Raw genomic sequence first — 56447 nt, 5'->3', positions numbered from 1 at the left:
TCGGCGCCGGCCGGGGCACCCCGCGGACCGCCGACTGGGAGGCGACCAACCTGATCACCGTGGCGTCGGCCCTGGTCGCCGCCGCGTGCGCGCGCCAGGAGACCCGGGGATGCCACTGGCGGGAGGACTTCCCGACGGCCGACGAGCGGTGGCGCGGCCACCTCGTCGAGGCGGTCGGGGTGCGGGGCCGGGTGACGCAGCAGTGGGAGGAGTCGCGATGAGGGAGTCGACGGAGCAGGCGTTGCGGGCCGGTGGCCTGGACCCGGAGCGGGTACGGCGGGTGATCGTCGACGCGCTCACCGAGGACCTGGGGCCGGACTTCCTCGACGTGACCAGCGTGGCCACCATCCCCGACGCGCAGACCGACACCGCCGACCTGGTGGCCCGCGCCGACGGCGTGGTGGCCGGCCTGGCCGTGGCCGCGGCCGTCTTCGAGCTGGTCGGCGAGGTGACCGGGTCGGATCGTACCGTCGAGGTGTCGGTGCTGGCCCACGACGGCGCGCGGGTGGCGCGCGGCGACGTGCTGGCCACGGTGACCGGCCCGACCCGGCTGCTGCTCACCGCCGAGCGGACGGCGCTCAACCTGCTCTGCCGGATGTCCGGGGTGGCCACCCACACCCGGGCCTGGGCGGACACGCTGGCCGGCACCAAGGCGATGGTGCTGGACACCCGCAAGACCACCCCCGGCCTGCGCGCCCTCGAGAAGTACGCGGTCCGCGCCGGCGGCGGCACCAACAAGCGGATGGGCCTGCACGACGTCGCCATGATCAAGGACAACCACAAGTTCGCCGCGGGTGGCATCACGGCCGCCTACCGCCGGGTCCGGGAGGCGTTCCCGGACGTGCCGGTGCAGGTCGAGGTCGACACGGTGGCCGAGGCGGTGGAGGCGGTCGAGGCCGGCGCGGACTTCCTGCTGCTGGACAACATGGCCCCGGAGACGCTGCGCGAGGTGGTCGCGAAGGTCGGCGACCGGGCCGAACTGGAGGCGACCGGCGGGCTCACCCTGCCGGTGGCCGCCGCGCACGGCGCGGCCGGGGTGGACTTCATCTCGGTCGGCGCGCTGACCCACTCCTCGCCGATCCTGGACATCGCGCTGGACCTGCGGACGGAGTGAGCCGGTCGAGCCGCCCTTCGTTCGCGACTGCGGGGCTCGCAAACCCGGCTCACTCCTCGCGCTCACCCGCTGGCCGGCGTCTAGGCTGCGTGCGTGCTGCTCTGCATCGACATCGGAAACACCAACACCGTGCTGGCGACCTTCGACGGCGACAAGCTGATGCACTCCTGGCGGATCAAGACCGATGCCCGTTCCACCGCGGACGAGCTGGGTCTGATGTTCCGCGGGCTGCTGGCCGGTGACGCCGTGGAGATCACCGGGGTGGCCGCCTGCTCGACCGTGCCGGCCGCGCTGCGCTCGCTGCGCACGATGCTGGCCCGCTACTACGCCGACCTGCCGAGCGTGATCGTCGAGCCCGGGGTGCGCACCGGTGTGCAGCTGGCCATCGACAACCCCAAGGAGGTCGGCTCCGACCGGGTGGTGAACACCCTCGCGGCGTACACCGTCTACGGCGGACCGTCGATCGTGGTCGACTTCGGCACCACCACCAACTTCGACGTGATCAGCGGTCGGGGCGAGTTCCTCGGCGGGGCGTTCGCTCCGGGCATCGAGATCTCCTTCGACGCGCTCGCCGCCCGCGCCGCCCAGCTGCGCAAGGTGGAGGCGACCAGGCCCCGCTCGGTGATCGGCAAGAACACCGTCGAGTGCCTGCAGTCCGGCCTCTACTTCGGCTTCGCCGGCCAGGTGGACCGGATCGTCGAGCGGATGGCCGAGGAACTGGGCGAGGTGAAGGCCGTGATCGCCACCGGCGGGCTGGCCTCGGTGGTGATCGGCGAGTGCCGGACCATCACCCACCACGAGCCGATGATCACCCTGATCGGCCTGCGGATGGTCTACGAGCGCAACACCTGACCCCGGCCACCGTCGGGGGTCGGGCGCCGTGCGGGGCTCAGGGGCGCCGGGCCCGGAAGACGAGCGTCCGGTACGGCAGCTCGACGGTCTCCCGCCCGGCCAGGTCCGGGTGGCTGGCGAACAGCTCCCGCAGCTCCCGGTCGACCCGCTCCCGCTCGTGCGGCGGGGCGGTCAGCCAGTACGAGCGGGTGTGCAGCATGCCGACCACCTCCTCCGGCGTGAGCGTGGTCCGGTGCGTGAACTCGGCCAGTTCCACCGGCCCGAACGCCGGGCCGAAGTCGGTGACCTTCTCGATCAGGTCGCCGGCGTGGCCCCTCGGGTCGGCGATCCTGCCCAGCTCCGCCACCCACTCGACGCTGTCGTCCCGGGTGTTCCAGATGGGGGCGAACGTCCCACCCGGCCGGAGCGCCCGGGCGACCTCGGCGTGCGCGCGCTCCTTGTCGAACCAGTGGTACGCCTGGCCCACCAGCACCGCGTCCGCCGCGCCGTCCGGCAGCGGCATCGCCTCGGCGCTGCCGGCCAGGGCGGTGGTGCCCGGGGTGGCGGCGTCCAGTTGGGCCCGCATTCCGCGGTCGGGCTCGACCGGCACCACCTGGTGGCCGAGCGCGAGCACGCCGCGGGTGAGGATGCCGGTGCCGGCCCCGAGGTCGACGACGCGGGCGGGCGCGACCATCCCGTCGAGCGCCCAGCGGAGCGCCGCTTCAGGATAGCGGGGTCGGAACCGGTCGTAATCGCTCGCGGCGGCCCCGAACGAGAGGGCCTGAGTGGCGTCCGTCATGGCGGGCAGGTTATCCCGTAACGGCCACCTGGGCGTTTGAGTACGCTCGGGGACTGACCCCGCCGATATCTCCTTCTTGAGGAAGCGTGCCGTGACCGAGCAGAACGCCGTGCCAGTCGACCCCGCCGACGACCTTCCCGAGCAGATGAAGGTCCGCCGGGAGAAGCGGGACCGGATGCTCGCCGAGGGCGTCGAGCCGTACCCGGTCGGCTTCCCCCGGACCAGCACCCTGGCGGAGATCCGCGAGAAGTACGCCGAGCTGCCCACCGACACCGCCACCGGGGACAGGGTCTCGGTCACCGGTCGGGTGATCTTCGTACGGAACACCGGCAAGCTCTGCTTCGCGACCCTGCGGGACGGCGACGGCACCGAGCTGCAGGCGATGCTCTCCCTGGACCGGGTCGGCGCCGAGCGGCTGGAGGACTGGAAGCGCCTGGTGGACCTCGGCGACCACGTCGGGGTGACCGGTGAGGTGATCACCAGCCGCCGGGGCGAGCTGTCCGTGCTGGCCGACGAGTGGGCGGTCACCGCCAAGTCGCTGCGCCCGCTGCCGGTGGCGCACAAGCCGCTCAGCGAGGAGGCCCGGGTCCGCCAGCGTTACGTGGACCTGATCGTCCGCCCGCAGGCGCGGCAGATGGTCCGCACCCGGGCGACGACCGTGCGCAGCCTCCGTGATTCGCTGCACGGCCAGGGATTCATCGAGGTGGAGACCCCGATGCTCCAGTTGCTGCACGGTGGCGCGGCGGCCCGCCCATTCGTGACCCACAGCAATGCGCTCAACACCGATCTGTATCTGCGAATCGCGCCGGAACTGTTTCTCAAGCGGGCCGTGGTCGGCGGCGTCGACCGGGTCTTCGAGATCAACCGCAACTTCCGTAATGAGGGCATCGACTCCTCGCACTCGCCGGAGTTCGCGATGCTCGAGACGTACCAGGCGTACGGCGACTACGACACCATGGCCGAGTTGACCCGCAATCTCGTGCAGCAGGCGGCGATCGCGGTGAGCGGCTCGACCGTGGTGACCCACGCCGACGGCCAGGAGTTCGACCTGGGCGGCGAGTGGCGTTCGGTGACCCTGTTCGGGGTGCTTTCGGAGGCCCTCGGCGAGGAGGTGACGGTCCGCACCGATCGTGCCCGTCTGGTGGAGTACGCCGACAAGGTCGGACTCTCCGTCGACCCCAAGTGGGGTCCGGGCAAGCTGACCGAGGAACTGTTCGAGGAGCTGGTGGTGCCGGCCCTGCAGGCGCCCACCTTCGTGCGGGACTACCCGGAGGAGACCAGCCCGCTGACCCGGGCGCACCGCAGCGAGCCGGGGCTGGCCGAGAAGTGGGACCTCTACGTGCTCGGCTTCGAGCTGGGCACCGCGTACTCCGAGCTGGTGGACCCGGTGGTGCAGCGGGAGCGGCTGGTCGCCCAGGCGCAGCTCGCCGCCCGTGGCGACGACGAGGCCATGCGGTTGGACGAGGACTTTCTCCGGGCCATGGAGTATGGAATGCCCCCGGCCGGGGGTATGGGAATGGGAATCGACCGGCTCTTGATGGCGCTCACCGGCCTGGGAATTCGGGAAACGATCCTCTTCCCGTTGGTCCGACCCGAGTGACCGGCGGGCGACTTCCCCGGGTCGTTACCGCATCCTATTGACGCGGCAACCATCGCGCAGGTTATCGTGCTCCTATTGCAGGAGCACCCTGCTCGAAAGGAATGTGGGACGTGGCCAAGCAGATCATTCACAAGCTGGTCGATGACCTGGACGGCGGGGACGCGGACGAGACCGTCAAGTTCGCCCTCGACGGTGTTCAGTACGAGATCGACCTGTCGAACTCCAACGCCGAGAAATTGCGCGACGTATTCGCGCCGTACGTGGCGGCGGGCAACCGGGTCGGTCGGGGCGGCGTGGTCGTGGGTGGCCGGGCGGCGCGAGGTCGGGGCGGCGCCACCGCCGACCGCGAGCAGAACAAGGCGATCCGCGCCTGGGCCAAGAAGGCCGGCAAGGACATCTCCGACCGGGGTCGCATCCCGCAGGAGATCGTCGACGAGTACCACTCCAAGGCCGGTCACTGACCGACGGCCGAGGCGACACGACGCCGGACCGGAGCATGGCTCCGGGCCGGCGTCGCCGTATCCGGGGTCCCTTCCCGTGGCTGCCCGGGCGGGAATTTTCCATCCCGGCGGACGTTGTCCACAACCGGTGGAGATTCCGTCCACAGCCTGTGGACGAGGCCGCCGCGCCGCCGGAAGGCCCTGCGCACCCGCGGCGAATTTCGCTCTGCGCGTACAGGTCGGGGTCCCGGAACACCTCCTGAGCGCGGATGGTTGGTCAAAACGACGTCTGAACGGCTCAGCACGGGGACACACGACCTCAGCGGAGTCGGTCGGCGGCGATAGAGTAATGAGGCACGGACGCCCGTCCCGGACGTCCGCGCACCGGCCCCGCCAAGATCATGGTAATCAAGGCGCACGGCACGTGAGGAGCACGAGGGCATGTTCGAGCGGTTCACCGACCGAGCGCGACGGGTTGTCGTCCTGGCCCAAGAAGAGGCCCGGATGCTCAACCACAACTACATCGGTACGGAGCACATCCTGCTGGGCCTGATCCACGAGGGTGAGGGCGTCGCGGCTAAGGCCCTGGAGAGCCTCGGCATCTCCCTCGAGGGCGTCCGCCAGCAGGTCGAGGAGATCATCGGTCAGGGTCAGCAGGCGCCGAGCGGGCACATCCCGTTCACGCCGCGGGCCAAGAAGGTGCTGGAGCTGTCACTGCGCGAGGCGCTGCAGCTCGGCCACAACTACATCGGCACGGAGCACATCCTGCTCGGCCTGATCCGCGAGGGTGAGGGCGTCGCCGCCCAGGTGCTGGTCAAGCTCGGCGCCGACCTCAACCGGGTCCGCCAGCAGGTGATCCAGCTGCTCTCCGGCTACCAGGGCAAGGAGCCGGCCGCGGCGGGCGCCGCGCCGGGCGAGGCCGCGCCGTCGACCAGCCTCGTGCTGGACCAGTTCGGCCGCAACCTGACCCAGGCCGCCCGCGAGGGCAAGCTCGACCCGGTGATCGGGCGCGAGAAGGAAATCGAGCGGGTCATGCAGGTGCTCTCCCGCCGTACCAAGAACAACCCGGTACTGATCGGTGAGCCCGGCGTCGGCAAGACCGCCGTGGTGGAGGGGCTGTCCCAGAAGATCATCAAGGGCGAGGTGCCCGAGACGCTCAAGGACAAGCAGCTCTACACGCTCGACCTGGGTGCCCTGGTCGCCGGTTCCCGCTACCGCGGTGACTTCGAGGAGCGCCTCAAGAAGGTGCTCAAGGAGATCCGCACCCGCGGCGACATCATCCTGTTCATCGACGAGATCCACACCCTGGTGGGTGCGGGTGCCGCCGAGGGCGCGATCGACGCGGCGAGCATCCTCAAGCCGATGCTGGCCCGTGGCGAGCTGCAGACCATCGGCGCCACCACCCTGGACGAATACCGCAAGCACCTGGAGAAGGACGCGGCCCTTGAGCGCCGCTTCCAGCCGATCCAGGTGGGTGAGCCCACGCTGGCCCAGACCATCGAGATCCTCAAGGGCCTGCGCGACCGCTACGAGGCGCACCACCGCGTCTCCATCACGGACGCAGCTCTCGTGGCTGCCGCAACTCTGGCCGACAGGTACATCTCCGACCGCTTCCTGCCGGACAAGGCGATCGACCTGATCGACGAGGCCGGTGCCCGGATGCGGATCCGCCGGATGACCGCGCCGCCAGACCTGCGCGACTTCGACGAGCGCATCGCCCAGGTGCGTCGCGACAAGGAGTCCGCGATCGACGCGCAGGACTTCGAGCGCGCCGCCCAGCTGCGCGACAAGGAGAAGCAGCTCCTCGGCCAGAAGGCGCAGCGGGAGAAGGAGTGGAAGGCCGGTGACCTGGACGTCGTCAGCGAGGTCGACGACGAGCAGATCGCCGAGGTGCTCGGCAACTGGACCGGAATCCCGGTCTACAAGCTGACCGAGGAGGAGACCTCGCGCCTGCTGCGCATGGAGGACGAGCTGCACAAGCGCGTCATCGGCCAGGAGGACGCGGTCAAGGCGGTCTCGAAGGCGATCCGGCGTACCCGGGCCGGCCTGAAGGACCCGAAGCGTCCGTCCGGCTCGTTCATCTTCGCCGGCCCGTCCGGCGTCGGTAAGACCGAGCTCTCCAAGGCGCTTGCCGAGTTCCTGTTCGGCAGCGAGGACGCCCTCATCCAGCTGGACATGTCCGAATTCCACGACCGCTACACGGTCTCCCGGCTGGTGGGTGCCCCTCCCGGCTACGTCGGGTACGACGAGGGTGGTCAGCTGACCGAGAAGGTGCGGCGTCGGCCGTTCTCGGTGGTCCTCTTCGACGAGATCGAGAAGGCCCACCCGGACGTGTTCAACACGCTGCTCCAGATCCTGGAGGACGGTCGGCTCACCGACGGTCAGGGTCGGATCGTGGACTTCAAGAACACGGTCATCATCCTGACCACCAACCTCGGTACCCGTGACGTCGCCAAGGCGGTGTCGCTCGGCTTCCAGGCGTCGGAGGACTCGGAGTCCACCTACGACCGGATGAAGCAGAAGGTCAACGACGAGCTCAAGCAGCACTTCCGGCCTGAGTTCCTCAACCGGATCGACGACACCATCGTCTTCCACCAGCTGCGCCAGAACGAGATCCTCTCGATCGTGGACATCATGATCCAGCGGATCGAGAAGCAGCTGCACAACAAGGACATGGGCCTGGAGCTGACCGACAACGCCAAGAAGTACCTGTCGAAGAAGGGCTTCGACCCGGTGCTCGGTGCGCGTCCGCTGCGTCGCACGATCCAGCGCGACATCGAGGACAACCTCTCCGAGCGGATCCTCTTCAACGAGCTGACCCCGGGTCAGATCGTGGTGGTGGACTGCGAGGGCGACCCGGAGGACATCGACAAGTCGAAGCTGGTCTTCCGTGGCTCGGACCGGCCGGCCGAGGTGCCGGACGCCGTCCCGGCCGACCTCGGTGGCGCCGCCACCGCGGGTGCGGACGAGTAGGCACGACAGCACGAGGGCGACGGCCCGGTGGCGTGAGCCACCGGGCCGTCGCCTTTTCCGCATTGCCCGTCCTCGCCGAGAACCGTATCCCGGACGGCGTTCGACGAGCTGTACCGGCGTACCTCGCCGTGGCTGGCGGTCCGGCTTCGGCGTCGCTGCGCCGACGACGACCCTGGTGGCCGAGCTCATGCAGGACACCTACGTGGCGGTGTGGCGGGCCGCTGGCGCGTTCGGTGGCCGCCGGGCCGCGGGCAGTGCGGTCGGTTGGCTGTGGACCATCGCCGCGCGGCGACTCATCGACGCGTTTCGGCGGGCCCGGGACGCCCGGGTGCCGACCGGCATGCTGGTGACGGAGCACACCCCGGCGGCGGAGGACGAGGCAGTGCACACCACCGTCGGGTTCAGATCCCGGCCGGGGCGGTGGGGCCGTCGCCGATGAGCCGGAACGACTCCTCGCCAACCGGTTCCACCAGGCCGTCCTTCACCAGCCCGGCGAGTGCCCGGGACCGTTGCACGTCGTCGTTCCACACCTGGTCCAGCCGCTGGTGCAGGACCGGGCCGGTGGCCTCGCGGAGCACGCCGAGCAGCAGCCCGCGTACCTGGCGGTCGGTGCCGGCGTACCGCTGGGGGCGCCGGGTCGGGCCGGCGGGCGCCGCCTGGCCGGAGGCCCGCCAGGCGCAGACCGACTCGACCGGGCAGTCCGCGCAGCGCGGCGAGCGGGCCGTGCAGACCACCGCCCCGAGCTCCATGAAGGCCGCGCTGGCCAGCGCCGCGGCGGCGGGCTCGACCGGCAGCAGCTCCTCGCAGGCGACCAGATCGGACGGGCGGGTGGCCGGTCCGGCGTCCGGCTCGCCGGCCACCGCCCGGGAGACCACCCGCCGGACGTTGGTGTCGACCACCGGATGCCGCTGCCCGTACGCGAAGGCCGCGACCGCCCGCGCGGTGTACGTCCCGATGCCGGGCAGCGCCAGCAGCTGGTCCAGCTGGTCGGGCACCGCCCCGCCGTGCCGCTCCACGATCGCCGCCGCGCAGTCGCGCAGCCGTACCGCCCGGCGGGGATAGCCGAGCCGGCCCCACATCCGGATCGCCTCGGCCGGGGTGTCGGCGGCCAGCGCGGCGGGATCGGGCCAGCGGGCCAGCCAGGCGTGCCAGGCGGGGAGCACCCGGACCACCGGGGTCTGCTGGAGCATGACCTCGCTGACGAGGATCGGCCACGCCCCGACCCCGGGCTCGCGCCACGGCAGGTCACGGGCGTTCTGCTGGTACCACCGGCTGACCCGGGTGGCGAAGATGGGTGCAGTCATCGCGTCGCCGATGATGTCACGCGCCGCCTTCCCGCAGGATGGGCGGGCCGGGCGGGGCGGCGCGGGAGTCGGACCCGGATCCGGGAGAATGCCCGGATGAACGAGCTCGCGATCACCGTCATCGGCCGGGACCGGCCCGGCATCGTGGCCGACGTCGCCGAGGTGCTCGCCCGGCTCGGCGCGAACCTCACCGATTCCACCATGACCCGGCTGCGGGGTCACTTCGCGATGACCCTGATCTGCGTCGGCCCGGCCGCCGCCGAGGTCGAGGCCGCGCTGGCCCCGCTCGCCGCCGACGGCCACCTGCTGGCCACCGTACGGGCGGTCACCCCGGACGGTGTGACGGCGCGGCCCGGCGAGCCGTACGTGATGGCGGTGCACGGCGCGGACCGGATGGGCATCGTGGCGGCGATGACCCGGGTGCTCGCCGACGCCGGCGGCAACGTGACCGATCTCAGCACCCGGCTGGCCGGCTCGCTCTACGTGGTGGTCGCCGAGGTGGACCTGCCTCCGGGCACCGCTGACGAGCTGGCCGGACGGCTCTCCCGGGCCGCCGCCGACCTGGGCGTCGAGGTGTCCCTGCGGCCGGCCGATCCGGACCTGCTGTGAGCGAGGAGGAGTACGCCGGCCTCGGCGACTGGACTCCCGGGACGCTGGGCCTGCCGGGGGAGGTGCGCGTGGTGGTCTCCGCCCCCGACCCGGTGCTCAGCCGGCCCGGGCCGGAGGTGGACCCGACCTCCGACGAGGTGGTCCGCCTCGCCGCCGACCTGATCGCCACGATGCGGGTCTCGCCGGGCTGCGTGGGCCTCGCCGCGCCGCAGGTCGGGGTGGGTGCCCAGGTCTTCGCGGTGGACGTCACCGGCCACCCGAAGGCGGCCGCCGTGCACGGCGCCTTCGTGCTCTGCAACGCCCGGGTGGTGGAGGCGAGCCGGTGGAAGGCCGGCAGGGAGGGCTGCATGTCGGTGCCCGACCTGACCGGTGACGTCAAGCGGGCCAGCCGACTGGTCATCGAGGGAGCCGTGCCGGGCACCGGGAAGCCGGTCCGGCTGGTCACCGACGGGTTCGAGGCCCGCGCGCTGCAACACGAGATCGACCACTGCGCCGGGCTGCTCTTTCTCGACCGGGTGGCCGGCGCGCACGCCGTCTACCAGCGCAAGGTCTACCTGTGACCCCACCCGACGTCTGTCGTGGGTGGAGGTCGTTCGGTGAGGCGGGAGGCGTCCGGCGCGTCGCGACGGGTCCTCGTGCGGCGCGCGACTACGGTGAGGCATCATGCGTCTGACGGTCGGTCCCTTGCCATCCGCCGTGTACTGGCGGCGTCGCGCCGTCGTACTCGGAGCAGGGCTTCTCTTCCTGATTGTCCTGCTCTATTCCTGCAACCAGTCGGGCGACACGACGACCACGCCGGGGGCGCGGCCCACGCCGTCGCCCGCGGTGCAGTCGTCACCGACCGGCTCGGCGCCGGCCCCGGGGTCCGCCGACCCGCCGGCCGCGTCCGGGGCGCCGGGCGGGTCGGGTGTCCCGGCAACCGGCCCGGGTACGACCACCGCCCCGCCGGCCGACCCCCCGGTGGCGCCGGCCGGGCCGGCCGTCGTCGACGACGGCACCTGCACGGACGCCGAGATCACGGTGGCCGCGGTGGCGTTGCCGTCCGAGGTGCAGCGGGGTGCTCCCGTCGACCTGAGCCTGAAGATCAGGAACAAGTCGCAGCGGACCTGCAGCCGGGATGTCGGCGCCGACGTGCAGGAGCTGTTCATCAAGGCCGGCGCGGCGAAGGTCTGGTCGTCGGACACCTGCGGCACCGGCAAGGGCTCCGACGTGCAGTCCTTCGTTCCGGGCTTCGAGCGTTCCTACCAGCTGACCTGGAACGGCATGGACGTCAGCCGCTGCGCCAACGGGGTGGCGTCCGGGCCGAACCCGCCGGGCGGGACGTACCAGGTCTTCGCCCGGGTCGGCACCAAGCTCAGCGAGCCGGTGACGCTCGTCATCAACGGCTGACGGCGGGGCCGGTCAGACGTAGCGCTCCAGGATGGACGCCTCGGCGAGGCGGGAGAGTCCCTCCCGTACACCCCGGGCCCGGGCGTCGCCGACCCCCTCGACGGTCTGGAGGTCCTCGACGGTGGCCCCGAGCAGCCGTTGCAGGCTGCCGAAGTGCACGACCAGCCGGTCGACGATGGCCACCGGCAGCCGGGGCACCTTGGCCAGCAGCCGGAACCCGCGCGGGCTGACCGCGGCGTCGAGGGCGTCGGAGGCGGCCGGGTAGCCGATCGCCTTGGCCACCGCGACCAGGTCGATCAGCTCGGTGGCGCCGAGCAGGTCCAGCTCGACCAGCCCCTCGTCGAGGGTGCGCGGCCTGCGGCCGGCGGGCAGGTAGTCCCGGATGACCAGGGTGCGGTCGGCGTCGACGCCGGCCATCAGCTCATCGAGCTGGAGGGCGAGCAGGCGACCGTCCGTGCCCAGCTCGACCACGTAGCCCGCGATCTCGTCGGCGATCCGGCGGACCATCTCCAGCCGCTGCACCACCGCGACGGCGTCCCGGACGGTGACCAGGTCCTCGATCTCCAGGGCGGAGAGCGTGCCGGAGACCTCGTCCAGCCGGAGCTTGTAGCGCTCCAGGGTGGCCAGGGCCTGGTTGGCCCGGGACAGGATCGCCGCCGAGTCGTCCAGCACGTGCCGCTGGCCGTTCACGTAGAGGCTGATGATCCGCATCGACTGGCTGACCGAGATGACCGGGTAGCCGGTCTGCCGGGCCACCCGCTCGGCGGTGCGGTGCCGGGTGCCGGACTCCTCGGTGGGGATGGAGGGGTCGGGCATCAGGTGCACGCCGGCCTGGACGATCCGGGTGCCGTCGCTGGAAAGCACCACAGCGCCGTCCATCTTGCACAGTTCGCGGACCCGGGTCGCGGAGAACTCGACGTCCAGCGGGAAGCCGCCGGTGCAGATCTGGTCGACCACCTTGTCGTAGCCGAGGACGATCAGCGCGCCGGTGCGGCCGCGCAGGATCCGCTCGAGCCCGTCGCGGAGCGCGGTGCCGGGCGCCATCAGGGCGAGGTTGGCCCGCAGCGGATCGCCGGCGCCACCGGCGCTTCCGGTCACGCTCACGCTGATCGGACGGGCGGGAGAACCCACGGCACCGGTGCGGGCGTGGGGCATCGCGCCGGCAGGCTTGGTGGTATCGCGGTCGATCGGCACGCGCACAGTCTACGGACTGCCCTGCGGTGGGTGCTGTCGTGGTTACTGTGATGTGTCACGGCGTCGGATTCCTCCGCCCTGTCGGGGGTGGCGGCCGGTGTCCGGTATGCGGTGGGCGGTCCGGCCCCGCGCGCACCGTCCGTCACTCGGCGGACGCGCGGGCGACGCACTGGAGCGCCGAGCGGACGTCGGTGACCTCCATCACCTGCATGTTCTCCGGGCCGGCCCCGGTGCTGCCCGGGCCGCAGCCGGACGGCACGAGGGCCACCCGGAAGCCCAGCCGGGCCGCCTCGGCCAGTCGCCGGGGCACCGCGCCCACCCGCCGCACCTCGCCGGTCAGCCCGACCTCGCCGATCGCCACCAGGTGCGGGGCGACGGCGAGGTTGAGCCCGCCGGAGGCGACCGCCAGGGCCACCGCGAGGTCGGCCGCCGGCTCCACCACCCGGATGCCGCCCACGGTGGCCGCGAAGACCTCCCGGTCGTGCAGGGTCAGCCGCTCGGTACGGCGCTGGAGCACCGCCAGCACCATGGCCAGCCGGGCCCCGTCGAGCCCGGAGACCGTCCGCCGCGGCGAGCCGGCCACCGTCGCGCCGATCAGCGCCTGCACCTCGGTGACCAGGGCCCGGCGCCCCTCCATCGCGACCGTGACGCAGGTGCCCGGCACCGGCTCGGAGTAGCGGGTCAGGAAGAGCCCGGACGGGTCGGCGAGGCTGCTGATGCCGCCCTCGTGCATCTCGAAGCAGCCCACCTCGTCGGCAGCGCCGAACCGGTTCTTGACGCCCCGGACCATCCGCAGCGACGAGTGCTTGTCGCCCTCGAAGTGCAGCACCACGTCGACCAGGTGCTCCAGCACCCGGGGACCGGCGACCTGGCCGTCCTTGGTGACGTGGCCGACCAGGACGGTGGCGATGCCGCGTTCCTTGGCGACCGCGACCAGGGCGGCGGTGACCGCCCGGATCTGGGTGACCCCGCCGGGCACCCCCTCGGTGCCGGTGGTGGAGATGGTCTGCACCGAGTCGAGCACCAGCAGGCCCGGCTTGACCGCGTCGAGATGCCCGAGGACCGCGCTCAGGTCGCTCTCGGCGGCCAGGTAGAGCTGGTCGTGCAGGGTGCCCATCCGCTCGGCGCGCAGCCGGACCTGGCTGACCGACTCCTCGCCGCTGACCACCAGGGACGGGCTGCCCGCGCCGGCGGCCCACTGCTGGGCCACGTCGAGCAGGAGCGTGGACTTCCCGACCCCGGGCTCGCCGGCGAGCAGCACCACCGCGCCGGGGACTAGGCCGCCGCCGAGCACCCGGTCGAGCTCACTGACCCCGGTGGGCCGGGCCCGGGCCGGGGCGGCGCTGATCGTGGCGATCGGCCGGGCCGGCTCGGACGGCATCCGGGAGCTGACCACCCGGCCGGAGACCATCGGCCCGGTGACCGTGCACTCGACCACCGAACCCCACTCGCCGCACTCCGGGCAGCGCCCCACCCACTTGGGCGGTTGGTGGCCGCAGGCGTCGCACTCGTAGGCCGGGCGCGGCTCGCGGACGGCCCGACCACGGGACGCGCCGGAGGCCGCGCCGCCGCGCGGAGAGGTCGATCGGGAGGTGGTCACCCCAGGACGCTAACCCCCTCCTACGACGAAACACCGCCGGCGTGGCGGTCACCACGCCGGCGGTGTCGTCGACGGTTCGTACGCCCCGAGGTCAGCCGCCGTGGCCGGAGGTGCCCTCCTCGCCACCCTCGCGGTGGATGATCGGCGAGGCCGGCGGGGCCGGGGTCAGCGGGACGCCGACCGGGGTCGGGGTGGTGATGGTCCGGCCGTTGCCGAAGTCGAAGGTCAGGTTGACCGTCTGGCCGGCGCGCAGCGACTCGTTCAGGCCGACCAGCTGCAGGTGGCGGCCGCCCTGCACGTTGAGCTGGACGTAGCCGAAAGCCGGGATCTCGCTCTTCGCCGGCTCGCCGGCCGGCGCCGGGGCGCTCTCCGACGGGGAGGCCGGGGCGGACGGCGAGGCACTCTCCGACGGCGAGGCGCTCTCCGAGGCCGGGGCGGACGCGGTCGGCGAGCCGGCCGTGCCGGTGAGCACGATCTCGCGCGCGCCGTCCGTGGTGACGGTCACCGTCACCGGGTTCGGCGTGTCGTTGTAGATCACGGTGTTGACCGAGGCGTTGGCACCGGCTGCGTAGCCCGTGTCGCCCGGGTACTCGACGTAGAGGCCGCGCACCTTGTAGGCGTTGTCCGGGGTCTGGACGTTGACACCCTGGACCGATGGCGCCTTGAGGGCGGTCTCCGCCACCTGGCCGGCCCCGCAGCCGCTCGCCAGCAGGGCGGTCGCGGCCGCCATGCCGGACAGCAGCAGGGCCGCCCGCCGGGAACCCCTGATCGAGCGCGTCACGTCGGTCCTCCTCGTCACGATCCCCTCCCGGCCGTACCCCGGGCACGGGGTGGTCATACCCGCGCAGACCGCGCTCCAGGGTAGTTGGGGCTGATCGACGGCCGCACGCCGACCCGGGGGTGCCACCCGGCCGGGTGCCGGTCAGACCACCCGACCGCTCGCCACCAGCAGAACCACATCGATCAGGGCCACCAGCATCACCGCCCGGAAGGCGGTCACCGGCCGGCCGCCGGCCCGGGTCGCGGCGCGTCCGCCGTACCAGCCGAGGGCCGGCACCACGGCGGCGGCCGCGACCGCCGACAGTCCGGCCCACGACGGCGGCCCGGGCGGCCCGACGACCAGGGTGACGGTCGCCGCCAGCAGCAGCCCGGCGGCGGCCACCCGGCTGCCGGCCGGACCCAGCCGGTGCGGCAGCCCACGCACCCCGGTGCGCGCGTCGTCGGCCAGGTCCGGCAGCACGTTGGCGAAGTGCGCGCCGGCGCCCAGGCAGGCGGCGGCGGCGACCAGCCAGGCCGGCGGGGCCGGCGCGCCGGGCAGGGCCAGCACCACGAAGGCGGGCAACGACCCGAAGGAGACCGCGTACGGCAGCACCGAGACCGGGGTGGACTTCAGCGGCCAGTCGTAGAGCAGCGCCGAGAGCAGCGCGACGGTGACCCAGAGCGCCGCGACGGGATTGCTGGTCAGCGCGATCGCCGGGGTGGCGAGCGCGGCCAGCAGGGCGGCGGCCGCCACCGTGCGCCGGCCGATCGCGCCGGTGGCGACCGGCTTGTCGGTACGCCCCACGAGCGCGTCCCGGTCGGCGTCGAGCGCGTCGTTGGTCCACCCGACGGCGAGCTGGCTGGCCAGCACGGTGCCGACCACCGAGACCACACCGGACGGCTGGTGGCCGACCCCCCACGCCAGCAGCCCGGCCACCGTGGTGACCGCCGCGCCCGGCTCCGGGTGGCTCGCCCTGACCAGCCCTAACACCGTCGACGACATAAGAGAAGTCTGGTCGTTACCGGGGAGTCGTGTCACGCTCGGTCCCATGCGGAACGGTCCGGTCGCCACCCGTGGCCGCGTGCTGCCCCCCAACGACCCCCGGCAGTACGACGACCTGGCCGGTGAGTGGTGGCGGCCGGACGGCGCCTTCGCCATGCTGCACTGGCTGGCCCGGGCCCGGGCCGAGCTGGTGCCGCCCGCGAGCCGCCCCGGCGCGCTCCTGGTCGATCTCGGTTGCGGCGCCGGGCTGCTCGCGCCGCACCTGGCCGGCAAGGGTTACCGGCACGTCGGCGTCGACCTGACCCGGTCCGCGCTCGCCCAGGCCGCGAGGCACGGGGTGACCGTGGTCAACGGTGACGCCACCGCGGTGCCGCTCGCCGCCGGCTGCGCCGACGTGGTCGCCGCCGGCGAGCTGCTGGAGCACGTGCCCGACTGGCGGCGGGCGGTGGCCGAGGCGTGCCGGCTGCTGCGGCCGGGCGGCCTGCTGGTGCTGGACACTCTCAACAACACCGCGCTGAGCCGGTTGATCGCGGTCCACATCGGCGAGCGGCTGCCGACCGTGCCGCGCGGGATCCACGATCCACGGTTGTTCGTGGACGACCGCGAGCTGGTCGCCGAGTGCGCCCGGCACGGTGTGGAGCTGCGGGTACGCGGCATCCGGCCGGGGTTGCGCGGCACGCTGGGCTGGCTCGTCCGGCGGATCCGGTCCGGTCCGGTCCGGACGCCCGGCCGGGAGCCGCGGATCCGGGCCACCCGGTCCACCGCCGTGCTCTATCAGGGACGTGGGGTCCGACACGGGTAGCCGGGTCGGGCCGGGGTAAAGGGTACGCCGAGAAGGGGGCGACATGACGGTGCACGCGCTGGAGGCGGCCCGCCGGTTGGCGCCGCGGTTCGCCGCGCGGGCGGCGGCGCACGACCGGGACGGCTCGTTCCCGGTCGACGACTTCGCTGACCTGCGGGAGGCCGGCCTGTTCGGGCTGATGGTCCCCCGCGGGCTGGGCGGTGCGGGCGCGACGTTCGCCGAGTACGCGGCGGTCGCCACCGAGCTGGCCCGGGGCAACGGCGCGACCGCGCTGGTGTTCAACATGCACGCCTCGGTCACCGGCGCGCTCGGCGCGGTCACCGAGGAGCTGGCCGAGGCGCTGGGTGTGCCGGACGAGGCGCTGGCCGCCCGGGACCGGCTGCTCCGCGCCGCGGCCGACGGCTCCTGGTACGCCGTGGCGATGAGCGAGCGTGGCGCGGGAGCCCGGCTCTCCCAGCTCAGCACGGTCTACGAACCGGTCGACGGCGGTTGGCACATCAAGGGCAGCAAGACGTTCTGCTCCGGCGCCGGCCATCCCGACGGCTACCTGGTGGCCGCGCGCAGTGCCGCCGACCAGTCGGTGGTCTCCCAGTTCCTGGTCCCGGCCGGCGACGGGCTGGCCGTGGAGCCGACCTGGGACTCGCTCGGCATGCGCGCCACCTCCTCGCACGACCTGCACCTGGACGTCACGGTGCCGGCCGACCGGCTGCTCGGCGGGGTGGAGGGGCTGGCCCTGGTGGTCGCGCAGCTGATGCCGCACTGGCTGGTGGCCAGCTACGCCGCCGTCTACGTCGGGGTGGCCCGGGCGGCGATCGACGCCGCCGCGGAGCACCTGAACGCCCGCAACCTCGCTGGCCTGCCGGCGGTCCGGGCCCGGTTGGGCCGGGCCGACGCGGCGGTGGCGGCGGCCCAGCTGGTGGTGGCGGAGGCGGCCCGGCGGGTGGACGACGCCCCCGGGGACGCCGAGACCAACCGCTGGGTCTGGCGGGCGAAGCTGCTGGCCGGCACCACCGCAGCCGACGTGGCGGCGTCGGTGCTGGAGGCCGCCGGCACCTCGGCCACCCGGCGGGGGCATCCGCTGGAGCGGCTCTACCGGGACGCCCGATGCGGATCGCTGCACCCGGCCACCTCGGACGTCTGCGCCGACTGGCTGGGCATCGCGGCGTTGGGCGGCGACCCGGACCGCGACGGATCGACCCCTCGTTGGTGAGGGCGGTGGTGTCGGCCGTTCCCCGGACGGGGACGGTCGCCGGGCGTGCAGTGCCGAACGAGAGGTGGGGGACATGGCCGTGCCAGTGATCGCGGGGCTCGGTACGGCGCAGCCGCCGGCCGTCGCGCAGGACGAGCTCTGGGAGGGCTTCTTCGCCAGGCATTTCTCCGGCACCACCCGGGCGCTGGCCCAGCGGATCTTCGCCAACTCCGGGGTGTCCCGCCGGCAGGCCGCGGTGAACCCGCTGCTGGAGGACGTCTCGGACTGGCCGACCGAGCGCCGGATGCGGCGCTACCAGGTCGAGGCGCTGCCACTGGGCAAGGAGGCGGTGGGCCGGGCGCTGACCTCGGCCGGGCTGGCCGCCGGGGACGTCGGGCTCTTCGTGGTCTGCTCCTGCACCGGGTACGCCACGCCGGGGCTGGACATCCTGCTCGCTCGGGACCTGGGCATGGCTCCCGACACGCAGCGGATGTTCGTCGGTCACATGGGCTGCTACGCCGCGCTGCCTGGTCTGGGCGCTGCGGGTGACTTCGTCACCGCCCGGGGCCGGCCGGCGCTGCTGCTCTGCGCCGAGCTGACCAGCCTGCACATTCAGCCGGCCTCGGCCAGGATGGACACCCAGCAGATCGTCTCGCACGCACTCTTCTCCGACGCCGCGGTTGCCGCCGTGCTGGTCCCCGGCGGTCCCGGCGGGTACGCGCTGCGCGAGGTCATTTCGGTCACCGACACCTCCACCGCCGACCACATGACCTGGGACGTCACCGACACCGGCTTCCGGATGGGGTTGTCGCCGAAGGTCCCGCAGGTGCTCTCCACCCATGTCCGGGGGCTGGTCGACGACCTGCTGGCCCGGCACGGCACCAGCATCGCGCAGGTGGACGGCTGGGCGGTGCACCCCGGCGGGCCGCGCATCCTCAACGTGGTGGAACGCGAGCTGGCCCTGCCACCGGGGGCCCTCGCGGCCTCCCGGGCCGTCCTCGACGAGCACGGCAACTGCTCGGCCCCGACGGTGCTGCTGATCCTGGACCGGTTGCTGCGGACGGAGCCGCTCCCGGAGCGGATCGTGATGCTCGCCTTCGGCCCGGGCCTCACCCTCTACGCCGCACTGCTGGAACGCCCCGCCGGTTAGGCTGCGCCGGTGAGCGTCGAGGCGGGTGACCGGCTGCGCGGCGGCGTGCTGGCCGGGGCCGCCCTGTTCGCCCTGGTGGCGGGCGGCTGGTGGTGGCGGGCCGCCGCACCGGCCACCGGTCCGGCCCCGGCGGCCGGCAGCACCCCGCCGTCACCGGACCGGGGCGCTCCCGACCCGGCCGGCGTGCTCGACGGCGTGCTGGCGGCGAGTCCCGACTCCGCCGTCCGGATCCGGGTCGACCAGGACGGTCGGATCGTCGAGTCGACGGTGCTGCCGGACGGTCCCGGCGACCCGGATCTCGGGCTGCCCCGGTTCACCGACACGATGTGGCGGGAGCGGTTGGTCCTCGTCCCCGGTCAGCCGCCGGAGCGTCGGGAGTCGCCGCCCGACGGCGTCCGGCACCTCCTCCAGTACCGCTGCACCGGTGACGGCGAGCTGCTGATCGCGGTGGTCCACGCGCCGTACCTCGACACCAGCCAGACCGCCTGTGACGGCGAGCTCGGCTCGCTGGTGCTGCCCGACGCCGAGGTGGCCACCCGGCTCGACCTCTCCGCCGTGGGTCCCGGGCCGATCGAGGCGGAGGTGCAACTGGTCGCCCTGCCCTGACCCGGGCGGCGGGACGTGGTCAGCCGGCCAGCCGGGCCAGGTCGGCTCGGTAGTCGTCGGCCGCGCCCAGCTCGGGCAGCACCCGGACGACCGTGCCGTCGCGGTCCACCAGCAGCGCGGGGGCGGCGCCGGGGCGGGCGTCGAGGTGCACCGCGGCCCGCAACCCGCCGGCCGGGTCGGCGAGGGCGCGTACCGGGCCGCCGGCGGCGGGCGTGGGGCCGACCGTACGGCCGCCGGCGACGGTGACCACCTGGACGCCGGCGGGCGCCGCCGCGGCCGCCGCGGCGACCTGCTCGGCGCAGGCGCAGCCGTCCACCAGGATGATCATGGCGGGGAGCAGCCGGCGCAGCGGCACCGGCGCCTGGCCGGCGTCGACCAGGTCCAGCGCGGGCAGCGCGCGCCCGGTCAGCGGGGCCGGCCCCGACGGGTACGGCAGCACGGTGGGCCGATCGGCGCCCCGGGGTGGGCGCGGCCAGGTGACCACGGCCAGGCCGGCGAGGGTGGTGAGCACGGCGACGAGCAGGATCAGCAGGGGCAGGCCGCGGGGCGGCCGGCCGTCGGGGCGGGGGGTCAGGCCCAGCCCTCCGCGCCAGCGGACGCCCGCACTGTGCCGCCGCAGCTCGCGCCGGAGCTGCTCGGCCTCGTCGGCCAGCGCCGAGGCGTCGTCCGGTACGACCACCCGACCCCACTCCGGCGGCAGGTCGGGCAGCCCGTCTGACGAGCCGTGGCCCTCTGCGTCAGGCATGCCCATCGGACCCCCGGGAAGCGTCGCGGCGAGCGGACAGCGGTACGACCTCCAGCGTCCCGCACCGTCCCCTCCTCCCGCTACACCCGGGCGCACCGGGCGGCGCCGGGATACCATGGGAGGAGCGCATAGCCCGAGACATCCACGCTCCGACCACCCGTACCGGGTTGTCATCCGTTGCTTACGGAGCGTGTTCGAACCATCGGTTTGACCGCCTGTCAAGCTGAAGAAAGACCTCTCACAGGGCCCCTGAGCTGCGCCAACGGTCAGGACAGCGGTGAGACATCGGTGCCTGAGCGTGTTACCCTAGACACAGCGAAAGGGGTTTCGAACCTATGGTTTTCAGTGTCGGCGAGACCGTTGTTTACCCCCACCACGGGGCCGCACTCATCGAGGCAATCGAGACTCGGGTCATCAAGGGCGAGCCCAAGCAGTACCTCGTCCTGAAGGTTGCGCAGGGTGACCTGACCGTCCGGGTGCCCGCTGAGAACGCCGAGATCGTGGGTGTGCGCGAGGTGGTCGGCGAAGAGGGCCTGGGCAAGGTCTTCGACGTGCTCCGTGCACCGCACACCGAGGAGCCGACCAACTGGTCGCGGCGTTACAAGGCGAATCTGGAGAAGCTGGCCTCCGGCAACCCGCTGAAGGTCGCCGAGGTCGTCCGCGACCTGTGGCGTCGGGAGCGGGAGCGGGGCCTGTCCGCGGGTGAGAAGCGCATGCTCGCCAAGGCCCGCGACATTCTCGTCGGCGAGGTCGCGCTGGCCGAGAAGAGCACCAAGGACGAGGCGGAGACGCTGCTCGACAAGGTCCTGACCGAGGCCTGATTTCCACAGCATCCTCGTACCCACCCCGCAGCAAAGAAACCCGAGGACCGCGACGTGACCGCGCAGCTCAATCCGCGCGGTGACGTTGCGGTCCTCGTGCCTGCGGCCGGTGCCGGGGTACGCCTCGGCCCGGGCGCCCCGAAGGCCCTGCGCCTGCTCGGCGGCGAGCCGCTGCTGGTGCACGCCGTACGCCGGATCGCGGCGGCGCCGTCGGTGCACACCATCGTGGTGGCCGCCCCGGCGACCGAGATGGTGGCCGTCCGTGACCTGCTCGCGCCGGTGGCGCCGGTGCTGGTCGTGCCCGGTGGGGCCGAGCGCCAGGCGTCCGTCGCGGCCGCCCTCGCGGCGGTCCCGCCCGGTCCGGGCATCGTGCTGGTGCACGACGCCGCCCGGGCGCTCACCCCGCCCGACCTCGTCGAGTCGGTGGCCGCGGCGGTCCGGGCCGGTCACCACGCGGTGATCCCGGTGCTCCCGGTGGTCGACACGATCAAGGAGGTCGGGGCCGGCGAGGTCGTCCTCGGCACCGTCGACCGGTCGGCGTTGCGCGCCGTACAGACCCCGCAGGGCTTCCGCCGGGACGTGCTCACCGCCGCCCACGCCGCGGCCGGCGACCCGCTCACCGACGACGCCGGCCTGGTCGAGAAGCAGGGCGTCCCGGTCTTCTGCGTGCCCGGTTCGGAGTACGCGCTGAAGGTCACCCGCCCGTTCGACCTGGCCCTGGCCGAGCACCTGCTGGCTTCGGGCCGCTGACGCGTACCCTCAGGTCATGATCGTTCCTCGGGTCGCCGTCGGCGTCGACGTGCACGCCTTCGAGGCGGGCCGGCCCTGCCAGGTGGCCGGCCTGCACTGGCCGGACCAGGATGGCCTGGCTGGCCACTCCGACGCCGACGTGGCCGCCCACGCGGCCTGCAACGCCCTGCTCTCCGCCGCCGGGCTCGGCGACCTCGGCGCGAACTTCGGGGTGGGCCAGCCGGAGTGGGCCGGTGCCTCCGGCGTGGCGCTGCTGACCGAGTCCGCCCGCCGGGTCCGGGCCGCCGGCTTCGAGATCGGCAACGTCTCGGTCCAGGTGGTCGGCAACCGCCCCAAGATCGGGCCACGCCGGGAGGAGGCGCAGCGGGTGCTCTCCGAGGCGGTGGGCGCCCCGGTGACCGTCTCGGCCGCCACCACCGACGGGCTGGGCTTCACCGGGCGCGGCGAGGGGCTGGCCGGCATTGCCGTCGCCCTCGTCTACGACGCCCCGGCCGGTTAGGCCCGCCGTGACCGGCGACGCCACCTCCGACCGGTCCGCCGCCGACGGCTACCGGCAGCGGGCGCAGCTCCTCGCCGAGCTGGGCCGCTACGACGAGGCCGCGGAGGAGCTGGGCTTCGCGCTCGCCCTGGGCCCGACCGACGCGGTGGCGCTGACCCTGCTGGCCCGGCTGCACCTCGCGGCGGGTCGCCCCGCCGAGGCACTCGCCGCGGCCGATTCCGCGTCGGCCGCCGCGCCGGACGCGGTCGCGCCCCTGGTCGCCCGCGGGTTCGCCCTGACCGACCTCGGGCAGTACGCCGAGGCGGCCCGTACCGCGGACCGGATCCTCGCGGCTGCGCCGGCCGACGCGTACGCCCAGCGCAGCGGCGCGGCGCTGTTGGCCGACGCGCGCAACGGCCAGCCGGCGCTGCACGCGGCCTGGCGCGGGGTGGAGCTGGCCCCCGACGAGTCGCAGGCGCACCTGGTGCTGGCGCTGGTCTCGGGCCGGCTGGAGCTGTTCGACCTGGCCGAGCGGGCCTACCGGGAGGCGCTGCGGCTCGACCCCGAGCTGGCCGAGGCCCGGCACGACCCGGGCGTGCTCCGACTGGAGCGCCGGCGCTGGGCCGAGGCGCTGGAGCAGGTGGCCGCGCTGGCCCCGGTCGACCCGGGGCGGGCCCTCGCGCCGGCCAGGCCCGACGATCTCCGACGCCTGGTGTTCCAGGGGGCCGCCTGGTCACTGGTGACCAGCGTGCTGATCGCCCTCCTGGCACCCGGCGGCGAGGGCCTGAGCCGGGCCGCCGCCGCGCTGGCGGCGCTCGGCGGGGCGCTGTTCGTCTGGCGCCGCGCCCGGCGGCTGCCCGAGCTGACCCGTGTCGTCCTGCCGGCGCTGCTGCGCACCGACCGTCCGCTGGCGCTGGCCGTCTACGCGGTCGCCGCCGGGCCGGCCCTGCTCCTGCTCTACGCGCTGGTCGGCACCCCGTGGCCGCTGGTCGCCGCGATCGCCGTCACCACCGCTGCCGAGCTGACCGTCCTGTCCCGTACGGCGCCCTGACCGCCTGCCCTCCCCTTGCCGTCCACCTCGACAACGAGCGGCGCACGCACCCCGCACCCCGCCGTGCGTCACCCGACGAGGAGCATCCGCCGGCCCGGCCGTCGAGCCGCCGCCAGCGGCGGAGAGTGACGTCCGGCCGTAGCGTCAGGCCCGGCGGGCCCAGGTCCAGGCGTAGCCGTCGTCCTCGCACTCCGTTGCGGCGTCGCAGAGGTCGAGCGGGCGGAAGGTGTCGACCATGACGGCCAGCTCGTCGAAGAAGTCCACCCCGATGGAACGCTCCGCCGCGCCCGGCTGCGGGCCGTGGGTGAAGCCGGACGGGTGCAGCGAGATCGAGCCCTGCTCGATACCGGAGCCGCGCCGGGCCTCGTAGTTGCCGCCGGTGTAGAAGAGCATCTCGTCGGAGTCGACGTTGTGGTGGTTGTACGGCACCGGGATGGCGTCCGGGTGGTAGTCCACCTTGCGCGGCACGAACGAGCAGATCACGAAGTTCGGGCCCTGGAAGGTCTGGTGCACCGGTGGCGGCTGGTGGATCCGGCCGGTGATCGGCTCGAAGTCGTGGATGGAGAACGCCCACGGGTACATGTGGCCGTCCCAGCCGACCACGTCGAACGGGTGGTTGGCGTAGACGTACCTCGTCCAGCCGCGCCGGTGCCGCACCAGCACCTCGACGTCGGTGCCGTCGACCAGCAGCGGGGCGTCCGGCCCGCGGACGTCGCGCTCGCAGTACGGCGAGTGCTCCAGGAACTGGCCGCGGACCGAGAGGTAGCGCTTCGGGGGGCCGATGTGCCCGTTCGCCTCCACCGTGAGCAGCCGGGTCGGCTGGTCGCCGGTGGGCACCAGCCGGTGGATGGTCGAGGTGGGGATGACCACGTAGTCGCCGGCGACCGCGTCCAGCACGCCGAACGTGGACTCGACCCGCAGGGTGCCGGCCTCCACGTAGAGGCACTCGTCGCCGGTGGCGTTGCGGTAGAGCGGGGACGGCCGGTCGGCCAGCACGTACGCGATCCGGACGTCGTCGTTGGCCAGCAGGTAGCGCCGGCCGAGCACCGGGTCGGCGCCGGAGCCGTCCAGCTTGTGGGTACGCAGGTGGCGCGGCTTGAGCGGCAGGTTCGGCACCCGGGTGAACGCCGGCGGGGCGAACTCCTCGGCGGCGACGATCGCGGTGGGCGCGTACCGGTGGTAGAGCAGGGAGGAGTCGGAGGAAAAGCCCTCCTGCCCCATCAGCTCCTCGGCGTAGAGGCTGCCGTCGGGCTGGCGGAACTGGGTGTGCCGCTTGCGGGGCACCTCGCCAACGCTGCGGTAGTAGGGCATGTCGCCTCCCGTTATGTCCCGTTCTCCGGCCGCTGGCGTCCGATAATCGGACGCTGTTGTCCGTTCCTTGTAGGGTCCCGTAGATTCTTGTCTCGTGTCAACGCAGGTCCCCCGCCTCTTCGCCGGCCTCGTCGACGACGCCGCCGTCTTCCCGCCCGGCAGCGCGTCGCTGCCCGACGCGCTCGCCGCGCACCGCGGGCACCGCGTCGCCTGGTACGCCGACCTGGTCGGCCCGCTGCTGCTCCCCGCCTCCCGGCTGCCGGAGCTGGCCGAGCTGCTCGATGCCGACGAGCGGATCGCGGTCGGCATGATCGGTGACGTGCCGGTCGACCGGCTCGCCGAGGCCCGGGCCGACGCCGACCCGCGCATCGAGGTCCGCCAGATCGAGGCGGCGGTCGCCAAGCGCGGCGAAGACCCGCTCCCGGGTCTCACCGCCCTGATCGACCTGGCCCGCCGCACCGCCGGGCCGGCGGTCACCGCCGGGCCGCGCGACGTCGCCGGCCTCGACTGGTACGCGGAGATTCCGCTGACCTTCGGGCTGATGGGCGCGCTGGACGCCCTCGCCGCCGCTCGCGCCGACGGCGTCCCGATCGCCGCCAAGTTCCGTACCGGCGGGCTGGCCGCCGAACTCTTCCCCACCCCGGTGGAGCTGGCCGCGGTGATCGGCGCCTGCCGCGACCGCGACCTGCCGTTCAAGCTGACCGCCGGGCTGCACCACGCGACACGCCACCTCGACCCGGAGACCGGCTTCACCCACCACGGCTTCGGCAACGTGCTGGCCGCCACGCTCGCCGCCGCCGAGGGCGCCGAGGTGGACGCGGTCGCCGCGCTGCTCGCCGCGACCGACCCGCTGCCGCTGGCCGAGCAGGCCCGGGCTTGGCGCGACGCGGAGCGTCCGGTGTGGGTCGGCTTCGGCTCGTGCAGCATCCTGGAACCACTGACCGATCTGATCCGGCTGAGGCTGGTGAACGGGAGATTCGACCGATGAGCTGGGTGACGGGCGTGGACGGTTCGCCGTACGGGGTGGCCAACCTGCCGTACGGGGTGTTCCGGCACGGCGGGCGCGAACCGCGGATCGGCGTACGCGTCGCCGACCTGGTGTTCGACCTGGCCGGCGCGGAGGCGGCCGAGCTGGTGCTGGCCGGCGGCGCGCTGGGTCGGCCCACCCTCAACGACTTCATGGCCCTCGGCCGTCCGCAGTGGACGGCGGTGCGGCAGCGCGTCGTCGAGCTGCTCACCGACGACGCGCACCGCTCGGCGGTCGAGCCGCTGCTGGTACCGCTGGCCGAGGTCGAGCTGCTGCTGCCGATCGAGGTGGCCGACTACGTCGACTTCTACTCCTCCGAGCACCACGCGTCGAACGTCGGGCAGATCTTCCGCCCCGGCCAGCCGCCGCTGCTGCCCAACTGGAAGCACCTGCCGATCGGCTACCACGGCCGGGCCGGCACGGTGGTGGTCTCCGGTACGCCGGTGGTCCGCCCCACCGGGCAGCGCGCCACCCCGCAGGGCCCCACCGCCGGCCCCTCCGTACGCCTCGACATCGAGGCCGAGGTGGGCTTCGTGGTCGGCGTGCCGAGCGTGCTCGGCGACCGGGTCTCCGTGGACGACTTCGCCGACCACGTGTTCGGCGTGGTGCTGGTCAACGACTGGTCCGCCCGGGACATCCAGGCCTGGGAGTACCAGCCCCTCGGCCCGTTCCTCGGCAAGTCCTTCGCCACCTCGGTCTCGGCCTGGGTGACTCCGCTGGACGCGCTCGCCGAGGCGTTCGTGCCGGCGCCGGAGCAGGACCCGCCGGTGCAGGACTACCTGCGGGACACCCCGCACCTCGGCCTCGACCTCAGCCTGGAGGTCGAGTGGAACGGCGAGCGGGTCGCCGAACCGCCCTTCGCCACCATGTACTGGACGCCCGCCCAGCAGTTGGCCCATCTCACCGTCAACGGCGCCTCGCTGCGCACCGGTGACCTCTACGCCTCGGGCACCGTCTCCGGCCCGGAGCGCGGCCAGGTCGGCTCGTTCCTGGAGCTCACCTGGGGCGGCGCCGAGCCGGTCAAGGTGGGTGGCGGGGAGACCCGCACCTTCCTGGAGGACGGCGACACCGTCACCATCCGGGCCACCGCGCCCGGCCCGGACGGCACCACCGTCGCCCTGGGCGAGGTGACCGGCCGGATCCTCCCCGCCCGCTGATCGTTCCGCCCCGCCGGTCGCACCTGCTGTCCGACCGGCGGACCCTCCTGCCGCGTTGATCGACCGGATTCCGTCGCCACGCCACGCCGCCCCCACCCGGCGGCCGCGTCGGCGGCGGCCGGCGTTTCACGTCCCAGCGACAGGAGGTACGAGCATGAACGATCTCGTGGGCGCGGTCTGGCGCACCAGCAGCCGCTCGAACGACCAGGGGCTCTGCATGGAGGTGGCGGACAACCTGGCCGCCACCCGTGGCGTGGTGGGGATACGCGACTCCAAGGCTCCGCAGGGGCCGGCCCTGGTCGTCGGCCCGCCGGGCTGGGCGGCGTTCGTGGCCGCCGTCCGCCGGGGCCGGTTCCGCCCCTGAGTGGTTCCCCACGGCAGCACCGGTGCCCCGGTCGGGGCGCCGGTGGTGGAAATTCCGCGCGTGCTCTCCCATGGCACGCTCACTGGCCGTACGGTGGACGACACGGGAGGTGTCATGTCGACGGTCACGGTCACCGCGTTCATCGAGGCACCGGCCGTCGACGTGTGGGCGCGCTTGGCCGACCTGCCGGTCCGTGCCGAGTGGCTCTCCACCGTCGGCGGCGTCGAACTGCTGACCCCGGGCCGGTTCGGCCCCGGCACCAGCTGGCGGGAGACCCGGACCAGGCCGGACGGGGGCGACCAGGCGGAGGAGTTCGTCGTCCTGGCGGCCGAGCCGCCGCGCCGGCTGGTGCTCAGCTCGCCCGGCATCGGGGTGGACTACCGGATCACCTGGACCCTGCGCACCGTGCGGCGACGTCGCCGGGGCTGCACCGCGGTCACCGTCGAGCAGGAGGCGCTGCCCACCGCCCCGTACGGGCGGGTGGTCGCGCTGCTCTTCGGCGGGCTGGCCGCCCGCGCCGTGGAGGGTGCCATCCGCCGCGACCTCGCCGACCTCGCCGCCGCCAGCCACGGCGACAACGCCGTGGCGGCCTGAGCCGAACCCGCCCGGCCCGCCGCCAGACCTGGCAGGGTCGTGCGGGGACTGCCTCGGTAGGGTGCCGGGCGGAGGTGCGGCATGGGTTTCCCGAAGGGCCGGCGACCGGTCGTGGTCGCGGTCGCGGCGCTGCTCGCCCTCGTGGCGGCCGCCGCCATCGGCTACCGGGTGCTCGCGCCCGCCGAGGTCAGCACGCCCGCCAAGGGTGACCTGCCGCCGGCGGGCACCCCGGCGATCGGGACGGTCGGCCGGCTGCCGGTCGCACCGCTGATCGTCGACGGCCGGCTCCGGGTGTACGCCGCCGAGCGCCAGGTCTACGCCGACCAGCCCGCCGACAGCCGGTACCGGGTCACCCCGTTCTGGTCGTACCGGCGCTGGCCGGCGCAGCTCAACGGGGTGCTGGCGGAAGGCACCACGGTGGTGAGCCGCTGGTCGGACGGGAAGCTCGTCGCGCTGGACGCGCGCACCGGCCGGGTGGCGTGGCGGGCCGACGGCCCGGAGCCGGGCGCGGGCTTCACCTCCCGGCGCACCGGCGCCGCCACGGTCTGGGACCCGCGGGGGATCTCCGTCGCGGCCGGCCCGCCCGGCCGGCCGGTGCTGGTGGTCTCCGGCGAGGGGCGGCTGCGCGGGTACGCGCTGGCCGACGGGGGTGAGCTGTGGCGGGTCGACGGCGACCCGGACTGCCGTACCGACCTGGGCACCACGGCGGCCGGCCGGGTGGTCTCCGTCGACTCCTGCGCCGGGCCGGCGACGGTCGAGTTCCGGGACGTGGCGACCGGCGGGGTGGCCACCCGCTGGCGGCCGCCGGACGCGGGGACGGAGCTGACCGTGACCCCGGTCGGCTGCCTGACACCCCGCTCGCAGTGTCGGGGGCTGCGGACCTCCGGGCCGGGCGACGCCGCCGGGCGGGGCTGGCTGGTCGGCCCTGGCGAGCCGGTCGCCGCCCCCACCCTGGACGTCGAGGACGTCACGCTCGCCGGTGACCTGGCAGTCGGCAACATCGGCCCGGTGCTGACCGGCCGCGAGGCCCGTACCGGCAAGGAGCGGTGGCGCCGGGGCGACCTGGGCGAGGTGCGGGTGATCGCCACCGAGCCCGGCCGGGTGCACGTGCTGACCGGAGCGAAGGAGCTGGTCACCCTCGACTCGGTCACCGGCGCCGAGCGGTCCCGGTTCCCGCTGACCGTGGGCCGGGAGGGGACCGGTTGGGATCCGGGGAGGGCCTACGCGGCCGACGGCTACGTGGCCGTGGAGCGGCTGCGCGAAGGGGCCCGACCGGACGACGACGACCCGGCGTGGTTCCTGACCGCCGAGCCGGTGGTGCTCGCCGCGACCTGAGCCGGCCGCGGCGAGCCCGCCGTACGGCTCAGCCGAGCGCGGCCTCGGCCGCGGCCAGGAACGCGTCGTTCTCGGCCGGGGTGCCGATGGTGACCCGGACCCCGTCGCCGGCGAACGGCCGGACGATCACGCCGCGCGACTCGCACGCCTTGCCGAACTCCACCGCCCGGTCGCCCAGCGGCAGCCAGACGAAGTTGGCCTGGCTGGACGGCACGTCCGGGACCAGCTTGCGCAGCGCGTCGGTGACCCGGTCCCGCTCGGCGACGACCAGCGCGCAGCGCCGCTCCACCTCGTCGGCCTGGGCCAGCGCGGCGAGCGCGCCGGCCTGGGCGGCCATGCTGGTGGAGAAGGGCGTGACCACCTTGCGGACCGCCGCCGCGACCTCGGGCGCGGCGACCAGGAAGCCGATCCGCAGGCCGGCCAGGCCCCAGGCCTTGGAGAGGGTACGCAGCACCACGACGTTCGGCCGGTCCAGGTAGGTGAGGCCGTCCGGCACCTCCGGGTCGGTGACGAACTCCCGGTACGCCTCGTCGATGACGACCAGCACGTCCTCGCCGACGGAGTCGAGGAAGCGGTCCAGCTCCGCCTTGCGTACCGCGGTGCCGGTGGGGTTGTTCGGGTTGCAGACCAGCACCATCCGGGTCCGGTCGGTCACCGCCGCGGCCATCGACGCCAGGTCGTGGCCGTGCCCGGCGTCGTTGGGCACCCGCACGCTGGTCGCGCCGCTGGTCGCCGCGATGATCGGGTACGCCTCGAAGGAGCGCCACGAGTAGAGCAGCTCGTCACCGGGGAGGCAGGTGGCCCGGACCAGGTGCTCGGCCAACGCCACCGACCCGCAGCCGGTGGCGATCCGGTCGGCGTCCACGCCGTACCGGTCGGCGAGCGCGGTGCGCAGCGCCACCACGCCCATGTCCGGGTAGCGGTGCGAGCCGGCGACGGCCTCGGCGACCGCCTCGACCACGCCGGGCAGCGGGCCGTACGGCACCTCGTTGCTGGCCAGCTTGATCGCCTCGTCCAGGCCCAGCTCGCGGGCGAGGTCGGCGGGGCTGCGGCCCGGTACGTAGTTGGGCAGCGCGTCCAGGTCGGCGCGGGTCAGCCGCAACGCCGGCTGGTGACGTCCGGAGTCGGTCATGGGGTGTCTCCCGGGGGGTTGGCGCGGTCGTTCGGGGTGGCGGAGCCGGCGGTGCGGGGGAGTTGCACGACCACGGTCTGCGCCCGCTTGTCGTGCAGCGCCTGACGCAGCGGGTGGTCGAAGAGCGGGGAGAGCGCGTCGATGAGCTGGAGCAGCAGGCCCAGGCCGAAGCAGCACCAGAGCAGGGTGGGCACGCCGCCCAGGGTGTTCCACCGGCGCAGCGACCGGCCGAAGCCGAGCGGCTGGTCGGCGGAGAGCGGCACCGCCCTGATCCGCATCACCCGCTTGCCGAACGTCTGGCCGGACGACGCCATAGCGGGCACCTCGTAGGCGAGCCAGAGCGCGGTGGCGATCACCACGATCGCCAGCTGAAGGCTCCCGGCCTGCTCACCGATCGGCGGCAGACCCTCCGTGGAGGAGTCGCGGGCCATGAACCTCCGGCCCACCTCGAGCCAGTACGGGCTCGTCTCCTCGATCAGCCGCCAGAGGAACCAGCCGTTCACCACCGCGTTGAGCGCCAGGAGGACGCCGAAGTCGATCAATCGGGCGACCAGCCGGGTGCCGTAGCCGGCCAGCGGAAGCCCGTGCGGACGCGGCTCGGGCGCGCGCCCCGGCCAGCCGGGTGGCGGCGCCCAGCCGGGCGGCGGCGTCCAGCCGGGTGGCGGCGTCCAGCCGGGTGGCGGCGTCCAGCCCGGCGGCGGGCCGGCCGGGTGGCCGTACCCCCCGGGCGGGGGCGCCCAGCCCGGGACGGGCCCGGCGGCGGCCGGCGGGGCCGACCCCGGGGCCGGGCCGGCCGCGACCGGCTGCGGCACCGGCTCGGCCGGCGGCGGTGCGGCGGGCGGCGGCTCGACCGGCGGCGGGCCCTCCGGCGGGGTCTCGTCGACGGGGATGGGCGCGCCGATCCAGCCCTCGCCGTCCCAGTAACGCCTGGTCGAGGGCTCTGCGGGGTCGACGTACCAGCCTGGTTGAACGCTCACCAGGACACCTTAACGACGACGGTGTCGGCGAACTTGTCGTGGAGGCACTGCTGCCAGGGCTTGTCCCAGAGCTGCCACAGTCCGTCGAGGTAGCTGAAGCCGGGGATGAGTGACCCGCCGACCTGGTGGGCGGCCCACCGCTTGACCGCCATCCGGCGGTCCATCGTGCGGGCCGGGTCGGCCGGCACGATGCGCAGCTTCATCACCCGCTTGCCCAGGGTCTGCCCGGTCCGCAGCATCATCTCGACGTGGTAGACGTAGGTCACGCCGAACGTGAGCAGGATGATCCCGGCCTCCAGGCCCAGGAACGGCAGCAGGAAGTCCGCGAACGGGTCCGGCTCGACGTACGTGCCGGCGGGGGTGGTGGCGGTCAGGTCGGGCAGCACCGCCACGAAGAAGACGATCATGGCGGGCACGATGAAGACCATGCAGACCGCCATCAGCACCAGCCCGTCGATCAGCACCGCCAGCAGCCGGTCGCCGAAGCTGGCCAGCGGGTGGCCGCCCGGTGAGAGCGGCACCAGCGGGTAGCCGGGGCGCGGCGGGGCGCCGGGCGGCCCCGCCGGATAGGCCGGGAGCCCGGAGTACGGGCCGGGCTGCGGCGGCACGGCGTACCCCTGGGGGTAGGGGTAGGGGCCGGAGGGCGGCGCGAAGCCGCCGGCGGCGGGTAAGGGCCCGCCGGCCGGCGGCGTCGGGTGCGTCGGAGGCTGCGTCACGCTCGACAGTGTTACAGGTTGCCGCGTGCTTCCTGCTCGCGCTCGATGGCCTCGAAGAGCGCCTTGAAGTTGCCCTTGCCGAAGCCGAGCGAGCCGTGCCGCTCGATCAGCTCGAAGAAGACGGTCGGGCGGTCCTGCACCGGCTTGGTGAAGATCTGCAGCAGGTAGCCGTCCTCGTCCCGGTCGACCAGGATCTTGCGGGCCTTCAGCTCCTCGATCGGCACCCGCACCTTGCCGATCCGGGCGCGCAGCTCCGGGTCGTCGTAGTACGAGTCCGGGGTGTTCAGGAACTCGACGCCGGCCGCCCGCATCGCGTCGACGCTGGCCAGGATGTCGTTGGTGGCCACGGCGATGTGCTGGGCGCCCGGGCCCTGGTAGAACTCCAGGTACTCGTCGATCTGCGACTTCTTGCGGGCCACCGCCGGCTCGTTCAGCGGGAACTTCACCTTGCGGGTGCCGCTGGCGACGACCTTGCTCATCAGCGCCGAGTAGTCGGTGGCGATGTCGTCGCCGATGAACTCGGCCATGTTGCTGAAGCCCATGACCCGCTTGTAGAACTCCACCCACTCGTCCATCCGGCCGAGCTCGACGTTGCCGACCACGTGGTCGATCGCCTGGAAGAAGCGCTTCGGCTGGATGCCGGCGTCGATCATCGGCTGCCGGTCCACGATCGGGCCGCGGGCCACGAAGCCGGGCAGGAACGGGCCGGTGTAGCGGGACCGGTCGACCAGGGTGTGCCGGGTGTCGCCGTACGCCGCGATGGCGGCCAGCCGGACGGTGCCGTGCTCGTCGCTGACCTCGTGCGGCTCGACCAGGCCGGTCGCGCCCTGGGCGACGGCGTACGCGTACGCGGTGTCGACGTCCGGCACCTCCAGCGCGATGTCGGAGACGCCGTCGCTGTGCTTGGCGACGTGGTCGGCGCCGGCGGCGTCCGGGCGGACCGCGCCGGTCAGCACGAACCGGGCCGAGCCGCTGGTCAGCACGTACTCGGCGTGGTCCCGGTAGCCCTGCTCCGGCCCCCGGTACGCCACGCAGGTCATGCCGAACGCGGTGGAGTAGTAGTGCGCGGCCTGCTTGGCGTTGCCGACCAGGAAGTGCAGGTGGTCGAGGCCCTTGACCGGGAACGGGTCCCGGCTGATGTCGTGGTCGACGGCGCCGACGAGCTGGTCGACGTCGACCTCTTCGGTCGACTGGGGTCGGTCGATCGCCTGGGTCATGGTGGCCTCCCTTGCGTACCGGCCGGCCTCGTGGGCCGCCGCGGTGGTCCGGTTGTTCTTGTGGGGAGGATCGCGGTGACCCGGCTCGCTGGGCAACCGTCAGCCTTTTTGCTGGTCAGCTTGCACATTAAGTAGAGTGCTCAAACATGAACGTTGGACAGGATGTACAGCTGGACGAGCTGGACACCCGGATGATCCAACTCCTCGCCGACGAGCCGCGGATCGGGGTGCTGGAGTGTTCCCGCCGGCTCGGGGTGGCCCGCGGCACCGCCCAGGCCCGGCTCGACAAGCTGGTCGAGCGGGGGGTGATCGGCGGGTTCGGGCCGGACATCTCGCCCGCCGCGATCGGCTTCGCGGTGACCAGCTTCGTCACCCTGGAGATCAGCCAACGGCACGGCCACGATGCGGTCACCGCCCACCTGGCCGCCATCCCCGAGGTGCTGGAGGCGCACACCATCACCGGCTCCAGCGACCTGCTCTGCCGGATCGTGGCCCGCTCCAACACCGACCTGCAACGGGTGATCGACCAGATCGTCTCGTACGAGGGCATCCGCCGCGCCTCGACGATCATCGCCCTGGCCGAGCAGATCCCGTACCGCGTCCTGCCCTTGGTCCACTCCGCCACCGCCTCCCGCTGACCGCCCGCCGCTGCGAGAAAGGGCGGCGACACGGCGGGCGAGGGGCACGGGAGCTCGGTGATCGTGGCTACCGTGTCCGGTGTGGCGAAGGGGAGCGGGCCGTGCGTGAAGTGCTATGTGGCACTCGCGCTGGTCGCGGTGGTCGTCCTCGCCGCGACCGGGGTGTGGAACCCGTTTCCGGGCGTGTGGGAATGGGTCGACCGCAGCGAGCCGATCTCCGAGCCGGACGTGGTCTGGCAGCAGCGCGTCGGCGGCACCCCGAAGAGCGTGACCATCGCCGGGGACACCGTCATCGTCGAGCAGCGCACCCGGGTCGAGGCGCGCAGCCTGGCCACCGGGACGCAGCTGTGGGAGCGCAAGGCGGACTGGGCGGCGGTGTCCGGCGGCGACCGCGACCCGGTCGTCGCCGTGGGCAAGCTCCTGGTCAAGGGGTACGAGCTGCTCGACCCGACCACCGGGGTGGTCCGCCGGCGCGACGACGACGCGGTGGCCGTCTGGACGTACCGCAACCTGCTGCTCGACGCCCGGTGCTTCGAGCCCACCGACTGCACGCTGAGCGCCTGGGACCCGCGCGGCACCGCGCCACTGTGGACGGCCGCTCTGCCCGGTGTCAGCACCGGGCTCTTCGCCGACAACCCCCACCTGCTCGGCACCCGCCGGCTCGCCGCGCCCCGGATCGACGCCGACGCGGCCGGCCCGGAGCCGGTGCCCCCGCTGCTCGGCTTCCCGGTCGACGGCCGGGTGCACGTGGTGGACACCGCCACCGGGCGGGTGGTGCAGAACGTCGAGCCCGGCCGGGACGAGCGGCTCGCCGTGATCGGCGGCCGGATGCTGCGGATCACCGCCGTCTCCCGGGACGGCACCTGCCAGTTCGCCATCTCCGCCCGCGACCCGGCCACCGGCCAGGAGGTGTGGCGGCGGGCCGGGTTCAACCTGCGGACCGCGGACAACGCCGGCTGCCCCCAGCGGGAGGACCCGCAGGGTGCCCGGAACGTGCTGATCGGGGTGGGGCCGGACGGCCGGGAGGCCGTCCTCGACGGGTACGACGGCCGGCTCCTGCTGGTCGACGCCGAGGGCGAGAAGCTGCTCGCCGTCGACGACCGGTACGCGCTGGTCCGCAGCGCCGACAAGAGCACCATCGTCGGCCGGGAGCTGGGCGGCGGACGGGTGCGCTGGACGCGTCCCGCCGGCGGGAAGGCCGGCGCCGCGCTCACCCCGTACGCGGCGGTGATCGCCGAGGACAAGCCGAACCGGCTGATCGCGCTCGACCCGCGCACCGGGCGGGAGCTGGTGGTGCTGCGGACCAGCGCCAACGCGCTGGCGGTCGGCCCGCACGGCATGATCATCGGCGAGGGGCGGGAGATCGGGTACGTCCGCTGGGGCGCTGGCGCCGCCGTCCCGCCCGCCCCGCCTGAGGACGGCGGCGGCCTGCCCGGACCCGGGGCGACCGGTGGTGTTCCCGGCGTCGAAGACAGCTGCGGACCCAAGCGGGAACTCTGCTACCAGGGGGACGACGGGGACGAATGAGAGCGGCGTCCCACGACGCACCCGGCGGGTGCCACCGATCGACCGGCCTGCCCTAGGCTTTCCGCTCATGAGCAGTGCCGCCGCGTTCTCGTACGCCCCCTTGCTGCCGACCGGTCCCGACCAGACCGAATACCGCCTGGTCACCGACGAGGGCGTCGACGTCGTCAACGGCCCGGGGGGCCGCCGGTTCCTGACCGTGGAGCCAGCCGCGCTGACCGCGCTGACCGCCGAGGCGATGCACGACATCGCCCACTACCTCCGTCCCGCGCACCTGGCCCAGCTGCGGTCGATCATCGACGACCCGATGGCCTCCCCGAACGACCGGTTCGTCGCGCTGGACCTGCTGCGCAACGCCAACATCGCCGCCGGCGGGGTGCTGCCGATGTGCCAGGACACCGGCACCGCGATCGTGATGGGCAAGCGCGGCCGGCACGTGCTGACCGACGGCAGCGACGCCGAGGCGATCTCCCGGGGGGTCTACCAGGCGTACACGAAGCTGAACCTGCGCTACTCGCAGCTCGCCCCGCTGACCATGTGGGACGAGCGGAACACCGGCAGCAACCTGCCGGCGCAGGTGGAGCTCTACGCGGAGGACCCGGATGGGCACCCGGACGCGTACAAGTTCCTCTTCATGGCCAAGGGCGGCGGTTCGGCGAACAAGTCGTACCTCTACCAGGAGACCAAGGCGCTGCTGAACCCGACGCGGATGATGCAGTTCCTGGAGGAGAAGCTCCGGCTGATCGGCACCGCCGCCTGCCCGCCCTACCACCTGGCCATCGTCATCGGCGGCACCTCCGCCGAGTACGCCCTGAAGACCGCCAAGTACGCCTCCGCCAAGTACCTGGACGCGCTGCCCACCTCCGGCTCGATGACCGCGCACGGCTTCCGGGACCTGGAGCTGGAGGCGGAGGTGCTGGAGCTGACCCGCAACTTCGGCATCGGCGCGCAGTTCGGCGGGCGGTACTTCTGCCACGACGTGCGGGTGGTTCGGCTGCCCCGGCACGGCGCCTCCTGCCCGGTGGCGATCGCCGTCTCCTGCTCGGCCGACCGGCAGGCGGTCGCCAAGATCACCCCGTCGGGCGTCTGGCTGGAGCGCCTCGAGACCGACCCGGCGCGCTTCCTGCCCGACGTCACCGACGAGACTCTGGACGCGTCCGAGGTGGTCCGAGTCGACCTCAACCGGCCGATGGACGAGATCCGCGCCGAGCTGTCGAAGTACCCGGTGCAGACCCGGCTGTCGCTGACCGGCCCGCTGGTCGTGGCCCGGGACATCGCACACGCCAAGATCGCCGAGCGGCTGGACGCCGGCGAGCCGATGCCGCAGTACCTGCGCGACCACGCCGTCTACTACGCCGGCCCGGCCAAGACCCCCGAGGGCTACGCCTCCGGCTCGTTCGGCCCGACCACCGCCGGCCGGATGGACGCCTACGTGGAGAAGTTCCAGGCCGCCGGCGGTTCCCAGGTGATGTTGGCGAAGGGCAACCGGTCCGCCCAGGTCACCCGCTCCTGCCAGCAGCACGGCGGCTTCTACCTCGGGTCGATCGGCGGCCCGGCCGCCCGGCTCGCCCAGGACTGCATCAAGCACGTCGAGGTGCTCGAATACGCCGAGCTGGGCATGGAGGCGGTCTGGAAGATCCAGGTGGAGGACTTCCCGGCCTTCATCGTGGTCGACGACAAGGGCAACGACTTCTTCGCCGAGGTCACCAAGCCGGTACTGACCGTCGGGCGGCGCTGACCGGAGCGTACGTGGAAAGGGGCGCCGGGCTTCCGCCCGGCGCCCCTTCGTCATCTGGTGCTCGCCGACATCGGTGCGCCCGACCAGGTGTTCGCCGGCCGGGCGCACCGCCCCCGTCGGATGTCGTCACCGACAACCGGGACGAGTCTGTGCTCCGCTGCTGTCGTTCCGCTATCGGATCGCTATCGCCTCGACCGGGCGAGCCGTGACGGCCGGGCTACGCTGCTGGACAATGCAATGGCGGCGTGCGGGGGCGCAGATGCGGTTCGGGATCCTGGGACCCTTGCGGGTCGGCGGCGGCGAAGCCACCGTCACCGCAGGTCGGGACCGGGTCGTGCTCGCCATGCTGTTGCTGCGCGCCGGTCGGGTCGTCCCGGTCGAGGACCTCGTCGACGCGGTCTGGGAGGAACGTCCGCCCGCCACCGCCCGGGCCCAGCTGCAGAGCTGCGTGTCGCGGTTGCGACAGCGCCTGGCCGCGCTCGGCCTGCCCGCGGACGTCATCGTCACCGACCCGGTCGGGTACGGCGTCCGGATCGACCCGACCGACCTGGACGCCGAGGTCTTCGCCCGGCGGGTCGAGGCCGCCCGGGCGGCGGGTGCCGCGGGGCAGCCGGCCGAGGCGCGCCGGCACTACCGCGACGCGCTCGCGCTCTGGCGCGGGCCGGCGCTCGGCGGCATCCCGAGCCGGAGCGTGCGCCGGCGGGCCCAGGCCCTCGACGAGCAGCGGCTCGCCGCGCTGGAGGAGTGCGTCGACGTCGAGCTGCGGCTGCGGCAGGCCGCCGACCTGCTCGACGAGCTGACCGAGGCGGTCGATCGCCATCCGCTCCGCGAGCGGCTGCGTGGCCAGTTGATGCTCGCCCTCTCCGCGGTCGGCCGGCAGGCCGACGCCCTCGCCGTCTATCGAGAGGGCCGGCGGATCTACGCGGACGAACTCGGCATTGAGCCCGGCGCGGCGTTGCAGGAGCTGCACCAGCGGGTGCTCGCCGGCGACCTGGCGATGAGCGGGCCGGAGAACCGGACGGCAACCCTGGTCCGTTCGTTGCCCCGGGCGATCAGCGACTTCACCGGCCGACAGCAGACGATGGCGCGGCTGGTCAAGGAGATCGAGGAGGACGCCGCCCGGATCCAGCTGATCGACGGGATGGCCGGCAGCGGGAAGACCACCCTCGCGGTGCACGTGGCGACCGCCCTGGCGGACCGCTATCCGGACGCGCACCTCTTCATCGACCTGCACGGGCACAGCGAACGGACCCCGTTGGCGCCCGCGGCGGCGGTGGCCACGCTGCTGCGCCAGCTCGGCGTTCCGGCGGAGCGGGTCCCGCTGGACCTGGACGACCGGATCGCCCTCTGGCGCAGCGAGCTGGCCGGCCGCCGGGCCCTGGTGGTGCTGGACAACGCCGCCAGCGCCGACCAGGTGGCGCCGCTGCTGCCCACCGGCCCGGACTGCCTGGTCCTGATCACCAGCCGCCGCCGGCTGATCGGCCTGGACGAGGGCCGGCCGTCCTCGCTGCCGCTCCTCGACGAGGATGAGGCGGTCGAGCTGCTCGGCCGCGTGGCCGGCGAGGAGCGGATCGACGCCGAACCCGAGGCGGCCGCCGAGGTGGTGCGCCGCTGCGGGTACCTGCCGCTGGCGATCCGGCTGGCCGGCGCCCGGCTGGCGCACCGGCCCCGCTGGCGGGTCGCGGACCTGGCCGACCGGCTGGGTGCCGGGCCGGGCCCGCTCGCCGAGCTGGCCGCCGGGCAGCGCTCGGTGGGGCAGGCCTTCACCCTGTCGTACGCCCAGGTGTCGTCGGCGGCGCAGCGGGTGTTCCGGCTGCTCGGGCTGCACCCTGGCGTACGGTTCGACAACCGGGTCGCCGCCGCCCTCGCCGAGCTGCCCCTGCCGGAGACGCAGGACGTGCTGGACGAGCTGGTCGACGCGCACCTGGCGGAGGAGGCGGAGCCGGGCCGGTACCGGCTGCACGACCTGATCCGGGAGTACGCCCGCACGCTGCTCACCGAGCCGGGGCGCGCCGACGAGCGGCGGGCCGCGCTGGAACGGCTGCTCGACCACCATCTGCACGTGGCCGCGAAGCTGGCCAGTCAGATCGAGTCGGGCGGCCGGTACCAGCCGCTGAAGTTGCCCCCGCCGGCCCGCCCCGAGCTCGTGGCAGCCGGCGTGGCGCAGGGGACCGGCTGGTACGACGAGAACCGGGGGGTGCTCACCGCCCTGGTCAGCCTGGCGGAGGCGGAGGGGTTCCCCCGACACTGCTGGCAGTTGGCCCGTGCGGTGTGGCGGTCCCACTTCAACGGCGGGCACCTGGACGAGCTGATCGAGACGCACACCGTCGGCCTGCGGGCCGCCGAGCGGTCCGGCGACGAGGCGGCCGTGGCGACGATGCTCAACTACCTCTCCTCCGCGTACCTCCGGTTGGCCCGTTTCCACGAGGCGATCCGGCTGATGGAGGTGGCGCTCGACCTGCGTCGCCGCCTCGGCCTGCGGCACGAGGAGCGGGTCACCCTGTGGAACCTCGGCGTCTCCTACTCCGCCAACGGGAACCATCGTCGGGGGATGGAGTGCCTGGAGTCCGCCCGCACGCTGACGCTGGACGCCGCCGACCAGGCCGTGCTCGTGAACGTCTACAACAACATGTCCTACGTGCTGCTGTGCTGGGGGCGGTACGAGGAGGCGCTGCGCGTCGGCCGCCTGCACCTGATGCTCACGCGGCAGGTCGACGACCGCCGACAGTTGGCCAACGCGATGGGGCATGTCGGGATGGTCCGGCACCGGATGGGTGACCTGGCCCCGGCCCGGCGGCTGCTGCGCACCGCGCTGCACCTGAAGCGACGGATGGGCAACCGGTTCGGCGAGGGTGAGGTGCTCAACGAGATCGGCGTGATGGAGCGGAACGCCGGGCGGCCGGTGCAGGCCGCCGCGCTGCACCGGGAGGCGCTGGTCGCGATCAGCGAGGCGGGGGACCAGATCGGGCAGTGCGCCTCCCGCAACCTGCTGGCCCGGGCGATCCTCGATCAGGGCGACGTGTCCAGCGCGCTGGACCTGCACCGCCGGGTGCTCGCCGACGCCACCCGGCTGGGCGCCCGCTACGAGCAGGCCCGGGCGCTGGACGGCATCGCCCGCTGCCTGCGGGACACCGACCCGGCCGCCGCCCGCTCGCACTGGACCCGGGCCCTGGCGCTGTTCCGCCAGGTCGAGTCGCCGGACCAGCACGAGGTGGAACGGCTGCTGGCCGAGCTGGACTGAGCGATCATCTGCGAGTCGGCGGCGGGCGCGGCAGGATAGAACGCGTGACGACTCCTGAGGCAGCCGGCTACCGGATCGAACGCGACTCGATGGGTGAGGTGGAGGTGCCCGCCGAGGCGCTGTGGCGGGCGCAGACCCAGCGCGCGGTGCAGAACTTCCCGATCTCCGGGCGTGGCATCGAACCGGCCCAGATCAAGGCCCTGGCCCAGATCAAGGGTGCCGCGGCGCAGGTCAACGGCGAGCTGGGCGTGATCGGTGCGGACGTGGCCGAGGCCATCGCCACCGCCGCCGCGCACGTGGCCGACGGCGGGTACGACGACCAGTTCCCGATCGACGTTTTCCAGACCGGATCGGGCACCTCGTCCAACATGAACACCAACGAGGTGATCGCCACCCTGGCCGGCCGGGAACTGGGCCGCGACGTGCACCCGAACGACGACGTCAACGCCTCGCAGTCCAGCAACGACGTCTTCCCGTCCTCGATCCACCTGGCCGCCACCCAGTTCGTGGCGGAGGATCTGATCCCCTCGCTCCGGCACCTGGCCGGGGCGCTGGAGGAGAAGGCGGCCGAGTTCGAGACCGTGGTCAAGGCCGGGCGTACCCACCTGATGGACGCCACGCCGGTCACCCTGGGCCAGGAGTTCGGCGGGTACGCCGCCCAGGTCCGCTACGGCGTCGAGCGGTTGGAGGGCGCGCTGCCCCGGTTGGCCGAGCTGCCGCTGGGCGGCACCGCGGTGGGCACCGGCATCAACACCCCGTTCGGCTTCGCGGCGAAGGTGATCGAGAAGCTGCGCGGCTCGACCGGGCTGCCGCTGACCGAGGCGCGCAACCACTTCGAGGCGCAGGGTGCCCGGGACGCCCTGGTCGAGACCTCCGGCCAGTTGCGCACCATCGCGGTCGGGCTCTACAAGATCGCCAACGACATCCGATGGATGGGCTCCGGACCCCGGGCCGGCCTGCGCGAGCTGCGCATCCCTGACCTCCAGCCCGGTTCGTCGATCATGCCGGGCAAGGTGAACCCGGTGGTCGCCGAGGCGATGCGCCAGGTCTGCGCGCAGGTGATCGGCAACGACGCGACCGTCGCCTTCGCCGGCTCGCAGGGCGACTTCGAGCTGAACGTGATGCTCCCGGTGATGGGCCGCAACCTGCTGGAATCGATCCGGCTGCTGGCCGCGTCGAGCCGGCTCTTCGCCGACCGCCTGGTGGTCGGCCTGGTCGCGGACGCGGAGGTCTGCCTGGCGTACGCGGAGGGCTCGCCGTCGATCGTCACCCCGCTCAACCGCCACCTCGGGTACGACGAGGCCGCGTCGATCGCCAAGGAGGCGCTGGCGAAGCAGACCTCGATCCGCGAGGTGGTGATCGCCCGGGGCCACGTGGACTCCGGCAAGCTCAGCGAGACCCAGCTGGACGAGGCCCTCGACCTCCTCCGCATGACCCACCCCTGACCGACACGGCGCTCACCGCCACTCGATCCACGGAGTCGATCATTCGTCCGACGCGGGCCAGTCTTCCCGGCCGGGCCGGAAGCGTTTGCGTCCACTGCCGGAGCGGTGTTGCGCTCGCGACCGTCCCGACCGGCGAGGCGGTGGAGTCGATCATCGGGGCGCTGGCGCGGTCGAGCTGGGGCAGCAGCAGCCCACCGCGAAGTACCTGGAACTGCTCGTCCTGTTCTGGGTACGGGTGACGCGCTGGCTGATGACCGGCCGCGCCGGATAACCGGTCGACCGGTGCGTGGCCCCCCGGGCATGCTCCCCGCCATGACCGGAGACGACGGCGACGTGCTGCTGGAGACCGCGCGGCTGCGGCTGCGCCGCTTCACCATGGCCGACGTGGACCACCTGGTCGAGCTCGACGGTGACCCCGAGGTGATGCGCTTCCTGACCAACGGCCGCCCCACGCCGCTGGCGACGGTCCGGGACGAGCTGCTGCCCCGGCTGCTCGGCTGGTACGACCGGCATCCCGGCCTCGGCCGCTGGGCCGCGCTCGACCGGGCCGCCGGCGACTTCCTCGGCTGGTTCGCGCTCGACCCGTCCGGCGACGGCACGGAGGCGGAGCTGGGCTACCGGCTGCGCCGGTCGGTCTGGGGGCGGGGCCTGGCCACCGAGGGCTCCCGCGCGCTGGTCCGGCACGCCTTCGACACGGTGGGCGTCCGGCGGGTCTGGGCCGAGACGATGGCGGTCAACAACGGTTCCCGCCGGGTGATGGAGAAGGCCGGGCTGCGCCACGTACGGACCTTCCACGTGGACTGGGACGACCCGATTCCCGGGACCGAGCACGGCGAGGTCGAGTACGAGCTGCTCAGGAGCGACCGGCCGCCTTCCGCGCCCGGTACGCGCTGACCGCGGCCCGGTTGCCGCAGCCCGCCTCGCAGAACCGGCGGGACCGGTTCTTCGACAGGTCGACCAGCACGTTGTCGCAGTCCGGGTGCTCGCAGGTCCGCAGCCGGCCCAGCTCGCCGCCGCGGACCAGGTCGGCGACCGCCATCGCCGCCTCGACGGCCATCCGGGTGGCCAGCGGCGCGTCGCGGGGCACCGCGTGCAGGTGGTACGGCTCGCCGTCGTGCCGGATCAGCTGGGGCAGCGCCCGGGACTCGCGCAGCAGCTCGTTGACGACGGCGACCACCTCGTCGGTGTCGGCGTGCCAGATGCGGCGCAGCCGGGGCCGCAGCTCGCGTACGGACCGCAGCTCGGCCTCGGTGTGCTCGTGCCGGCCGGTCCAGCCGTGGGTGGCGAAGAACTCGTCGAGGGCGGTCACGTCGGGCAGCCCCTCGCCGTCCCGGCCGTCGGTGTTGACCAGGGCGGCGGTGGCGATCAGTCCGCACTCGGTGTCATGGGCAAAGAGCAACTTGACTCCTGTCATCGACGACCACTAGCGTCACGGGCATAAGGGTACTTTGCTCATGACGTGTTGGAGGAGCCCCATGCCGCACCGACCCACCGCCGGCGCCGGTCTGGGGTTGGCCCTGCTGTCGGCCGTCACCTTCGCCACCTCGGGCACCTTCGCCCGCTCGCTGATCGAGGCCGACTGGTCGGCCGAGGCCGTGGTGGTCGCCCGGGTCGGGATCGCCGCCCTGGTGCTGGCGGTGCCGGCGGTGCTCGCCCTGCGCGGCAAGCGTGAGGTGCTGCGCCGCACCCTCGGCCCGGTCGGCGTCTTCGGTCTGCTCGGCGTCGCCACCGCGCAGGCCTGCTTCTTCAACGCCGTCCGCTACCTGCCGGTCGGTGTGGCGCTGCTGCTGGAATACCTCGGCATCATCCTGGTGGTCGCCTGGATGTGGCTGGTGCACGGGCAGCGCCCCCGCCGGCTCACCGTGGTCGGCTCGGTGGCGGCGCTGGCCGGGCTGGCCTTCGTGCTCGACCTGACCGGGGCCGGCCGCCTCGACCCGGTGGGCGTGCTCTGGGGGCTCGGCGCGGCGGTCGGGCTGGCCGGCTACTTCGTGCTCGCCGCTCGGGTCGACGCCGACCTGCCGTCGGTCACCATGGCCAGCTTCGGCATGGCGGTGGGCGCCGCGGTCCTCGTCCTGCTCGGGCTGGTCGGGGTGCTGCCGCTGCGGGCCAGCTTCGGCGCGGTCGACTTCGCCGGCCAGCGCACCAGCTGGCTGGTCCCGATCGCCGGGCTGTCGCTGGTCGCCGCGGTGGTCGCGTACCTGGCCGGGATCGCCGCGACCAGGATCCTCGGCGCGCGGCTGTCGTCCTTCGTCGGGCTGACCGAGGTGATGTTCGCGGTGCTGATCGCCTGGCTGGTCCTCCGCGAGCTGCCCAGCGTGGTGCAGCTGCTCGGCGGCGCGCTGATCGTCGCCGGGGTGGCGCTGGTCCGCCTCGACGAGCTGCGCGACGTGCGCGCTGAGCGCTCTGACGCGCGGGCGGACGAGCCGGTCCTGACGTAGAGCCTGGCCGGTGTGCTGAGCGCGCTGGCCGGCGAGGTCACCTTCGAGCTGTACGCGCACGACGACGGCCTGCCGAAGAAGCCCGACCCCGCGTTCTACGCGGCCGTGGTCCAGGCCGCCGGCGTGCCGGCCGGGCGGATCGGGTACGTCGGGGACTCCCTCGTCCACGACGTGGTCGGGCCACAGCGCGCCGGCCTGCGGGGGATCTGGCTCAACCGGCTCGGCCTGCCACGACCGGCCGGGGTACGCCCCGACGCCGAGGTGTCCACGGTGGCGGCGCTTCCAGAGGCGCTGCGGCAGATGCAGCCGACGAATGCCTGATACAAGTTCAATTCGGACGGACGCCTGGCGGAATTGATGTCGGTGCTATGTGATGGCTGCCACGTCCCTCAACGAGAGGATCTGATGTGGTGAGCAAGCGCTTCACCGCCGGAGCCGTCGCGACCGCGGCGACTCTGGCACTCACGGTGACCGGCATGGTGGCCCCGGCCAACGCCGAGCCGACCAGCAGCCGGACGTTTACCGTGGTGGCGGAGGACGGCGTGTCGGCGGACGCGGCCATCGCCGCCATCCGGGCGGCGGGCGGCACCGTCGTCTCCCGTACCGATGAGGTCGGTCTGTTCCAGGTCACCAGCGACCGCGCCGACTTCGCCCGGCAGGCCACCGCCGCCGGTGCGCTGCTCGGCGCCGCCGAGCAGAAGGCCATCGGCCGCAAGCCGAAGCTCGACCGCGTCGAGCAGGAGCACCTGCTGGCCGCGGCCGGGAGCAAGGGCGTGGCCAACGGGCGCAGCAAGAAGATGGACCCGCTGGACGACAAGCTCTGGGGCTTGGAGATGATCCGGGCCGACCAGGCCCGCAAGATCGAGCCGGGTGACCGTCGGGTGACCGTCGGCGTCCTGGACACCGGTGTCGACGCCAGCAACCCCGACCTTGCGCCCAACTTCAACTGGGCGCTGTCGCGCAACTTCGCCCCGGACATGGTCGACGTCGACGGCGAGTGCGAGGTGGCGAGCTGCCTCGACCCGGTCGGCACCGACGACGGCGGTCACGGCACCCACGTCGCGGGCACCATCGGCGCCGCGGCCAACGGCTTCGGCCTCTCCGGCGTCGCCCCCAAGGTCTCGCTGGTCGAGCTCAAGGGCGGCCAGGACTCGGGGTACTTCTTCCTCAACCCGGTGGTCAACTCCCTCGTGCACGCGGGCAACGCCGGCCTGGACGTGGTCAACATGTCCTTCTACGTCGACCCGTGGCTCTACAACTGCACCGCCAACCCGGCCGACTCGCCGGAGGCCCAGGCGGAGCAGCGGGCGATCATCACCGCCATGAAGCGGGCGCTCACCTTCGCCCACCACAAGGGCGTCACCCTGGTCGGCGCGCTCGGCAACAACCACGAGGACCTGGGCGCTCCCCGAACCGACGTCTCCAGCCCGGACTACGGCTCGGACCCGTACCCGCGGCCGATCGACAACGACAGCTGCTGGGACCTGCCGGCCGAGGGGCCGCACGTGATCGGCGTGTCGGCGGTCGGCCCGTCCGGCAAGAAGGCCGACTTCTCCAACTACGGCACTGAGCAGATCTCGGTCGCCGCGCCGGGTGGCTGGTTCCGCGACGGCTACGGCACCGACACCTACCGCACCGACGCCAACATGATCCTCTCCACGTACCCGAAGAAGGTGCTCCAGGAGGAGGGCTTGGTCGACGAGGACGGCAACATCGTCGCCGGGTTCGAGGAGTCGGTCTTCAAGCAGTGCACCGCCGCCGGTGAGTGCGGGTACTACACCTACCTGCAGGGGACCTCGATGGCGTCGCCGCACGCCGCCGGTGTCACCGCCCTGATCGTCAGCAGGTTCGGCAAGAAGGACGGCCGGGGTGGCTTCGGCCTGGCGCCGGACCTGGTGGAGCAGCACCTCTACCGGACCGCCGCCGAGCACGCCTGCCCGGAGCCGCGCCTGCAGACCTACACCAACGAGGGCCGCTCGGCCGAGTTCGACGCGTACTGCGCCGGCTCGCTGAACTTCAACGGCTTCTACGGGTACGGCATCGTCGACGCGTACGCCGCGGTGAAGAGCCCGCTCAAGCCGCACGTCCAGCCGTAACGCATTTCCTGCGAAGGGCCCGGGTGACCACGGTCGCCCGGGCCCTTCCGGCTCTTGCGCCGCTTCCGCCCCGCCGGGCGGCGGCGTGGCCGTGGTCAGGACAGGGCGGCGGCGATCGACTCAGCGGCGGCCGCCACCTGGGCGCCCACCGTGTCGACGTCCAGCGGGGCCAGCGCCACCACCCCGACGCTCGCCTCCAGCCCCGCCACCCCCAACACGGGCGCGGCCACCCCGTACGCCCCGGACTGCAGCTCCCCGGCGGTGCTCACCGGGCCGGCGGCGCCCGCCCGGCCGGCGAGGATGGCCCGCCCGGCGGCCCCCAGCTCCAACGGGTGCCGGGCCCCCGTCCGGTACGCCACGTGGAACGACGTCCAGCTCGGCTCGACCACGGCCAGGGCCACCCCCTCCCCGCCCTCGACCACGGTGAGGTGCGCGGTGGCGCCGGCCTGCTCGGCGAGCCGGCGCAGCGCGGGCAGCGCCCCCTCGGCCAGCAGCGGTTGGGCCCGCCGGGCCAGGTGCAGCACGCCGGCGCCGAGGCGCAGCCGGCCATCGCCGTCGCGGCGCAGCATCCCGTGCCCGGTCAGCGCGCCGACCAGCCGGTAGACGGCGGCCCGCCCGATGCCCAGCCGGTTCGCCGCCTCGGTGACGGTCAGGCCGGCTGGCGCGTCGGCGACCAGGTGCAGCAGCCGCAGGCCCCGGTCCAGGGTCTGCGCCGTCTCCCCCGGCCGGGCCGCCACCTCGCCGGGCTCCCCGGGCCGCGCCGTCGTGTCCACAGCACGCAGCGTACGGCCCGGCTCCGGCCGACCCCGGAATGCATGGACGGCTACCCTTGTACGGTGACGCTACGCCTGTATGACACCGCCACCCGATCGGTGCGGGACTTCGTCCCGCGGGAAGCCGGCAAGGTGGGGGTCTACCTGTGTGGTCTCACCCTGCAGGCCCCGCCGCACATCGGCCACCTTCGCTCGGGCGTCAACTACGACGTGCTGCGCCGCTGGCTGCTGACCGCCGGCTACGAGGTCATGTTCATCCGCAACCTGACCGACATCGACGACAAGATCCTGGTCAAGGCGATGGAGCAGGGCCGGCCGTTCTGGTCGATCGCGTACACCAACGAGCTGGTCCTGGCCGCCTCGTACCGGTCGCTGAACGTGCTGCCGCCGACGTACGAGCCGCGGGCCACCGGGCACATCCCGGAGATGCACGAGCTGATCGCCAAGCTGATCGCCGACGGGCACGCCTACCCGGCCACCGACGGCTCCGGCGACGTCTACTTCGACGTGGCCTCCTGGCCGGCGTACGGGTCGCTCTCCGGCCAGTCGCCGGACGACATGCAGTCCGCCGGGGACGCCCCCGAGCGGGGCAAGCGTGACCCGCGGGACTTCGCGCTCTGGAAGGGCGCCAAACCGGACGAGCCGGCCGATGCCTACTGGCCGTCCCCCTGGGGTCGGGGCCGCCCCGGCTGGCATATCGAGTGCTCGGCGATGTGCTGGCGTTACCTGGGCGCCGAGTTCGACATTCACGGCGGTGGGCTGGACCTGACCTTCCCGCACCACGAGAACGAGCTCGCCCAGTCCCAGGCCGCCGGGCTGCCGTTCGCCCGCTACTGGGTGCACCACGGGCTGCTCAGCATCGGCGGCGCCAAGATGGGCAAGTCGCTGGGGAACGCCCTCGACCTGACGTACGTGGACTCGCTCGGGGTGCGCCCGGTCGAGCTGCGCTACTACTACGTGGCCGCCCACTACCGGTCCCGGATCGACTACTCCGAGGACTCGCTGCGCGAGGCGGCGGTTGCCTACCGGCGGATCGAGGGCTTCGTGCAGCGCGCCGCCGAGCGGGTCGGCGCCGGCGAGCTCGGCGTACTGCCGGCCGGCTTCGCTGCGGCGATGGACGACGACCTGAACACCTCGGCCGCGCTCGCCGTCCTTCACGACCTCCTGCGGGACGGCAACAACGCGCTGACCAACGGCGATGATGTGACCGTCCGCACGGTGCTGGCCGCCGTCCGGAGCATGCTGGATATCCTCGGAGTCGACCCCCTGGATCCGGCCTGGACCGGCGGTGACCGCGCGGAGGACCTGCGTGGCGTGGTGGACTACCTGATCGCGCTGGCCCTGGAGCAGCGCGCGCAGGCCCGGGGCCGCAAGGACTGGGCCGCCGCGGACGCCGTACGCGACCAGCTCAAGCAGGCTGGCGTGGTGGTCGAGGACACCCCCCAGGGCCCCCGTTGGACTATTGGAGAGCAGGACTGATGGCCGGCAACTCGCAGCGCCGTGGCCGGCGACTGGCACCGAAGCAGGGCGCCCCGAAGGGCTCCGGCGGCAAGAACAAGGACTCCCTCGCGGGTCGGGGTCGTACCCTCCCCGCCGATGAGCGGCCCTGGCACAAGGCGTACTCGGGCACCGAGAAGCTGCCCCAGCGCACCGCCTGGAAGCAGGACAAGGAGCGCCGCGCGGCGGCCGAGGAGGGGCGCGCCCCCAAGATCGGCCAGCCCGGTGCGAAGGACACCACCTGGGGCAGGGGCGGCGGCCGGGGCGTACCGGCCAACCGGGGCGGCGCGGGCGGTCGGGGCGGCAAGCCCACCGGCCGCACCGGGGGCCCCCGGGTCGCGCCGGGGCGCAAGTCCAACCCGTCCAAGGACACCCCAGAGCTGCTGGTCGGGCGCAACCCGGTGCTGGAGTCGCTGCGCGCCCAGGTCCCGGCGACGGCGCTCTACACCGCGCAGGGCCTCGACATGGACGACCGGGTCAACGAGATCGTGCGGACCGCCGCGGACCGGGGCATCGCCATCCTGGAGATCAGCCGGGCCGAGCTGGACCGGATGACCGGCGGGGTGCTGCACCAGGGCGTCGGCCTCCAGGTGCCGCCGTTCGCCTACGAGCCCTTTGACGACCTGGTCGCCGCCGCGCTGGAGCAGACCGCCCCGCTGCTGGTCGCGCTGGACGGGGTCACCGACCCGCGCAACCTCGGCGCGGTGATCCGCTCCGCCGCCGCGTTCGGCGCGCAGGGTGTGTTCGTACCCGAGCGGCGGGCCGCCGGGATCACCGCGACCGCCTGGCGGACCAGCGCCGGCGCGGCCGCGCGGGTCCCGGTCGCCCAGGTCACCAACCTGACCCGGTCGCTCAAGGCCTGCCAGGACGCCGGCTTCATGGTGGTCGGCCTGGACGCCGACGGCGAGACCGACCTGTACGACCTGGAGGCCGCCGTCGGCCCGCTGGTCGTGGTGGTCGGCTCCGAGGGGCGCGGGATGTCCCGCCTGGTCGGGGAGACCTGCGACCTGACCGTCAGCATCCCGATGGTCTCCGACGTGGAATCGCTCAACGCCAGCGTCGCCGCCGCGGTCACCCTGGCCGAGGTGGCCCGGCGCCGGGCCACCGAGGCGTAGCCAACCGGCAGACACGGAAAAGGGGCGGTCCGCCGATGCGGACCGCCCCTTTCGTACGTACGTCAGATCCGGTTGCCGGTGGCGGCGTTGAAGACGTGGCTGTTGCCGGCGCGCGGCTTGACGAACACGGTGTCGCCCATGTTCGGCATGGTGCGCCGGTCGGTACGGACCACGAAGCGCTCGTCGTGGCCCTCCAGCGCGGCGTGCCCGTAGACGTTGGCGTCCGAGCCGAGGTCCTCGACCAGCTCGACCACGACCGGCATGCCGCCCTCGGTCGGGCTGACCAGGTCGCAGTCCTCCGGACGGAAGCCGACGGTCACCTTGCCGTCGCCGCCCTCGCCGCGGGCCGCTTCGACCTGCTCGCGGGTCAGCGGGATGTGCATCTCGGCGAAGGCCGCGCCCTGCTCGTTCAGCGGCACGGTCTTGATGTTCATGGCGGGGGAGCCCATGAAGCCGGCGACGAAGACGTTGGCCGGGGTGTCGTAGAGCGCACGCGGGGTGTCCACCTGCTGGAGGACGCCGTCGAGCATGACCGCCACCCGGTGGCCCATGGTCATCGCCTCGACCTGGTCGTGCGTGACGTAGACCGTGGTGATGCCGAGCTTCGCCTGCAGCGACGCGATCTGGGTACGGGTCTGCACCCGGAGCTTGGCGTCGAGGTTCGACAGCGGCTCGTCCATGAGGAAGACCTGCGGCTCGCGGACGATCGCCCGGCCCATCGCGACGCGCTGGCGCTGACCGCCGGAGAGCGCCTTCGGCTTGCGGTTGAGGTATTCCTCGAGCTGGAGCAGCGCGGCCGCTTCCTTCACCCGCCGGTCGATCTCGGCCTTGGAGGTCTTGCGCAGCTTGAGCGCGAACGCCATGTTCTCGTACACCGACATGTGCGGGTAGAGGGCGTAGTTCTGGAAGACCATCGCGATGTCGCGGGCCTTCGGCGGCAGGTGGGTGACGTCCCGGTCGTCGATGTAGATCGCGCCGTCGTCGACGTCCTCCAGGCCGGCGAGCATGCGCAGGCTGGTGGACTTACCGCAACCGGACGGGCCGACCAGGACGAGGAACTCGCCGTCGCCGATCTGGAGGTCGAGCTGGTTCACCGCGGGGCGCTCGGTGCCCGGGTAGATCCGGGACGCCTTCGCGTACGTGACCGTAGCCATGTGGGTGCGCTTCCTTTCACCGGCAGGAACGTGCCGGACGATCCGAGTGAAGGAGCCACCGGCACCGCGTCGGTGCCGGCCGCGGGCGACGCACCGGGGGGCGGCCGGAGCCGGTCGGGTGTCGTCCGTGCCACTGCACGGTAAACGGCTTTTCCACCCCTGCCAAGACGAGAGGCGACGGACGGGACGGGCAGCATGCGCATAGCGGTCAGGCGGGCACTCCCGGGCATCAACTACCACGGTGCCCGGCCGCCCCAGGACGGATCCGTCGGCGAACCGGTCGGGAAATTGACGTTTTCCATGCTCGGGACCGCTGCCGAGCGGGAAATCCGGACGACGGTCGCTATGCTGACGTCGGCACACGCGCCCCTGTAGCTCAGCTGGCCAGAGCACTCGCCTTGTAAGCGAGATGTCGCCGGTTCGATCCCGGCCGGGGGCTCCAATTCCACCAGGCATTTCGCGTCGGACGCTGTTGTCAGCCGACCGGTTGACAGCAACGCTGACAGCAACCGGGGTCACGAGAGTGGCTGGACAGGACCAGGGCGCGGTTCGCCGACATGGGCGCTTCCGTAAGCGTCGTGTGGGTCTACTGCGACCCGGACACCATGAACCTGTACCTACGAAGGCGGGGAGCGGCCCGAGATGCTGCGAAGCTGGCTGACTGGGCCGGCTACCTCGACTGCATCGACACCGAATTCCGTCCGTTGGTCGAGCACACAGTCATCAACAACTGCGCGTCGGCCAGGCCGCTACAAGACCAGGCCGAAGCGCTCGTGAAGTCGCTGATAGGGCTGGAACTCGACTGATGCGGGGCGTGATCCTCTACGGACCGCCTGCATCCGGCAAGGACACGGTGACCGCAGCCTTACACCGGCTCGACAACCGATACCAGCAGTTCCGACGTCTGAAAGCCGGGCCTGGTCGCACGTCTGGTTACAGGATGACCACCGATGGCGAACTGGCGTCGCTTCGTGCGTCAGGCGGGGTGGTGTGGGAGAACCGCCGGTATGGATCGGTGTACGTCGTCGACGGCCCCGGGCTTCGTCAACAGCTTCACGAAGCCATCCCCGTGGTGCATCTCGGCCAGGCCGACGCCATCGACGCCATACGTCGAGCATTCCCTGACGTGGAATGGACCGTCGTCGCGCTCACCTGCCCCCGAGCCGTGGCGGAGCGGCGGATTGTCGAGCGGCAGACCGGCGACGCTGCGGAACGGCTCACGGCATGGGACGAGACAGAACCTTTCGCTGGGGCTGACCTCGCGATCGACACTTCCAGGACTCTTCCCGGTGCGGCGGCAGAGCTGATCGACCGGGCAGCGCAATCCAACAACACCGGCGCCGAGTAAGAAGGAGGCGCTGGCGAACATGCCAAGCGTGATGCGGCGCGACCAAGGCATCTGCCAGGCGCGACTCGCCAATGCCCATGCCGCCCTCGGCGACAGGGCCAGCGCGTGTCGCGGACTGGCTAGCGGATGACCGCCCCCACCTGCTGACGTTGGCCATGGCCCCCCTTCGCAGAACACCTACGGGTCCACGGCGTCTAGCCGCGCCACCTGTTCGCGCACGGCAGCGTCGAACCGGTCGTCCGCCTGGTACCGCGAGTGCCCCTCGATCGGGGGAGGGACGGTGTCGGATGGCTCCAGGGTCACGTCGCGCGGGTCCCGCAGACGCCGGTCGACGCCTCCGGGTGGGCCGTTGACGGCCGGTTGTTCGCCGAGACGGTGGGGGGAGAAGATCCAGCCGCCGATGGGATCGGTGTCGCGCCACAGGTTCAGCCAACGCCATCCCACCCGATCTCCCACCTCGCGCAGCGTGTCATCGCTGACGTAGGCCGGGAAGAGCCGGGCGTAGATGGGGTGCAGCGGAGATCCGTAGGTCAGCAGGGCGACCCGGCGTAGCGTCTCCGGCGGCAGTTGCAGGATGGTGGCGGCCAGTAGCGCCGAGCCGTGGCTGTGCCCGGACAGCAGGACCGTCCCCTGCTCGGCGAGGTAGCGGGTCCGTCGCACCAGGTCCGGAACCACGCGTTCGGCGTAGCTGGGCGGCGCGAACGGGTGGGCGGCGCGGGGCCAGAAGGTGGCCAGGTCCCACAGCACGCCGACGAGCCGCATGGCCGGGGATCGGTAGGCGAGCAGGCCGGCAACTGCGAGGCCGACGACGAACAACCCGACGAGGTACGCGCCGAGGTCAGTGGCGAAGTCCACCACCGCCCTCGCCCGCTCTCCGGCCAGCCGGGCGGCGAGTTGCCCCGGTGCGATGCCGGCCAGCGCGAAGCCGGCCGAGCCGAGGCTGAGCACTGCGACCAACGGATAGGCGGCGCGCATCGGCCTCAGGCCCTCGGTGACCCGTCCCTTCGCGACCGCGTCGCGGACGTCCCGTAGGCGGGGCTTCGCCTGCGCAGGGGCATCCGGAAAGTCGCGCGCGACGACCTCTGCCGCCGCCCGGCGCCGGCGGGGCAGCGTCCGCCGACTCCAGCACAGCTCCGCGAGGATGGCCAACAGCACCGCGGCGCCGAAGCCCAGCACCAACCACCGGTACGAGACCGGCGGCTGGAGCTGCGGGGCGTAGGCCGGCAGCGGCCGGACCGGGCTGGGGAGGGAGCCGCGGTCCAGGAAGTCGGCAACGCGGTAGACCAGTCCGGCGGTGAACGCCAACGCCAGGCCGATCGCGACGGCGATCACCGCCGGGGCGTCCAGGTCGCCGAGCAACGACCGGGCGTCCGGCCGACCCTGGCGCTGCCACAGCACGACCGCCCCGAGCGCGATCAGCAGGGCGGCCTGCCCGAGGAAGATCCACGCGACCACGGACTCGTACCCGGGCAGGGGCCCGGTCACCGGAAGTTCGGCGGGCCGGGTCGCCGCGTACCCGAGGCACAGGGCGGTCAGCCCACCGGCTACGGCGCGAACCGCACGGGCGGTTGTCTCCATTCGTGCGCCTTGGCTGCCCCGATCGGTGGTTTCCGGCAGGCAGAGCAGCACAATGCACGCCACCAGCAGAGTCAGCGCAGCCGCGAGGAGGGCGTGGCCCGTCACCGCGACGTCGAGGGGCGCGAGGGCCGTGAGCAGGCTCGCGTCCACCGTTGCGAGCGCGACCGCGATATGGATCGATCGTAGACGGACGAGGAGCGGCTTGCCGGCCCAGTAGCCGGGCGCGTCGAGCTGGTTGCCCTCGGGGCGTACGGCCGCCGGAGTGAATGGTCCGGACGCCTGCCAGGAGCGCGAGCTGAGCCACCAGGCGAGGCCGATCACGGCGATCGGCGCGAGGGCGAGGAGCGCGAGACGCTGTCCCGGCGGTACGCCGCCGAGCCAGGACAGGTATGGGCGGCCTTCCAGGCATCGGGGATACGACGCGCACTGCCAGGCGACGAGATCGAGCGAGACGCCGACGAACGCGAGGGCAACCATCGCGGTGATGGTGGCCGCGAGCAGGCGGCAGAGGGCCTTCGCGGCTACGCCGGACCGGGACGGGGGCGCGTTCGGCAGCATCCAGATCGCGAGGTTGCTGAGCATGAACGGCAGCAGCAGCACCAACGACAATGTCCGCACTGCTGTGCCGGCCGTCAGATTGCTCCAGTGGTACGCCTCCAGCGTCACGCCCCCCGGCCCGGTGGTGGCCCCGTACTCGGGGCGGGGCCGGTAGAAGCCGGCGTTCGCATCGCCGGCGACGCGGAAGACGAGGGGTCGGTCGAGCATTGCATCGGCGTCGTCGCCGGACACGCCGTGCACCCGCAACTCCGTCACCCTGACCGACATCCGCCGCCCCGCCGGTGCCTAGCGACGGCATGCCTGATAGCGCCATCACCCGCACCCGGCGACCAGCGGAGAGCCCGTCCAGGTCGAACCACAGCCGCAGTCCGTCTCCCGGAATCCCCAGCCACCGGTTTCGGACGCCGAGCGGAACGATCGCTCCCGTGCACGTGACCCTTCCTCCCCCTGCTGTCTGCGGCGCAAACGGACGTGACAGCCCGCAGCCGGAGCTCCGCCACCGTGCCCGGTTGCGCGACCACCCCGTCCGACCTGAAGCCGGCGCGGTATACCCCGCTACAGGAGGTGCTATGCCAGGTGGCGCGCTGTCGGCACTGACAGCCGCCAGGCCGTGGTACGACTGCTTCAACGCTGGCCGAGCCGACAGAACAGGCGAGTCGATGACCAGGAACAGGTCGACCGGGCTGCTGCGAAGCCCCGGGGATCCGCAGCGGCCGGCCTTCCTGGAACTCTTCTTCGACCTGGCGTTCGTCTTCGCCCTCACGCAGCTTTCGCACGGGCTGATCGAGGACCTCAGCTGGAGCGGCGCCTTCCAGACCCTGGTATTGCTGCTGGCCGTGTGGTCGGTCTGGTCGCTGACCGCGACGATCACCGACCGGCTGAACCCGCAGCGGTCGGCGGTGCAGCTCCTGGTCATCGCCACCATGGTCGGTAGCCTGGTGATGGCGGTCGCGGTGCCAGACGCGTTCGGCGACACCGGCCTGATCTTCGCGGGCGCCTACGTCGCCATCCAGGTCGGCCGCGGCGTCACCCTCCTGGTCATCCTGCGGGACCACGAGCTGCGCCTCGCCGCCGTGCGGGTGCTGTTCTGGTCCATCGTGTCCGCGCCGCCGTGGATCATAGGGGCGGTTGCCGAGGACGCGGCGCGTGGAGCGCTGTGGGCGCTCGCGGTGGCCGTGGACTACACGGCGGGCCGACTGCGCTATCCCACGCCGGGACTCGGCCGCTCACCAACGTGGCAGGGGACGGTCGCAGGTGAGCACCTCGCCGAGCGCTACCGGCAGGTATTCATCATCGCGCTCGGCGAGGACATCCTAGTGACAGGGCTGGCGCTCAGCAGCCGCGGCTTCGCCGCCGACCGCACCATGGCGTTCCTCCTGTCGATCGCCACCACCGTGCTGATGTGGCGGATCTACCTCCATCGAGCCGGACAGTCCCTGGCTGAGGCCATCGCAGCAGCTCCCGCCCCGGAACGCCTCGCCCGGTCGGCGCTCATGGCTCACCTGCTGATGGTGGCCGGCATCGTCGTCACCGCCGTCGGTGACGAACTCCTCGTCACCCATCCCTTCGGGCACACGGAACCATCCTCCATCGCCGTCATCCTCGGCGGGCCAGCGCTGTTCGTGCTCGGACGTGCCACCTTCGAGTACGCGGTCTACGGCCACGTGTCCCGGGACCGGCCGATCGGGCTGCTCGTGCTGGCAGCCATAGCGCCGGCGACGCTCCTCGGGCCGCCGTTGCTGGCCGCCCTCGCCGCTACGGCAGTCCTGGCCGGGATCGCGGTCACCGACGCGGCCCGCGACTGGGAGCGTGAACCAGCGCCGCCGCGGCGGTCAGCCTGAACGACGATGCTGACCCCGCCAACGCCCAGACCGCTGGTGGCCGCGACTAGTCAATGGCGCTCCGGCTCCAGGATGGACGAAGATCGTCGGCGGGTGCCGGGTTCGTGGGTGGCTGCGGTAAGCCATCCCGCCTGCCATCGACCCGGGCAAGCCGAGCAGACCACCGCCCGGCGCGCCAGCGTCCGAACGTCTGTCAAGGCCCGCTTGACGTGGCGCACCGGGCGGCGGCCCGCTCCCCAGTTGGGCGGGTCGATGGCAGACAGTGAGGATGGTGGGGTGGGTCGCCGGGCTGGTCTGACTCACCGGCAGACCGACGATTGCTGTCCTCATCCCGATTCGTCGGCCAGCTCGGTGGCCTCGCGAGCTGCATGTCACCGGTCAGGCGTCGTGACCTGATAGGAGCCTGTGCGAGAGGCGCCCACCACT

The 56447-nt window shown here is 73.1% G+C and carries 51 protein-coding genes, 1 tRNA gene and 2 pseudogenes (1 of these 54 running past the window's edge); 38 read left to right on the top strand and 16 right to left on the bottom strand.

Going from position 1 to position 56447, the window contains the following annotated elements:
• From ACLQ2U_RS02870 to ACLQ2U_RS02860, 3 genes are all read left to right on the top strand, one after another.
• Window positions 1–221 carry the end of an L-aspartate oxidase gene (locus tag ACLQ2U_RS02870; protein WP_425748941.1) on the top strand. The gene continues 1474 nt to the left of window position 1, outside the view, so only the last 221 of its 1695 coding nucleotides appear in the window; its start codon lies off the left edge, out of view; the stop codon is at window positions 219–221.
• The gene (gene nadC / locus ACLQ2U_RS02865) at window positions 218–1114 is read left to right on the top strand and encodes a carboxylating nicotinate-nucleotide diphosphorylase (protein ID WP_425748940.1); all 897 of its coding nucleotides are present in this window, start codon (window positions 218–220) and stop codon (window positions 1112–1114) included. Before ACLQ2U_RS02870 ends, nadC begins: the two co-directional genes overlap by 4 nt.
• Before the next feature lie 93 nt (window positions 1115–1207).
• Complete coding sequence (locus ACLQ2U_RS02860; protein WP_425748939.1) at window positions 1208–1966, top strand: type III pantothenate kinase; 759 nt, start codon at window positions 1208–1210, stop codon at window positions 1964–1966.
• A 37-nt stretch (window positions 1967–2003) separates the two neighbouring features.
• On the opposite strand, the gene ACLQ2U_RS02855 is transcribed toward ACLQ2U_RS02860, so the two are convergent.
• Window positions 2004–2744, bottom strand: coding sequence for a class I SAM-dependent methyltransferase (locus ACLQ2U_RS02855; protein ID WP_425748938.1), 741 nt, complete (start codon window positions 2742–2744; stop codon window positions 2004–2006).
• Window positions 2745–2835: 91 nt separating this feature from the next.
• Here ACLQ2U_RS02855 and lysS point away from each other — a divergent pair, with 91 nt between their 5' ends.
• The 4 genes and pseudogenes from lysS to ACLQ2U_RS02835 form a co-directional block, all read left to right on the top strand.
• Window positions 2836–4344, top strand: a complete 1509-nt coding sequence (gene lysS / locus ACLQ2U_RS02850) for a lysine--tRNA ligase (protein WP_425748937.1) — start codon at window positions 2836–2838, stop codon at window positions 4342–4344.
• A gap of 110 nt (window positions 4345–4454) precedes the next feature.
• Window positions 4455–4805 carry a histone-like nucleoid-structuring protein Lsr2 gene (locus tag ACLQ2U_RS02845; RefSeq protein ID WP_425748936.1) on the top strand — a complete coding sequence of 117 codons (351 nt, stop codon included), beginning with the start codon at window positions 4455–4457 and terminating at the stop codon, window positions 4803–4805.
• 420 nt (window positions 4806–5225) lie between these two features.
• The gene (locus ACLQ2U_RS02840) at window positions 5226–7757 is read left to right on the top strand and encodes an ATP-dependent Clp protease ATP-binding subunit (RefSeq protein WP_425748935.1); all 2532 of its coding nucleotides are present in this window, start codon (window positions 5226–5228) and stop codon (window positions 7755–7757) included.
• Between the two features lie 108 nt (window positions 7758–7865).
• A pseudogene (locus ACLQ2U_RS02835) lies at window positions 7866–8142 on the top strand (RNA polymerase sigma factor); the annotation flags it as partial.
• 16 nt (window positions 8143–8158) lie between these two features.
• Here the strand turns inward: ACLQ2U_RS02835 and ACLQ2U_RS02830 are convergent.
• A complete protein-coding gene (locus ACLQ2U_RS02830; protein ID WP_425748934.1) occupies window positions 8159–9061 on the bottom strand; it encodes an A/G-specific adenine glycosylase in 903 nt (300 codons plus the stop codon).
• 96 nt (window positions 9062–9157) lie between these two features.
• Between ACLQ2U_RS02830 and ACLQ2U_RS02825 the strand changes: the two genes are divergently transcribed.
• The 3 genes from ACLQ2U_RS02825 (at window position 9158) to ACLQ2U_RS02815 (ending at window position 11059) form a co-directional block, all read left to right on the top strand.
• On the top strand, window positions 9158–9670 hold the full coding sequence (locus ACLQ2U_RS02825; protein ID WP_425748933.1) for a glycine cleavage system protein R: 513 nt from the start codon (window positions 9158–9160) through the stop codon (window positions 9668–9670).
• Complete coding sequence (locus tag ACLQ2U_RS02820; protein WP_425748932.1) at window positions 9667–10230, top strand: peptide deformylase; 564 nt, start codon at window positions 9667–9669, stop codon at window positions 10228–10230. The genes ACLQ2U_RS02825 and ACLQ2U_RS02820 overlap by 4 nt, the downstream gene beginning before the upstream one ends.
• A gap of 103 nt (window positions 10231–10333) precedes the next feature.
• Window positions 10334–11059 (top strand): hypothetical protein, encoded by a 726-nt coding sequence (locus ACLQ2U_RS02815; protein ID WP_425748931.1) that lies wholly within the window; start codon window positions 10334–10336, stop codon window positions 11057–11059.
• Window positions 11060–11071: 12 nt separating this feature from the next.
• Here the strand turns inward: ACLQ2U_RS02815 and disA are convergent, their stop codons facing one another.
• The 4 genes from disA to ACLQ2U_RS02795 form a co-directional block, all read right to left on the bottom strand.
• The gene (gene disA, locus ACLQ2U_RS02810; RefSeq protein ID WP_425748930.1) at window positions 11072–12253 is read right to left on the bottom strand and encodes a DNA integrity scanning diadenylate cyclase DisA; all 1182 of its coding nucleotides are present in this window, start codon (window positions 12251–12253) and stop codon (window positions 11072–11074) included.
• A gap of 142 nt (window positions 12254–12395) precedes the next feature.
• Window positions 12396–13853: a DNA repair protein RadA gene (gene radA / locus ACLQ2U_RS02805; protein ID WP_425748929.1), complete on the bottom strand. Its 1458-nt coding sequence runs from the start codon at window positions 13851–13853 to the stop codon at window positions 12396–12398.
• 91 nt (window positions 13854–13944) lie between these two features.
• On the bottom strand, window positions 13945–14634 hold the full coding sequence (locus tag ACLQ2U_RS02800) for a hypothetical protein (protein WP_425748928.1): 690 nt from the start codon (window positions 14632–14634) through the stop codon (window positions 13945–13947).
• Window positions 14635–14775: 141 nt separating this feature from the next.
• Complete coding sequence (locus tag ACLQ2U_RS02795; RefSeq protein ID WP_425748927.1) at window positions 14776–15663, bottom strand: UbiA family prenyltransferase; 888 nt, start codon at window positions 15661–15663, stop codon at window positions 14776–14778.
• On the opposite strand from ACLQ2U_RS02795, the gene ACLQ2U_RS02790 reads away from it, so the two are divergent.
• From ACLQ2U_RS02790 to ACLQ2U_RS02775, 4 genes are all read left to right on the top strand, one after another.
• Entirely contained in the window at window positions 15662–16417 is a 756-nt protein-coding gene (locus ACLQ2U_RS02790) for a methyltransferase domain-containing protein (protein WP_425748926.1), read from the top strand. The two genes, ACLQ2U_RS02795 and ACLQ2U_RS02790, sit on opposite strands and share 2 nt — an antisense overlap.
• A gap of 43 nt (window positions 16418–16460) precedes the next feature.
• Complete coding sequence (locus tag ACLQ2U_RS02785) at window positions 16461–17627, top strand: acyl-CoA dehydrogenase family protein (RefSeq protein WP_425748925.1); 1167 nt, start codon at window positions 16461–16463, stop codon at window positions 17625–17627.
• Between the two features lie 73 nt (window positions 17628–17700).
• Window positions 17701–18756, top strand: a complete 1056-nt coding sequence (locus ACLQ2U_RS02780) for a type III polyketide synthase (protein WP_425748924.1) — start codon at window positions 17701–17703, stop codon at window positions 18754–18756.
• 9 nt (window positions 18757–18765) lie between these two features.
• Window positions 18766–19362: a hypothetical protein gene (locus tag ACLQ2U_RS02775; protein WP_425748923.1), complete on the top strand. Its 597-nt coding sequence runs from the start codon at window positions 18766–18768 to the stop codon at window positions 19360–19362.
• A gap of 19 nt (window positions 19363–19381) precedes the next feature.
• Here ACLQ2U_RS02775 and ACLQ2U_RS02770 read toward each other — a convergent pair whose 3' ends face one another.
• Window positions 19382–20113: a hypothetical protein gene (locus tag ACLQ2U_RS02770; protein ID WP_425748922.1), complete on the bottom strand. Its 732-nt coding sequence runs from the start codon at window positions 20111–20113 to the stop codon at window positions 19382–19384.
• Between the two features lie 329 nt (window positions 20114–20442).
• Here ACLQ2U_RS02770 and ACLQ2U_RS02765 point away from each other — a divergent pair, with 329 nt between their 5' ends.
• Genes ACLQ2U_RS02765 through ACLQ2U_RS02750 form a run of 4 tightly spaced genes read left to right on the top strand, consistent with a single transcriptional unit; the run spans window position 20443 to window position 23207 of the window.
• Window positions 20443–20928, top strand: coding sequence for a CarD family transcriptional regulator (locus ACLQ2U_RS02765; protein ID WP_091626665.1), 486 nt, complete (start codon window positions 20443–20445; stop codon window positions 20926–20928).
• Between the two features lie 54 nt (window positions 20929–20982).
• Window positions 20983–21678, top strand: a complete 696-nt coding sequence (gene ispD, locus ACLQ2U_RS02760) for a 2-C-methyl-D-erythritol 4-phosphate cytidylyltransferase (protein WP_425748921.1) — start codon at window positions 20983–20985, stop codon at window positions 21676–21678.
• Between the two features lie 16 nt (window positions 21679–21694).
• Entirely contained in the window at window positions 21695–22177 is a 483-nt protein-coding gene (gene ispF, locus ACLQ2U_RS02755) for a 2-C-methyl-D-erythritol 2,4-cyclodiphosphate synthase (protein ID WP_425748920.1), read from the top strand.
• Between the two features lie 7 nt (window positions 22178–22184).
• Window positions 22185–23207, top strand: coding sequence for a tetratricopeptide repeat protein (locus ACLQ2U_RS02750; RefSeq protein WP_425748919.1), 1023 nt, complete (start codon window positions 22185–22187; stop codon window positions 23205–23207).
• A 144-nt stretch (window positions 23208–23351) separates the two neighbouring features.
• Here the strand turns inward: ACLQ2U_RS02750 and ACLQ2U_RS02745 are convergent, their stop codons facing one another.
• Window positions 23352–24518, bottom strand: a complete 1167-nt coding sequence (locus ACLQ2U_RS02745) for a homogentisate 1,2-dioxygenase (RefSeq protein ID WP_425748918.1) — start codon at window positions 24516–24518, stop codon at window positions 23352–23354.
• Window positions 24519–24612: 94 nt separating this feature from the next.
• On the opposite strand from ACLQ2U_RS02745, the gene ACLQ2U_RS02740 reads away from it, so the two are divergent.
• From ACLQ2U_RS02740 to ACLQ2U_RS02720, 5 genes are all read left to right on the top strand, one after another.
• Complete coding sequence (locus ACLQ2U_RS02740; RefSeq protein WP_425748917.1) at window positions 24613–25506, top strand: hypothetical protein; 894 nt, start codon at window positions 24613–24615, stop codon at window positions 25504–25506.
• Window positions 25503–26702, top strand: coding sequence for a fumarylacetoacetase (gene fahA / locus ACLQ2U_RS02735; protein WP_425748916.1), 1200 nt, complete (start codon window positions 25503–25505; stop codon window positions 26700–26702). The genes ACLQ2U_RS02740 and fahA overlap by 4 nt, the downstream gene beginning before the upstream one ends.
• Window positions 26703–26856: 154 nt before the next feature.
• Window positions 26857–27066, top strand: coding sequence for a DUF397 domain-containing protein (locus ACLQ2U_RS02730; RefSeq protein WP_425748915.1), 210 nt, complete (start codon window positions 26857–26859; stop codon window positions 27064–27066).
• Between the two features lie 114 nt (window positions 27067–27180).
• Window positions 27181–27660, top strand: coding sequence for an SRPBCC family protein (locus ACLQ2U_RS02725; RefSeq protein WP_425748914.1), 480 nt, complete (start codon window positions 27181–27183; stop codon window positions 27658–27660).
• A gap of 81 nt (window positions 27661–27741) precedes the next feature.
• Entirely contained in the window at window positions 27742–28995 is a 1254-nt protein-coding gene (locus ACLQ2U_RS02720) for a PQQ-binding-like beta-propeller repeat protein (protein WP_425748913.1), read from the top strand.
• A 28-nt stretch (window positions 28996–29023) separates the two neighbouring features.
• On the opposite strand, the gene hisC is transcribed toward ACLQ2U_RS02720, so the two are convergent.
• Genes hisC through hppD form a run of 4 tightly spaced genes read right to left on the bottom strand, consistent with a single transcriptional unit; the run spans window position 29024 to window position 33037 of the window.
• Entirely contained in the window at window positions 29024–30127 is a 1104-nt protein-coding gene (hisC, locus tag ACLQ2U_RS02715; RefSeq protein ID WP_425748912.1) for a histidinol-phosphate transaminase, read from the bottom strand.
• Window positions 30124–31104: an RDD family protein gene (locus tag ACLQ2U_RS02710; protein WP_425748911.1), complete on the bottom strand. Its 981-nt coding sequence runs from the start codon at window positions 31102–31104 to the stop codon at window positions 30124–30126. Before ACLQ2U_RS02710 ends, hisC begins: the two co-directional genes overlap by 4 nt.
• On the bottom strand, window positions 31101–31820 hold the full coding sequence (locus ACLQ2U_RS02705) for an RDD family protein (RefSeq protein ID WP_425748910.1): 720 nt from the start codon (window positions 31818–31820) through the stop codon (window positions 31101–31103). The genes ACLQ2U_RS02710 and ACLQ2U_RS02705 overlap by 4 nt, the downstream gene beginning before the upstream one ends.
• Window positions 31821–31831: 11 nt before the next feature.
• A complete protein-coding gene (gene hppD / locus ACLQ2U_RS02700) occupies window positions 31832–33037 on the bottom strand; it encodes a 4-hydroxyphenylpyruvate dioxygenase (RefSeq protein WP_425748909.1) in 1206 nt (401 codons plus the stop codon).
• Between the two features lie 146 nt (window positions 33038–33183).
• Between hppD and ACLQ2U_RS02695 the strand changes: the two genes are divergently transcribed.
• The 6 genes from ACLQ2U_RS02695 (at window position 33184) to ACLQ2U_RS02670 (ending at window position 42517) form a co-directional block, all read left to right on the top strand.
• Window positions 33184–33675 carry an Lrp/AsnC family transcriptional regulator gene (locus ACLQ2U_RS02695; RefSeq protein ID WP_425748908.1) on the top strand — a complete coding sequence of 164 codons (492 nt, stop codon included), beginning with the start codon at window positions 33184–33186 and terminating at the stop codon, window positions 33673–33675.
• Between the two features lie 117 nt (window positions 33676–33792).
• The gene (locus tag ACLQ2U_RS02690) at window positions 33793–35202 is read left to right on the top strand and encodes a PQQ-binding-like beta-propeller repeat protein (protein ID WP_425749323.1); all 1410 of its coding nucleotides are present in this window, start codon (window positions 33793–33795) and stop codon (window positions 35200–35202) included.
• A gap of 67 nt (window positions 35203–35269) precedes the next feature.
• Window positions 35270–36937, top strand: a complete 1668-nt coding sequence (locus tag ACLQ2U_RS02685; RefSeq protein WP_425748907.1) for a fumarate hydratase — start codon at window positions 35270–35272, stop codon at window positions 36935–36937.
• A gap of 259 nt (window positions 36938–37196) precedes the next feature.
• On the top strand, window positions 37197–40178 hold the full coding sequence (locus tag ACLQ2U_RS02680) for a BTAD domain-containing putative transcriptional regulator (protein WP_425749322.1): 2982 nt from the start codon (window positions 37197–37199) through the stop codon (window positions 40176–40178).
• Between the two features lie 44 nt (window positions 40179–40222).
• Window positions 40223–41623, top strand: coding sequence for a class II fumarate hydratase (locus ACLQ2U_RS02675; protein ID WP_425748906.1), 1401 nt, complete (start codon window positions 40223–40225; stop codon window positions 41621–41623).
• Between the two features lie 312 nt (window positions 41624–41935).
• The gene (locus ACLQ2U_RS02670; RefSeq protein ID WP_425748905.1) at window positions 41936–42517 is read left to right on the top strand and encodes a GNAT family N-acetyltransferase; all 582 of its coding nucleotides are present in this window, start codon (window positions 41936–41938) and stop codon (window positions 42515–42517) included.
• Here ACLQ2U_RS02670 and ACLQ2U_RS02665 read toward each other — a convergent pair.
• Window positions 42477–43022 carry a CGNR zinc finger domain-containing protein gene (locus ACLQ2U_RS02665; RefSeq protein WP_425748904.1) on the bottom strand — a complete coding sequence of 182 codons (546 nt, stop codon included), beginning with the start codon at window positions 43020–43022 and terminating at the stop codon, window positions 42477–42479. The two genes, ACLQ2U_RS02670 and ACLQ2U_RS02665, sit on opposite strands and share 41 nt — an antisense overlap.
• A 76-nt stretch (window positions 43023–43098) precedes the next feature.
• On the opposite strand from ACLQ2U_RS02665, the gene ACLQ2U_RS02660 reads away from it, so the two are divergent.
• From ACLQ2U_RS02660 to ACLQ2U_RS02650, 3 genes and pseudogenes are all read left to right on the top strand, one after another.
• Window positions 43099–44061, top strand: a complete 963-nt coding sequence (locus ACLQ2U_RS02660) for an EamA family transporter (protein ID WP_425748903.1) — start codon at window positions 43099–43101, stop codon at window positions 44059–44061.
• A gap of 24 nt (window positions 44062–44085) precedes the next feature.
• Window positions 44086–44382 (top strand): annotated as a pseudogene (locus ACLQ2U_RS02655) (HAD family hydrolase); the annotation flags it as partial.
• A gap of 89 nt (window positions 44383–44471) precedes the next feature.
• On the top strand, window positions 44472–46157 hold the full coding sequence (locus ACLQ2U_RS02650) for a S8 family serine peptidase (RefSeq protein WP_425748902.1): 1686 nt from the start codon (window positions 44472–44474) through the stop codon (window positions 46155–46157).
• Window positions 46158–46252: 95 nt separating this feature from the next.
• Here the strand turns inward: ACLQ2U_RS02650 and ACLQ2U_RS02645 are convergent, their stop codons facing one another.
• Window positions 46253–46930 carry an IclR family transcriptional regulator gene (locus ACLQ2U_RS02645; protein WP_425748901.1) on the bottom strand — a complete coding sequence of 226 codons (678 nt, stop codon included), beginning with the start codon at window positions 46928–46930 and terminating at the stop codon, window positions 46253–46255.
• Between the two features lie 63 nt (window positions 46931–46993).
• On the opposite strand from ACLQ2U_RS02645, the gene cysS reads away from it, so the two are divergent.
• Entirely contained in the window at window positions 46994–48409 is a 1416-nt protein-coding gene (gene cysS / locus ACLQ2U_RS02640) for a cysteine--tRNA ligase (RefSeq protein ID WP_425748900.1), read from the top strand.
• Window positions 48409–49542: a 23S rRNA (guanosine(2251)-2'-O)-methyltransferase RlmB gene (rlmB, locus tag ACLQ2U_RS02635; protein WP_425748899.1), complete on the top strand. Its 1134-nt coding sequence runs from the start codon at window positions 48409–48411 to the stop codon at window positions 49540–49542. Before cysS ends, rlmB begins: the two co-directional genes overlap by 1 nt.
• Window positions 49543–49604: 62 nt before the next feature.
• Here rlmB and ACLQ2U_RS02630 read toward each other — a convergent pair whose 3' ends face one another.
• Window positions 49605–50696, bottom strand: a complete 1092-nt coding sequence (locus ACLQ2U_RS02630) for an ABC transporter ATP-binding protein (RefSeq protein ID WP_425748898.1) — start codon at window positions 50694–50696, stop codon at window positions 49605–49607.
• 365 nt (window positions 50697–51061) lie between these two features.
• Here ACLQ2U_RS02630 and ACLQ2U_RS02625 point away from each other — a divergent pair.
• The 3 genes from ACLQ2U_RS02625 to ACLQ2U_RS02615 all read left to right on the top strand — a co-directional run bounded on the left by ACLQ2U_RS02625 (window position 51062) and on the right by ACLQ2U_RS02615 (window position 52044).
• Window positions 51062–51138: transfer RNA gene (locus tag ACLQ2U_RS02625), tRNA-Thr, on the top strand.
• A 136-nt stretch (window positions 51139–51274) separates the two neighbouring features.
• Window positions 51275–51502, top strand: coding sequence for a hypothetical protein (locus tag ACLQ2U_RS02620; RefSeq protein ID WP_425748897.1), 228 nt, complete (start codon window positions 51275–51277; stop codon window positions 51500–51502).
• A complete protein-coding gene (locus tag ACLQ2U_RS02615; RefSeq protein WP_425748896.1) occupies window positions 51502–52044 on the top strand; it encodes a kinase in 543 nt (180 codons plus the stop codon). Before ACLQ2U_RS02620 ends, ACLQ2U_RS02615 begins: the two co-directional genes overlap by 1 nt.
• Before the next feature lie 177 nt (window positions 52045–52221).
• Here ACLQ2U_RS02615 and ACLQ2U_RS02610 read toward each other — a convergent pair whose 3' ends face one another.
• Window positions 52222–54447, bottom strand: a complete 2226-nt coding sequence (locus ACLQ2U_RS02610; protein ID WP_425748895.1) for a hypothetical protein — start codon at window positions 54445–54447, stop codon at window positions 52222–52224.
• Between the two features lie 392 nt (window positions 54448–54839).
• Here ACLQ2U_RS02610 and ACLQ2U_RS02605 point away from each other — a divergent pair, with 392 nt between their 5' ends.
• Window positions 54840–56021, top strand: a complete 1182-nt coding sequence (locus ACLQ2U_RS02605; protein ID WP_425748894.1) for a low temperature requirement protein A — start codon at window positions 54840–54842, stop codon at window positions 56019–56021.
• The last annotated feature ends 426 nt before the right edge of the window (window positions 56022–56447 follow it).

The organism is Micromonospora sp. DT47, assembly GCF_049844475.1.
Classification (GTDB): domain Bacteria; phylum Actinomycetota; class Actinomycetes; order Mycobacteriales; family Micromonosporaceae; genus Micromonospora.
This window is presented reverse-complemented; position numbering and strand designations above follow the sequence as displayed.

What these genes read in the sequence shown, in the direction of transcription:
- ACLQ2U_RS02720 (WP_425748913.1), top strand. Translation starts at nt 27,742, where the DNA reads ATGGGTTTCCCGAAGGGCCGGCGACCGGTCGTGGTCGCGGTCGCGGCG.
- ACLQ2U_RS02605 (WP_425748894.1), top strand. Translation starts at nt 54,840, where the DNA reads ATGACCAGGAACAGGTCGACCGGGCTGCTGCGAAGCCCCGGGGATCCG.
- fahA (WP_425748916.1), top strand. Translation starts at nt 25,503, where the DNA reads ATGAGCTGGGTGACGGGCGTGGACGGTTCGCCGTACGGGGTGGCCAAC.
- ACLQ2U_RS02730 (WP_425748915.1), top strand. Translation starts at nt 26,857, where the DNA reads ATGAACGATCTCGTGGGCGCGGTCTGGCGCACCAGCAGCCGCTCGAAC.
- ACLQ2U_RS02660 (WP_425748903.1), top strand. Translation starts at nt 43,099, where the DNA reads ATGCCGCACCGACCCACCGCCGGCGCCGGTCTGGGGTTGGCCCTGCTG.
- ACLQ2U_RS02840 (WP_425748935.1), top strand. Translation starts at nt 5,226, where the DNA reads ATGTTCGAGCGGTTCACCGACCGAGCGCGACGGGTTGTCGTCCTGGCC.
- ACLQ2U_RS02630 (WP_425748898.1), bottom strand. Translation starts at nt 50,696, where the DNA reads ATGGCTACGGTCACGTACGCGAAGGCGTCCCGGATCTACCCGGGCACC.
- hppD (WP_425748909.1), bottom strand. Translation starts at nt 33,037, where the DNA reads ATGACCCAGGCGATCGACCGACCCCAGTCGACCGAAGAGGTCGACGTC.
- ACLQ2U_RS02785 (WP_425748925.1), top strand. Translation starts at nt 16,461, where the DNA reads ATGACGGTGCACGCGCTGGAGGCGGCCCGCCGGTTGGCGCCGCGGTTC.
- ACLQ2U_RS02670 (WP_425748905.1), top strand. Translation starts at nt 41,936, where the DNA reads ATGACCGGAGACGACGGCGACGTGCTGCTGGAGACCGCGCGGCTGCGG.
- ACLQ2U_RS02765 (WP_091626665.1), top strand. Translation starts at nt 20,443, where the DNA reads ATGGTTTTCAGTGTCGGCGAGACCGTTGTTTACCCCCACCACGGGGCC.
- ACLQ2U_RS02615 (WP_425748896.1), top strand. Translation starts at nt 51,502, where the DNA reads ATGCGGGGCGTGATCCTCTACGGACCGCCTGCATCCGGCAAGGACACG.
- ACLQ2U_RS02825 (WP_425748933.1), top strand. Translation starts at nt 9,158, where the DNA reads ATGAACGAGCTCGCGATCACCGTCATCGGCCGGGACCGGCCCGGCATC.
- ACLQ2U_RS02815 (WP_425748931.1), top strand. Translation starts at nt 10,334, where the DNA reads ATGCGTCTGACGGTCGGTCCCTTGCCATCCGCCGTGTACTGGCGGCGT.
- hisC (WP_425748912.1), bottom strand. Translation starts at nt 30,127, where the DNA reads ATGACCGACTCCGGACGTCACCAGCCGGCGTTGCGGCTGACCCGCGCC.
- ACLQ2U_RS02770 (WP_425748922.1), bottom strand. Translation starts at nt 20,113, where the DNA reads ATGGGCATGCCTGACGCAGAGGGCCACGGCTCGTCAGACGGGCTGCCC.
- rlmB (WP_425748899.1), top strand. Translation starts at nt 48,409, where the DNA reads ATGGCCGGCAACTCGCAGCGCCGTGGCCGGCGACTGGCACCGAAGCAG.
- ispF (WP_425748920.1), top strand. Translation starts at nt 21,695, where the DNA reads ATGATCGTTCCTCGGGTCGCCGTCGGCGTCGACGTGCACGCCTTCGAG.
- ACLQ2U_RS02685 (WP_425748907.1), top strand. Translation starts at nt 35,270, where the DNA reads ATGAGCAGTGCCGCCGCGTTCTCGTACGCCCCCTTGCTGCCGACCGGT.
- ACLQ2U_RS02855 (WP_425748938.1), bottom strand. Translation starts at nt 2,744, where the DNA reads ATGACGGACGCCACTCAGGCCCTCTCGTTCGGGGCCGCCGCGAGCGAT.
- ACLQ2U_RS02725 (WP_425748914.1), top strand. Translation starts at nt 27,181, where the DNA reads ATGTCGACGGTCACGGTCACCGCGTTCATCGAGGCACCGGCCGTCGAC.
- ACLQ2U_RS02745 (WP_425748918.1), bottom strand. Translation starts at nt 24,518, where the DNA reads ATGCCCTACTACCGCAGCGTTGGCGAGGTGCCCCGCAAGCGGCACACC.
- ACLQ2U_RS02780 (WP_425748924.1), top strand. Translation starts at nt 17,701, where the DNA reads ATGGCCGTGCCAGTGATCGCGGGGCTCGGTACGGCGCAGCCGCCGGCC.
- nadC (WP_425748940.1), top strand. Translation starts at nt 218, where the DNA reads ATGAGGGAGTCGACGGAGCAGGCGTTGCGGGCCGGTGGCCTGGACCCG.
- ACLQ2U_RS02695 (WP_425748908.1), top strand. Translation starts at nt 33,184, where the DNA reads ATGAACGTTGGACAGGATGTACAGCTGGACGAGCTGGACACCCGGATG.
- ACLQ2U_RS02790 (WP_425748926.1), top strand. Translation starts at nt 15,662, where the DNA reads ATGCGGAACGGTCCGGTCGCCACCCGTGGCCGCGTGCTGCCCCCCAAC.
- ACLQ2U_RS02610 (WP_425748895.1), bottom strand. Translation starts at nt 54,447, where the DNA reads ATGTCGGTCAGGGTGACGGAGTTGCGGGTGCACGGCGTGTCCGGCGAC.
- ACLQ2U_RS02795 (WP_425748927.1), bottom strand. Translation starts at nt 15,663, where the DNA reads ATGGGACCGAGCGTGACACGACTCCCCGGTAACGACCAGACTTCTCTT.
- ACLQ2U_RS02830 (WP_425748934.1), bottom strand. Translation starts at nt 9,061, where the DNA reads ATGACTGCACCCATCTTCGCCACCCGGGTCAGCCGGTGGTACCAGCAG.
- ACLQ2U_RS02680 (WP_425749322.1), top strand. Translation starts at nt 37,197, where the DNA reads ATGCGGTTCGGGATCCTGGGACCCTTGCGGGTCGGCGGCGGCGAAGCC.